This window comes from Nostoc sp., assembly GCF_036919675.1.
In the GTDB taxonomy this organism is placed as follows: Bacteria; Cyanobacteriota; Cyanobacteriia; order Cyanobacteriales; family Nostocaceae; genus Nostoc.
The window spans coordinates 1-57,671 of record NZ_JBALCP010000020.1; the positions used below are offsets into that span (position 1 = coordinate 1).

Annotated in this window: 45 protein-coding genes and 1 tRNA gene (1 of these 46 running past the window's edge); 21 read left to right on the plus strand and 25 right to left on the minus strand. The window is 41.7% G+C overall.

Annotation, left to right across the window (positions count from 1 at the left end; all coding sequences use genetic code 11):
* Positions 1-2,911: hybrid sensor histidine kinase/response regulator (locus V7K49_RS01550; protein WP_335204255.1), on the plus strand; the 2,911-nt coding region annotated here is incomplete at its 5' end.
* A gap of 337 nt (positions 2,912-3,248) precedes the next feature.
* On the opposite strand, the gene V7K49_RS01555 is transcribed toward V7K49_RS01550, so the two are convergent.
* A complete protein-coding gene (locus V7K49_RS01555; RefSeq protein WP_335204256.1) occupies positions 3,249-3,659 on the minus strand; it encodes a hypothetical protein in 411 nt (136 codons plus the stop codon).
* 23 nt (positions 3,660-3,682) lie between these two features.
* Between V7K49_RS01555 and V7K49_RS01560 the strand changes: the two genes are divergently transcribed.
* Positions 3,683-3,853 (plus strand): hypothetical protein, encoded by a 171-nt coding sequence (locus tag V7K49_RS01560; RefSeq protein ID WP_335204257.1) that lies wholly within the window; start codon positions 3,683-3,685, stop codon positions 3,851-3,853.
* Positions 3,854-4,631: 778 nt separating this feature from the next.
* A complete protein-coding gene (locus V7K49_RS01565) occupies positions 4,632-4,976 on the plus strand; it encodes a DUF1815 family protein (protein WP_273766912.1) in 345 nt (114 codons plus the stop codon).
* Between the two features lie 422 nt (positions 4,977-5,398).
* On the opposite strand, the gene V7K49_RS01570 is transcribed toward V7K49_RS01565, so the two are convergent.
* The gene (locus V7K49_RS01570) at positions 5,399-7,468 is read right to left on the minus strand and encodes a CHAT domain-containing protein (RefSeq protein ID WP_335204258.1); all 2,070 of its coding nucleotides are present in this window, start codon (positions 7,466-7,468) and stop codon (positions 5,399-5,401) included.
* 116 nt (positions 7,469-7,584) lie between these two features.
* On the opposite strand from V7K49_RS01570, the gene V7K49_RS01575 reads away from it, so the two are divergent.
* Positions 7,585-8,085, plus strand: a complete 501-nt coding sequence (locus V7K49_RS01575) for an acyl-CoA thioesterase (RefSeq protein ID WP_334872923.1) — start codon at positions 7,585-7,587, stop codon at positions 8,083-8,085.
* A gap of 116 nt (positions 8,086-8,201) precedes the next feature.
* Here the strand turns inward: V7K49_RS01575 and V7K49_RS01580 are convergent, their stop codons facing one another.
* The 4 genes from V7K49_RS01580 to V7K49_RS01595 form a co-directional block, all read right to left on the minus strand.
* Positions 8,202-8,399: a hypothetical protein gene (locus tag V7K49_RS01580; RefSeq protein WP_334794254.1), complete on the minus strand. Its 198-nt coding sequence runs from the start codon at positions 8,397-8,399 to the stop codon at positions 8,202-8,204.
* 536 nt (positions 8,400-8,935) lie between these two features.
* The gene (gene dxr, locus V7K49_RS01585; RefSeq protein WP_335204259.1) at positions 8,936-10,132 is read right to left on the minus strand and encodes a 1-deoxy-D-xylulose-5-phosphate reductoisomerase; all 1,197 of its coding nucleotides are present in this window, start codon (positions 10,130-10,132) and stop codon (positions 8,936-8,938) included.
* Positions 10,133-10,574: 442 nt separating this feature from the next.
* Positions 10,575-11,483 (minus strand): beta-1,6-N-acetylglucosaminyltransferase, encoded by a 909-nt coding sequence (locus V7K49_RS01590; RefSeq protein WP_335204261.1) that lies wholly within the window; start codon positions 11,481-11,483, stop codon positions 10,575-10,577.
* A gap of 79 nt (positions 11,484-11,562) precedes the next feature.
* Positions 11,563-11,688, minus strand: a complete 126-nt coding sequence (locus V7K49_RS01595; protein WP_334872916.1) for a hypothetical protein — start codon at positions 11,686-11,688, stop codon at positions 11,563-11,565.
* Positions 11,689-12,072: 384 nt separating this feature from the next.
* Between V7K49_RS01595 and V7K49_RS01600 the strand changes: the two genes are divergently transcribed.
* Together V7K49_RS01600 and V7K49_RS01605 are read left to right on the plus strand one after the other, a co-directional pair.
* The gene (locus V7K49_RS01600; RefSeq protein ID WP_334872914.1) at positions 12,073-12,339 is read left to right on the plus strand and encodes a hypothetical protein; all 267 of its coding nucleotides are present in this window, start codon (positions 12,073-12,075) and stop codon (positions 12,337-12,339) included.
* A 668-nt stretch (positions 12,340-13,007) separates the two neighbouring features.
* Entirely contained in the window at positions 13,008-14,273 is a 1,266-nt protein-coding gene (locus V7K49_RS01605; RefSeq protein WP_335204263.1) for a mannosyltransferase family protein, read from the plus strand.
* Between the two features lie 107 nt (positions 14,274-14,380).
* Here V7K49_RS01605 and V7K49_RS01610 read toward each other — a convergent pair whose 3' ends face one another.
* Positions 14,381-15,925, minus strand: coding sequence for an ArnT family glycosyltransferase (locus tag V7K49_RS01610; protein WP_335204295.1), 1,545 nt, complete (start codon positions 15,923-15,925; stop codon positions 14,381-14,383).
* 258 nt (positions 15,926-16,183) lie between these two features.
* Between V7K49_RS01610 and V7K49_RS01615 the strand changes: the two genes are divergently transcribed.
* Positions 16,184-17,425 (plus strand): DNA cytosine methyltransferase, encoded by a 1,242-nt coding sequence (locus tag V7K49_RS01615; RefSeq protein WP_335204264.1) that lies wholly within the window; start codon positions 16,184-16,186, stop codon positions 17,423-17,425.
* The gene (locus V7K49_RS01620; protein ID WP_335204265.1) at positions 17,398-18,375 is read left to right on the plus strand and encodes a Bpu10I family restriction endonuclease; all 978 of its coding nucleotides are present in this window, start codon (positions 17,398-17,400) and stop codon (positions 18,373-18,375) included. The genes V7K49_RS01615 and V7K49_RS01620 overlap by 28 nt, the downstream gene beginning before the upstream one ends.
* A 129-nt stretch (positions 18,376-18,504) precedes the next feature.
* On the opposite strand, the gene V7K49_RS01625 is transcribed toward V7K49_RS01620, so the two are convergent.
* From V7K49_RS01625 to rimI, 3 genes are all read right to left on the minus strand, one after another.
* A complete protein-coding gene (locus tag V7K49_RS01625) occupies positions 18,505-19,212 on the minus strand; it encodes a hypothetical protein (RefSeq protein WP_335204266.1) in 708 nt (235 codons plus the stop codon).
* Positions 19,213-19,338: 126 nt separating this feature from the next.
* Positions 19,339-21,807 carry an ATP-dependent Clp protease ATP-binding subunit gene (locus V7K49_RS01630; protein WP_334872906.1) on the minus strand — a complete coding sequence of 823 codons (2,469 nt, stop codon included), beginning with the start codon at positions 21,805-21,807 and terminating at the stop codon, positions 19,339-19,341.
* A 581-nt stretch (positions 21,808-22,388) separates the two neighbouring features.
* Positions 22,389-22,940, minus strand: coding sequence for a ribosomal protein S18-alanine N-acetyltransferase (rimI, locus tag V7K49_RS01635; RefSeq protein WP_335143470.1), 552 nt, complete (start codon positions 22,938-22,940; stop codon positions 22,389-22,391).
* Between the two features lie 92 nt (positions 22,941-23,032).
* Here rimI and lysA point away from each other — a divergent pair, with 92 nt between their 5' ends.
* The 3 genes from lysA to V7K49_RS01650 all read left to right on the plus strand — a co-directional run bounded on the left by lysA (position 23,033) and on the right by V7K49_RS01650 (position 26,337).
* Entirely contained in the window at positions 23,033-24,451 is a 1,419-nt protein-coding gene (gene lysA, locus V7K49_RS01640) for a diaminopimelate decarboxylase (RefSeq protein ID WP_334872903.1), read from the plus strand.
* A gap of 213 nt (positions 24,452-24,664) precedes the next feature.
* Positions 24,665-25,591 (plus strand): diadenylate cyclase CdaA, encoded by a 927-nt coding sequence (cdaA, locus tag V7K49_RS01645; RefSeq protein ID WP_298919984.1) that lies wholly within the window; start codon positions 24,665-24,667, stop codon positions 25,589-25,591.
* On the plus strand, positions 25,588-26,337 hold the full coding sequence (locus V7K49_RS01650; RefSeq protein ID WP_334723495.1) for an isoprenyl transferase: 750 nt from the start codon (positions 25,588-25,590) through the stop codon (positions 26,335-26,337). The genes cdaA and V7K49_RS01650 overlap by 4 nt, the downstream gene beginning before the upstream one ends.
* Positions 26,338-26,631: 294 nt before the next feature.
* Here the strand turns inward: V7K49_RS01650 and V7K49_RS01655 are convergent, their stop codons facing one another.
* Positions 26,632-26,904 (minus strand): DUF3143 domain-containing protein, encoded by a 273-nt coding sequence (locus V7K49_RS01655; protein ID WP_334872901.1) that lies wholly within the window; start codon positions 26,902-26,904, stop codon positions 26,632-26,634.
* Between the two features lie 45 nt (positions 26,905-26,949).
* Positions 26,950-27,474 carry a J domain-containing protein gene (locus V7K49_RS01660; protein WP_335204296.1) on the minus strand — a complete coding sequence of 175 codons (525 nt, stop codon included), beginning with the start codon at positions 27,472-27,474 and terminating at the stop codon, positions 26,950-26,952.
* 130 nt (positions 27,475-27,604) lie between these two features.
* Here V7K49_RS01660 and V7K49_RS01665 point away from each other — a divergent pair, with 130 nt between their 5' ends.
* A complete protein-coding gene (locus V7K49_RS01665) occupies positions 27,605-27,823 on the plus strand; it encodes a hypothetical protein (RefSeq protein ID WP_334872898.1) in 219 nt (72 codons plus the stop codon).
* A gap of 230 nt (positions 27,824-28,053) precedes the next feature.
* Positions 28,054-28,854 (plus strand): isopentenyl phosphate kinase, encoded by an 801-nt coding sequence (locus V7K49_RS01670; RefSeq protein ID WP_334872896.1) that lies wholly within the window; start codon positions 28,054-28,056, stop codon positions 28,852-28,854.
* Between the two features lie 289 nt (positions 28,855-29,143).
* Here V7K49_RS01670 and V7K49_RS01675 read toward each other — a convergent pair whose 3' ends face one another.
* Entirely contained in the window at positions 29,144-30,139 is a 996-nt protein-coding gene (locus V7K49_RS01675; RefSeq protein WP_335204267.1) for a J domain-containing protein, read from the minus strand.
* A 181-nt stretch (positions 30,140-30,320) separates the two neighbouring features.
* Positions 30,321-32,399, minus strand: a complete 2,079-nt coding sequence (gene dnaK / locus V7K49_RS01680) for a molecular chaperone DnaK (RefSeq protein WP_334872892.1) — start codon at positions 32,397-32,399, stop codon at positions 30,321-30,323.
* Positions 32,400-32,715: 316 nt separating this feature from the next.
* On the opposite strand from dnaK, the gene V7K49_RS01685 reads away from it, so the two are divergent.
* The 3 genes from V7K49_RS01685 to V7K49_RS01695 all read left to right on the plus strand — a co-directional run bounded on the left by V7K49_RS01685 (position 32,716) and on the right by V7K49_RS01695 (position 35,989).
* On the plus strand, positions 32,716-33,564 hold the full coding sequence (locus tag V7K49_RS01685; protein ID WP_334872890.1) for a M28 family peptidase: 849 nt from the start codon (positions 32,716-32,718) through the stop codon (positions 33,562-33,564).
* Between the two features lie 30 nt (positions 33,565-33,594).
* On the plus strand, positions 33,595-33,801 hold the full coding sequence (locus tag V7K49_RS01690; RefSeq protein WP_334873411.1) for a hypothetical protein: 207 nt from the start codon (positions 33,595-33,597) through the stop codon (positions 33,799-33,801).
* A gap of 655 nt (positions 33,802-34,456) precedes the next feature.
* Positions 34,457-35,989 carry a SagB/ThcOx family dehydrogenase gene (locus V7K49_RS01695; RefSeq protein WP_335204297.1) on the plus strand — a complete coding sequence of 511 codons (1,533 nt, stop codon included), beginning with the start codon at positions 34,457-34,459 and terminating at the stop codon, positions 35,987-35,989.
* 52 nt (positions 35,990-36,041) lie between these two features.
* On the opposite strand, the gene trhO is transcribed toward V7K49_RS01695, so the two are convergent.
* On the minus strand, positions 36,042-36,959 hold the full coding sequence (gene trhO / locus V7K49_RS01700; protein WP_335204269.1) for an oxygen-dependent tRNA uridine(34) hydroxylase TrhO: 918 nt from the start codon (positions 36,957-36,959) through the stop codon (positions 36,042-36,044).
* Positions 36,960-37,032: 73 nt separating this feature from the next.
* Here trhO and V7K49_RS01705 point away from each other — a divergent pair.
* A tRNA-Ala gene (locus tag V7K49_RS01705) sits at positions 37,033-37,105 on the plus strand.
* A 191-nt stretch (positions 37,106-37,296) separates the two neighbouring features.
* On the opposite strand, the gene V7K49_RS01710 is transcribed toward V7K49_RS01705, so the two are convergent.
* On the minus strand, positions 37,297-37,701 hold the full coding sequence (locus V7K49_RS01710) for a hypothetical protein (protein ID WP_334872886.1): 405 nt from the start codon (positions 37,699-37,701) through the stop codon (positions 37,297-37,299).
* A gap of 181 nt (positions 37,702-37,882) precedes the next feature.
* On the opposite strand from V7K49_RS01710, the gene V7K49_RS01715 reads away from it, so the two are divergent.
* Positions 37,883-38,449 (plus strand): DUF2127 domain-containing protein, encoded by a 567-nt coding sequence (locus V7K49_RS01715; RefSeq protein WP_334872883.1) that lies wholly within the window; start codon positions 37,883-37,885, stop codon positions 38,447-38,449.
* Positions 38,450-38,601: 152 nt separating this feature from the next.
* Positions 38,602-40,008 carry a lysophospholipid acyltransferase family protein gene (locus V7K49_RS01720; protein ID WP_335204270.1) on the plus strand — a complete coding sequence of 469 codons (1,407 nt, stop codon included), beginning with the start codon at positions 38,602-38,604 and terminating at the stop codon, positions 40,006-40,008.
* An 8-nt stretch (positions 40,009-40,016) separates the two neighbouring features.
* On the opposite strand, the gene V7K49_RS01725 is transcribed toward V7K49_RS01720, so the two are convergent.
* From V7K49_RS01725 to V7K49_RS01750, 6 genes are all read right to left on the minus strand, one after another.
* Positions 40,017-41,189, minus strand: coding sequence for a sulfate ABC transporter substrate-binding protein (locus V7K49_RS01725; RefSeq protein ID WP_442948626.1), 1,173 nt, complete (start codon positions 41,187-41,189; stop codon positions 40,017-40,019).
* Between the two features lie 285 nt (positions 41,190-41,474).
* The gene (locus V7K49_RS01730; RefSeq protein ID WP_334872877.1) at positions 41,475-41,690 is read right to left on the minus strand and encodes a hypothetical protein; all 216 of its coding nucleotides are present in this window, start codon (positions 41,688-41,690) and stop codon (positions 41,475-41,477) included.
* Positions 41,691-41,862: 172 nt separating this feature from the next.
* Positions 41,863-43,527 (minus strand): OmpA family protein, encoded by a 1,665-nt coding sequence (locus tag V7K49_RS01735; protein ID WP_334872875.1) that lies wholly within the window; start codon positions 43,525-43,527, stop codon positions 41,863-41,865.
* A gap of 4 nt (positions 43,528-43,531) precedes the next feature.
* On the minus strand, positions 43,532-44,155 hold the full coding sequence (locus V7K49_RS01740) for a hypothetical protein (RefSeq protein ID WP_335204273.1): 624 nt from the start codon (positions 44,153-44,155) through the stop codon (positions 43,532-43,534).
* Between the two features lie 72 nt (positions 44,156-44,227).
* On the minus strand, positions 44,228-46,900 hold the full coding sequence (locus V7K49_RS01745) for a tubulin-like doman-containing protein (protein ID WP_335204275.1): 2,673 nt from the start codon (positions 46,898-46,900) through the stop codon (positions 44,228-44,230).
* Between the two features lie 519 nt (positions 46,901-47,419).
* Positions 47,420-48,082 (minus strand): GIY-YIG nuclease family protein, encoded by a 663-nt coding sequence (locus tag V7K49_RS01750; protein ID WP_335204276.1) that lies wholly within the window; start codon positions 48,080-48,082, stop codon positions 47,420-47,422.
* Between the two features lie 147 nt (positions 48,083-48,229).
* Between V7K49_RS01750 and V7K49_RS01755 the strand changes: the two genes are divergently transcribed.
* Positions 48,230-49,159 (plus strand): carbohydrate ABC transporter permease, encoded by a 930-nt coding sequence (locus V7K49_RS01755; RefSeq protein WP_335204278.1) that lies wholly within the window; start codon positions 48,230-48,232, stop codon positions 49,157-49,159.
* 307 nt (positions 49,160-49,466) lie between these two features.
* On the opposite strand, the gene V7K49_RS01760 is transcribed toward V7K49_RS01755, so the two are convergent.
* Both V7K49_RS01760 and V7K49_RS01765 read right to left on the minus strand, forming a co-directional pair.
* Positions 49,467-50,885: a cytochrome P450 gene (locus V7K49_RS01760; protein WP_335204279.1), complete on the minus strand. Its 1,419-nt coding sequence runs from the start codon at positions 50,883-50,885 to the stop codon at positions 49,467-49,469.
* A 241-nt stretch (positions 50,886-51,126) separates the two neighbouring features.
* Positions 51,127-51,387, minus strand: coding sequence for a hypothetical protein (locus V7K49_RS01765; protein ID WP_335204298.1), 261 nt, complete (start codon positions 51,385-51,387; stop codon positions 51,127-51,129).
* 17 nt (positions 51,388-51,404) lie between these two features.
* Between V7K49_RS01765 and V7K49_RS01770 the strand changes: the two genes are divergently transcribed.
* A complete protein-coding gene (locus tag V7K49_RS01770) occupies positions 51,405-51,638 on the plus strand; it encodes a DUF2887 domain-containing protein (RefSeq protein WP_335204280.1) in 234 nt (77 codons plus the stop codon).
* Between the two features lie 213 nt (positions 51,639-51,851).
* On the opposite strand, the gene V7K49_RS01775 is transcribed toward V7K49_RS01770, so the two are convergent.
* Positions 51,852-57,671, minus strand: the 3' portion of a protein-coding gene (locus V7K49_RS01775; protein ID WP_335204281.1) for a translocation/assembly module TamB domain-containing protein. Its footprint extends 186 nt past the window's final position; 5,820 of the gene's 6,006 nt are visible here — the last part of the coding sequence; the start codon falls outside the window, past its right edge — the gene reads right to left on this strand; it ends in the stop codon at positions 51,852-51,854.

The following is a 57,671-nucleotide window of genomic DNA, read 5'->3' on the forward strand; positions in this document are numbered from 1 at the left end:
CACCTATATTCAGATGGAAACCACAGATAATACTGTGGATGAACTATCGCCTACAGAAACTTCTTTAGATATCAATTTTGGGGAAACTTCAGATTCAGCATTACCCCCAGCACAGCCAGGTGATTTGTTCGGCTCTTTCGATGAAAATCCGCAACTGCTGTTTGAAGATGGAGCTACAGATGACTCCACCTATATTCAGATGGAAACCACAGATAATACTGTGGATGAACTATCGCCTACAGAAACTTCTTTAGATATCAATTTTGGGGAAACTTCAGATTTAGTCCAGACAAGCCCAGAAGTTTTAGGTACTGAGCCGAACAATAATTTAAAAACTGCCTTTGAGTTCACAGAAAATACAGATTTTGAGGATACTGAGCTTAGTTTTGTAAATGATTTATTGTTGCCAGAAACTGCTCTATCAGAAGCAAAAAACCAGGAAAAATTAGAAGAAAAAGCGGCAACAATTGACTCACAAGCTGTTAATAATTTCACCCAAACGGTTATTCAGGAAGATGTAGAAACTGATTTATGGGATCAAGGAGAGATATCTGAAGCTGCGCCAGTGTTAGAGGAAGAAAATGCTATTGTTACCTCAACTGAAGAATTAGTAACAACAGAAACCATTGAAGTAGTTGCTCTAGAAGATGAATTTGCATACTTGGAAGCATTACTACAAGAGGAAGTAGCACTTAACCCCAAAGCTACCTCAATACCAGAAGTAGATTTTGCAGCCCTGGAAGAGTTGCTAGGTACAGATAACGATAGCAATGTCTACGACGGGCTACCCCAACGCCAGCCCTTCGATACTCAGCCAGTCTTGGCTAAAAATCCCATTCCATCACCAGCCATAAAAGATGAATTTGGTGATTTGGAGAAGTTGCTGGCAGAAGCAGATCAAACAATATCCCATTCACCATTACTAAAATCTAACACCAGCAAAACTCCCCGCCCCTCTACTCGTCGGGCTACGAGATTTGAAGAAACGATGAAGGTTCCAGTTAAGCAACTGGACGATATGAGTAATTTAGTTGGGGAGTTGGTGGTAAATCGCAATACCTTAGAGCAGGATCATGAACGGCTGCGGCAGTCATTAGATAACTTGCTGATTCAGGTACAACAACTCTCGGATGTGGGCGCAAGGATGCAAGAGTTGTACGAGCGATCGCTTTTGGAAGCTTCTCTGTTAGCTGGACGCAAAAAGAAAGATTCCGGCTTTCAAGCGCCTGATTCCAATGCTGATAGGGGTTTTAGCGAGTTAGAGATGGATCGTTTTACTCCCTTCCATACACTCTCACAGCAGATGATTGAGCGGATTGTGCGAGTGCGTGAGTCGGCAAGTGACATTGATTTTGTCACCGAAGAAACTGAGCGAGTAGCAAGGCAGTTCCGCCAAGTAACCACCCAGCTACAAGAGGGGCTAACAAGAGCGCGAATGGTGCATTTTGCCCAAACTATCGATCGCTGGCGGCGAGGAGTGCGCGACAACGCCATTAAGTGTGGCAAACAAGTTGAGTTGGTGATCGAAGGTGGCGATACCTTAATTGACAAGATGATTTTGGATCATCTGACCGATCCGTTAACTCATATGCTGAATAATGCGATCGCTCACGGTATTGAAACGCCAGAAGAACGACAAGCTGCTGGTAAACCACCCGTGGGAATCATTACTATCCGTGCCTTCCACCAAGGCAACCAAACGATCATTTCCGTAGGCGATGATGGCGCAGGTATCGATTCAGTAAGGGTTAAGGCTAAGGCGGTAAAGATTGGCATGATTACGGAAGCGCAGGCAAAAGCCATGTCTCGTCTGGAAGTCTACGATCTGCTGTTCCAGTCTGGTTTTACGATCAAAGACCAAGCAGATGAAATTTCTGGTCGTGGTGTGGGTATGGATGTAGTGCGTTCCGAGATTAGCGAAATTCGGGGGACAGTGAACACCGATTCTGTGCTCGGTAAGGGAACCATCTTCACCATTCGTCTGCCACTGACTCTGAGTATTTGTAAAGCTCTCTGCTGCGTCTCTGATCGAGCTAGAATCGCTTTCCCAATGGACGGTGTTGAAGATACGCTGGATATACCAGTCAAAAATATCCAGCACGATGGCAATGGGCAATCGTTTATTTATTGGCGCGATACAGTACTGCCATTCCGACCTCTAAAGGAACTTTTAACCTTCAATCGCCAGATCAGTCGCGGCAATGTCTATGGCGGCACCAGAGATGATGATATGGTTTCTGTGGTTGTGGTGCGATCGGCAAATACCCTAATTGCTCTACAGATTGACCTGGTGTTGAGCGAACAAGAAATTGTAATTAAGCAATTTGAAGGGCCAGCGCCTAAACCCATTGGTGTAGCTGGTGCTACAGTCCTTGGTGATGGCCGTATTATGCCTATTGCTGACGTGCTGGAAATAATTGACATTTTCCAAGGACGGATTTCTACACAAATTGGTGGCAATTCTTGGCAACAGAAAGCTACTCCCCCAGACACCTCTCCTGCGAAAATTGATCCAACAGTGCTGATAGTCGATGACTCAATTACAGTCCGAGAATTGCTATCCCTGACATTTAACAAAGCAGGTTATCGCGTAGAACAGGCGCGTGATGGCCAGGAAGCTTGGGATAAACTCCGCTCTGGTCTGCCTTGCGATATTGTATTTTGCGACATCGAAATGCCCCGCTGTGATGGTCTGGAGTTACTCTCTCGCATCCAGAAAGACTCTAACCTCAACCACCTACCGATCGCTATGCTCACCTCACGGGGTGCAGACAAGCACAGACAAATTGCAGCTCAACTCGGTGCTAGTGGCTACTTTACCAAGCCCTATCTCGAAGAAGCTCTCCTCGAAGCTGCGGCGCGGATGTTGAAAGGGGAAAAACTTGTTAGCACTACAAGTAATGTTTCGTGACACTAATATTAAACGGTGAGTGAACAGCATTGTTGGAAAAATACAAGAAAAATAGCTTGTCTGTTGACTACGAATTTTAGATAAAAGATTTTAGATAAAAGATTTTTTGGTTCATGCCCCGCCCCGCACAACTCTTGGAGACGCTAACGCGAACGTCCCGCAACGCTTTCGTGGGCGGAACAAATCCAAAATTCTCAATTTAAAATTCGGCTTGCCCCATACCCTTGTGGTCGGGGTCAATCCCTTCGGGTGACGCTCCTACGGACGCTCGTTCCTCTCTACGAGACGCTGCGCGAACGCTACCGCTTCGCTAACGCTACCGCTGCGCTAACAGCAGTCACTCATGGGGGAAACCCCCAGACGCTCGCGGACTCGCTCTAAGCGTTCGCGTAGCGTCTCTAAGAGTTGCCATGCCGCAGGCTTTACGCTGCGCTAACGCCAAGGGAGAAGACCGCGCTGCTTCACCAAAATCCAAAATCCAAAATCCAAAATTGATTGACTTGGTTTTTGCTTGTTTGAGTAATGCGATCGCTCTTTGTGTCCAGTAATCGGTAGTGAGAAAATTCTCAGGATAACGATCAACTAAAATATGTTTATTGTCTTCGTAGAGAATATGGGGTGTCTGGGGATGTTCCAATCCATTTAATACCAATTCTCTGTGAAACTGCACATTATTTTGACCCCTCCCAACCTCCCCTTGGCAAGGGGAGGTGCCGTAGGCGGTGGGGTTCTTTCTATGCGTCTTCATAAAAAATTGGTATAAGAAGCCAAATGAATGTTCAAACCCCCGTTGTAATACCATTTCACTTTAATAATGATACAAATACGTTGGTAGGGGCATTGCCATGCCCCGATGAGAAATCTATCTGTATCAGGGTTTTCGTGAATTGGTATAACGGCCAGGAATTAAATGAAGCGGTGGCGGTGCGATCGCAAGTCTGAGTCAAATGCCACTTACCTGTCAGCAGGGTAGAATAGCCATTGCTACCTAAAATCTCTGTGCTTTGGTTGGTACAACTTTTTGAGGATAATCCCAAAATAGCTGAAAATATTGCCTAAATGGCAACATTGCTCTGCTGAGTTTAGGTATTGTCAGTGTTAAGTTGATCCATTGTGGATTTTACACTTAGACTTGTCTATTAATTACATGAGGTAAACTCTGTATAAAAGACTATACTTAATCTAGTTTTAGTACTGGATCTAAAATTTGCACTGTCATCTGCTCAACTTTATATATACGGGAGGAACGAATTTGGTATACCTAATCATTTATCTATATAAAATCTCCGTTAGAAAAAGAACAGATCAAACATCTAAAAAAGAGACTATAACGATGTAAAACTACGTTTTAGCCTCTACTAAGAGTGAATTTGGCTGTCCGTCGCTTCTAAAAACGAAATATGTAGCATTTCCGTACTTGACTAGTACGAGATTTAAGTTACCCTAAAAGCGGATCTCTTCTTGTAAGAATCTACCCTGGCAGAAATGTATAAAGATATAGTTAAATTTAGCAATTCTGTCCGATATTTTGAATTTGCAAACTGAATAGTTTGATACGGCGCTCAAAATCCCGATCTACTACCCTAAACAAGGTAGTCAATTAACGACTCAATATCATTTGTCTGGTAATTGTAATGAATAGTCTACAATACCAGTGGATGAGAAAATCTAAAGAAAATATAAAAGAGACTCAACTTACTGTGGTGTCTGGAGGACAAAAGTGTTTCTGAGACTAGCACATCAACATCGACAATTCGTCCAAGACTTGGTAATGAACCTGCAAGCTTTGGCGACTGTACTAGAGCGGCGTGGGTATCTTGCATCCTGCTATACCTGTGGCGACCAAATGAATAGTGCATCGTTTATGGTTGGCTTGGGTGATAACCATCTAATTCGGTTTTTAGTGTCTGATTACGGGATTACTTGGACGGAAATGCGGGATGACCGCGAATTAATGAAGTTAGAAGGTGCGGAGGCAATTAGCCAATTAGATGAACTGGCTAATCTTGTCAAGCAATCTATGCAAACTGATACAGGCTCTAAAACTCTTGCCAAGAAGTATTAAGGTTTCAAAGGTCGATCGCAAATTAGAAATTGATTATCGGTAATTGGTAATGGTGGCTTAGTTGGCGATCGCTCTTACCTATTCTCCATTACCATTAAGTGATTGGCTCGTGGCTGGCCCATCGCATATTTTTTTGTATCTGCCAAAACCTCACGAGCCGGATTTTGAGCCTTTAGCTGGAAGGTGTTAAAACACACCAAAGTCAGAGGTTGGGTAGTTGGGCGCTCCTCTTTGCCCAAAATATCATCAAAACCTGATCGCAGTTTTTGTTAGGGCTATGTAAAAGATTCAGTAATGGAATATAGCAGCTATTGAAATCGCAGGTGTTGCGCGTTACTAAGATCATCTGGTGAATCTAGGCAGTAGCAACTATCATTATATTTGCTTGACTGTGTATTTTCCCGAATTATGAATTTTTATTTCTATTGTCCATTACCAATCAAAATAAAAGGTGCCCAATAGTACGGATGGCTAAAGTCATTAACTGCTGCTGCGGGTACATTATGACTTATTGCCTTCCAGTCTCCGGTAATTAATGATACTTGAGCTTTTCGTAAAGCTTCAGTTTTAGTCAATTTCTCAGTAGATAGTATACCATAAAAAGCACTCATGAGTGCTTGTGTACCACCATCATCCACTGACCATAGCGAGGCGATCGCGGCTCTGGCGCCGGTTTGTTGCATCTGATAGCCAAAGCCCAAAATTTCCTCACCGTTACCCAACTTGCCTCCCAAGCCGGTTTCACAGGCGCTCAACACTACCAAATCTACATGGGGTAGTGACCAAGTGGCGACATTTCTAAAGTTAACGCGATCGCCATTCCCGAATAAAATAAACGAATCTTCTGGTTTACCCACCACAAAGGCTGCATGAGTCGCTAAATGGACAATTGTATAATCATCCATTTGGGGTACAGCAGTTTTGGGGCTAAAGGCATTGTCTAAAAGCTCCGTAGTATCAGGAACCGTAGCGGCTAAGTTTTCCACTTCCCGCGTTGCAAAGGGCAAACCAGCAAAAGCAACCTGTCGATTCCCAACTTTAATTTGATAATTACCTTTAGTAAAAGCACCGACTAAAACCCGCAAAGTAGATTGTTGTGGGGTATTTAAGTTAGTCAGGCTGGCAGATGTAATGTGATTAACATTGAAACGCTGCACTAGCCATTGTTTGCCATCATATAAAGCAGTTAAAGGAATATAGCGTAACTGGTCATCTGGAGCGTAAATCAGAGTTTGTGTACCTGATAGCTTCAGGTCTTTTTCTATCGGTTTAATTAGCCAGTCATACAATTGGCGTGCAGGTGCTTTGATATTTCGACTGGGATCGATTAAAGCTTGGCGGAAAGCACCAATTGTCTGATGAAGGGTTTCGCGTTTTACAGCAACGGTGCGATGAATTGGTGGAGAATCAGGAGTTACTAGTACCAATTCCAAGCTATCTTTTAAAATCAGTGGGTAGAGGAGTGCAGATTTTTGAGGTAATCGCGCCAAATTATCCCGAAGTTCGTTGAGACTCTGCAAATCCAAATTTTGCTGCCTAGCTGTCCGGCTAATTTGCTCTACCTGTGCTTTCACTGAAGGACTATTGATAAATTCGTTAAATCCATCCAGGAGTTGCTGTTGATTTAAGACTAATTGCTCAATCCGTTGTTTCTGTTCGAGCGATCGCTCTTTGGGGGAAATTTTCCGCAGTGTTGTCAGTTCTTTACCTAGCACAACAGCATTATCCAAGGTTTGCTCTAACTTTTGTTTAATTGGTTTTTCTGTTGCCGCTATATTAATACCTTTGACAGTACGTTGATTACCTGGCACATTCTGGAGATATTCCTCTAGTTCTTCAACTTTGAGTAAATCTATTGTCCTTTGTGCTTCAGGAACACGTTCCTGTTTGAGTAATCGTTCACCCAAAATGCGATATGTCTGGCTAACAGTTATGCTATAAGCATCTGGTTGTAGCGCACTCAGTGCTGATGGATTCAAGCGAGCTTTTTCACGATTAATCAAGCAATGCTTATAGAAAAAAATTGCTAACTCTGGTTTATTTTGGATATCGAATAAGTAACCTATGTTACTGTATGTTTTGCCAAGTCGAACGAGATCCCCAAGTTCTTTGTTAATTAATAGGGCTTGCTGATAGGATTGAAGTGCTTCGGGATACTTTCTTTGACTTTGGTAGATTCTGCCGATGTTATTGAGTGTTACGGCTTCCCAAGAGCGTTCTCCAAGTTCTCTGCTGATGGCTAATGCTTTTTGTAATCTCTGCAACGCTTCTTTCGATTGCTCTTGCCGAGATTCTTTGATAGCCTCTTCGTTGAGCCTTTCAATTTCTGAGAGCTGATTATTCTTGGGTAAAGCTTGAGCTTTTTCTGCGAAATCATACCTCAACTTTGCATTTGTGCTTACCTGGTTATTTTCTGGGTAAGCCATCCCAAAACCTAGTAAACTAAGTAGAGTCAAAGTAACAAGACTAACATACCGGAGATTAGGCTGCATAACAAAACACTCCCTATACTCGGAAGTGTAAATATTAAATCAAGAAGTCCGGCAACGCAATTAATTTTTATGCTATTCAATGATTTGAAAATTTATAGGTGCTTAGGAAATTAAAAATGTCAGAAGAAAAACCCAGCCAACCAAAACTACCACCAACCAGCGCCCTTGACAATCCATCAAGTCATGAATTTGGGAATTGGTTTGAATATCCTGTCAGAGTGCAACCCCACCACACTGACTATGCCGGTCTTGTCTGGCACGGTTCCTATATAGCTTGGATGGAAGAAGCGCGGATTGAATGCTTGCGATCTATAGGGATTGAATTTGTTGATTTAGTCGCTATAGGGTGCGATTTACTAGTTGTAGAACTATCGGTGCGCTATCATCGTTCAATTCAATTGGGTATGGCAGTGGTGGTAAAAACGCGCATGGCTGAGGTAACTGGCGTCCGAATCAATTGGGATTATGCCATTGTCTCAACTGATGGACAACAATTGTACGTCACTGCCAAAGTGACTTTAGTAGCTTTAGATCGCGAAAGAGGCAAGATTATGCGTCAGTTGCCGCCGAGTTTTAAGGATGCGTTGGCTAAGATTTCAGCATTAAATAATAATTGACCAAGAAAGGTTGTAAACACCACAGAAACTTTGACGGCAGTTGCATCAAAGTTAAAAATTTTGTCATTTCATATTTTATACTTCACCTTTCATTAGCAAAAGTGAAGTACCTATTTTTACTTGCCACTTTGGATCTGCGACAGATTTTGAGCAAACTGCGTTACATAATGCCAAATATCTTGTGGAGTAATGCCAAAACCAATATTTAATAAAATAAGGATTGCCGCAATAGTCAATGCATTGCTCACGGTTGCTTTCAGCAGCTTCCACAATATTATGAAGACTATCCAAGCTACAATCAGCGTAGCAATCATATATTAATTCCTTAATAATTGCCCTTATCTGAGAGTGTGTTTTTTCAGAAAGGGTAAGTTTTTGTTTTGGTAACAATCATTGGTATAAAAGATGCTAAACCCAATTTTTAATGTCCACTATGATGGGGTTTTTTGTGATAATTAACCTGGGGATATCTTACCTAAAAATGAGATAATTATTGATGTAAAATGTCGCTTTTTTTGCAAAGTTTCTGTAAAGATTTATAATTTAGTTTGGAGATAAATTATAGACATACATAAAACTGATAGCTGATCCGGAAGCCACCGACTATCTTCAATTTATTAACTTTTTGTAGTTTGGTGACTATGTTTCTGCCATAAGATTAAATGATTTCCATATTAATTGGATTAGAGGCTAGGGATTAAAAATTGGGGGCTAGTACCGCAAGGCGGAAGTCAAAAGTCAAAAGAATTGTATTCCGGGCTTTTGCACCATTTGAAATGGTATGTTTATTTACGCCGTGCTGTACTAGGCATCAATTTCTGATCCCCAGTCCAATCTGAACTAAAGGTTTTTATCGCAGAGAAATTATCCGCGAGTCAGTTTCTAACTTTTCAGTTGCAGTTAAAACTTCTTGTCTTGCCCATTTATCTGCTGCCAAAATATCATCTAAAGAGGGATTAGCACGGTTATCATTTTGATGGCGATCGCACACCGATTCGATACACCGGGGAATATCTAAAAACCGAATTTTTTCTGATAAAAATAAAGCCACAGCTTGCTCATTTGCGGCATTTAACACAGCTGGCATCGAACCACCAGCCTTACCCACAGCATAAGCTAACTGCATACAAGGATACTTCTGGTGATCTGGTTCACTGAAGGTTAAATTTCCAGCTTTGACCAAATCTAGTGGTTCCCAGTTGGTATAGATGCGATTGGGCCAAGATAGAGCATACAGTAAGGGTAAGCGCATATCTGGCCAACCGAGTTGGGCTAAAACTGAAGTATCTTGCAGTTCAATCAGCGAGTGAATAATGCTCTGGGGATGAATGACAATTTCGATGTTGTCATAATCCAACCCAAACAGAAAGTGAGCCTCAATTACTTCCAGTCCTTTATTCATCAAAGTAGCAGAGTCTACTGTGATTTTTCGCCCCATCGACCAATTAGGATGTTTGATGGCGTCAGCAACGGTTACATCTGCTAACTTTTCTACATCCCATTCTCGGAAAGCCCCACCAGATGCAGTGAGCAAAATTTTCCGTAAGCCTGCCTTTGGCACACCTTGGAGGCATTGAAAGATTGCGGAATGTTCGGAATCGGCTGGGAGTAATTTTACACCGTGTTTTTCAACTAGGGGTAGAACCACAGGGGCCCCAGCAATCAGGGTTTCTTTGTTTGCTAAGGCAATATCTTTACCAGCTTCAATAGCTGCGATCGTGGGTAGCAAACCAGCACAACCAACGATACCAGTGACAACGGTTTGGGCATCGCCGTAGCGAGCGACTTCTATCACTCCGGCATCACCTGCCAGTAAAATCGGTTGGGGATCGAGGTCAATGAGAGCTTCTTTGAGTGCTGGTAATTTATCTTCTGAGCAAATTGCTGCTATTTTCGGTCGAAACTGCCGAATTTGAGCAGCCAACATCTCTACATTGTTCCCAGCTGCCAATCCCACAATCCGAAACTGATCTGGGTACTGAGTGACAATATCTAAAGTCTGAGTACCAATAGAACCAGTGGAACCAACGAGAGTAATCGCTTTCACAATTGCTTAAGGATTTACAAACAACTCTCACTATAAATTGCTTGGGACTCTTTAATAACAGCAATCACTATAATCGATACACTGATGCAAAGGAGAGACGCAAAGAGGGGGAGACGTAAAGACGCAAAGAAAGAAAATATCCCCCTGTCCTCTATCCTCCTCCAAAGTGGCGATTATTATTTCTATTATCAATGTTTTGAGTATTTAAACTGATTGACAAAAGGCACTTTATGTTAGTCTCTTACGGATACTGGTAGACTGTCCGCTCGCCAAACAATCGCGGCTGGCTCAACGTCAACCTTGAGCAATTATCTAAGTGTTCTTGAAATTACGTTTGGTTAGCGGATATTTTACCCAAACCACTCTTTTTTGTCCAAAGTTCAATAGTCGGGAACATTTATTATTTTTTCTCTACGACCAAAATTCAAAATTTATTTGCAAGTTAAGATTGACTCAATATCATTTCATCAATCATATCTAATATATCCGGGTCTATAGTCATATCAAACTTCCTGGCAAATAATTTTTCTGATTCTCTAATTTTATCAAAATCATTTTTTTCTAAAATTTTTGGGTGAAGGGCATTAATGTTAGACCAGTCTAGATATGTCAAGCGAGTGTTAATAATTTTATCCTTAAAAGGCGAATTTACAATTAGGATCTGATAAAACAATTCATCTGGACAATAAGTGTAATTAAAACGATTAACAAACTTAGGGTTTTGCTTAACAAAATCATTTATCCATTTTATGGATTCTCCTGTTAAGCACCAAAATGCTGAACCTCCATAAAGAGCAAAGCCTTCAGGAAATTTATATCTTTTCGGTAAAAGCAAAATCAACAATGAATATAAAAAAGAGTTAATGCGAGATTTAAACTCACGCTTTTCTGGGATAAAAAAATCCTTATCTTTCCAACGTATATACCAAGATTCTAATCTTGTTAAACCTCCACGATACCATTTATTACAAGGTAGTGGGAAATACTCTAAAAATTCTCTACCTTTATTTTCTTGGAGAAACTTCTTAATCTGTTCATTTGACTTGATCAAATAGTCTTGACCCGATAAGTATATAACATAATCGAAGTAAATACCTGTTCCAATTATTGATTTTATTCCTTCAAGACTAGCTCTGACAATATCAAAACTTCCCCATGCTAAATGATATCTCTTTATGAAAGAGACATTTGGAAAATCCTTGAGTTGAGTCAGCACGTGATGATAAATTTTAGAATCCGCTTTTTTATCTATATGTATAAAAAATGAAACATCATCTGTGTTTAGTTTATAAATAAGACGTACTAATTGTTCCGGATATTTATGCGCCAAAATTACATATGCTATTTTCATAAAAACTGCCTTATTAGATAAATCAAACTTCTTTGTCTACAAGCTGTTTTTGTGTCACCTCTAATTTAGCCAGCCAGGTTCAAAGCATTGCCTGTTCAATTACTCGCCGATTATTTAATTCCACAAACTCAAAGCCTTGGCTAAACTGTCGTCGGTAGATATTTTCCGAGATTTGACTGTAGCGACTTAGATTTGTAAAGTTCACTTTTCCCAACATAATCCTAACCATAGTAACTAAAGTTACTAAGTATTTATGATCAGGTTTGCTAAATTACCCATTTGGGCGAGTATCGTTTCTACCGTATTCATAGCTGATTTAGCAGTATGCTTTTTTGAACTATTTGCAGCCTACAACAATAAGTGGCTTTTTTATCCATTGGGGCGAAAACTGTCCGGAGTATTGTTAAATTAAGCGAAAAGGCTGATGGAGGCGTCACAATTGTTTTGCAGATTGGTAGTAAAATTGAATTTAGGAAAAAATTATGTTGATGGTGTATGCTCTAACCTTTGCTCTAAATACAGTATGAAAGGATAAAGAAATGCAGAATATGTAAAATTTCAGGAATGATTTAGGGAACTTTTAGAAGTCGTGAGTTTAAAAACAATTTTTAATTGGGGCAAAAAACAGCCTACTAACTGGGAAGAGTTAGTTTCGACTTCAGATGATACTTCTTCGTTTCTTGTAGCTAAGGTTGAAACTCCCTTTACAGTTGATAATGATGCATGGTTATTCAAAAGTATATTTCGTGTGTCTACCTGGGAAACATATAAATATTTATTACTTAAGAAATTAGGTTTAGGCACGCTAGCATCCCAATTTTCCAAGAAGATAAAAGAAAGGGAATATAATTCGTGATTGGAGCTTACAAATTCAAGTGGAAGGCCATAAAATTGCAAAAACTTTGGTAAAGATTTAAATATTCCTTACCATCTAAAAACGGTATACTACTAGAAAGTAACTTTTCACTCTCACCCCATTGAGTGGAATAAAATTCAGCCAGAACGTTTGTTGATGCAGGAGTTAATATACTTTAACCAAGCTAATAAATATAAATAACTCGCTAAAAACGCACTTAATCTTTATCAATGGGTTCTCAGTAACTTTGATAATATTCTTGTTATCATAGGTTTAACTTTAAGTATATCTGCAATATTTTTATTGTCATATATTGTTTATAAAAGTAGACGAAAAATTACTCAGAACAGATTAATATACTTAGCCACTATATCAGTTTTATTTATGCCATATATCCTGCTCAAAATGCACGACAGATATATCTATCCTGCTGATGTATTTTCTCTAATCTTTGCCTTTTACTTTTCCCGATATTTTTGGGTGGCTATCGTTGTGCAAATGTCCTCATTTTTTGGCTATTGTAGGTACTCCTATATATCCACTTATTTTCTATATCTTTAGGTTTTAGACTCTGGTTTGTTGTGTGAAATTGTGACATTATTTATCCAAAAATCAAAGCTGACTTTTGCTAAAATCTCAATTAAAAGTTAATTTATCTATCTGCAAAGATGAATACAATGAAAAAGTTTTTGGCTAATGACTTATTTTTTATCATAGCAATATGGTTGTCTAGTAGACTTCTAATAGTTATCGCTATGTTACTGATTGCCCCATTGTTTCCAACTTCATCAGATGGTGTTGCTGCCACGTTTAGTTGGGATGTTTTCTCTGCTTGGGATAGTGTTTGGTATGAGAAGATTGTGACTTCTGGTTACGATTTCTCCAGTAACGTGAAGGAAATGCACACAGTTGCGTTTTTCCCTTTATTTCCATTGTTAAGCCGGATAATTATGTTCATCGGCTTGCCTTTGAAAGTGGCAGGTATATTAGTTAACAATGCGGCTTTTTTAGCTGCCTTGATCATCCTTTATTTTTGGGTACAGGAGCTTTACAGCACAAGCACAGCACGATGGGCAACAGCTACTTTAGCATGGTGTCCCTATTCCCTTTATGGAACCGTAATTTACACTGAAGGTCTGTTTTTGTTGTGTACCACATCTGCCTTACGAGCTTTTGATAAAAAGCAATATATTTGGGCAGCATTCTGGGGTGCATTATCTACAGCGACGCGACTACCTGGAGTTGCTCTTATCCCCGCTTTTCTGTTTGTTTCTTGGAAAGAACGTAGAGGTATAAAAGCCTATATTGCTAGTTTAAGTGTTGGTTTGGGTATATCTTTGTACAGTCTTTATTGTCAAATTCAATTTGGTGACGCTTTGGCTTTTATCCATGCACAAAAAGCATGGCGTGGTGATGCAACAGGATTTGCTTGGCAGGGTTGGTGGCAGATGCTGATGCAAATTACGATAGGTTTCACTAATTGGAAATCTGGCTATATTAAAGACCCTTTGTATCTGTTATTTTCTCTAATAATTATTGTTAGTGGCTGTTTTTTATGGCGCTTTCGTGTACATCTGGGGATGATTAAATTCCGCTATGGATTATATTTTTTATGGCTATCGTTGTGGGTATTAACAAAAGATGAATTAGTTAAAATTGCACTAGTTTTTGGTGGGATATATTTACTATGGTTATTACGGGCTAAAATTCCCCTTGTTACTGTTGTCTATGGGTTTTCTTCCTTCGCTTTAATTTTAAACACTGGGATTACAGCCTCATCTGAACGCTACGCTTACGGGATTATATCGCTGTCAATGGCATTTGGGTTATTACTTTCCCATTATCCTCGTTGGGGATACCCAATTATGTACTTTTTTGGAATACTAATGTTCACATTTTCTATTCGATTTGCCCACGATCTTTGGGTAGCTTAGGTTGATTAATATCATTCATTGATCGTTTACCGATAAATAAGATACCTGACTTCGTAAAAGTTGTCGGGTATCTTAGGTAATCTGCTATCTAATATTCGTTAATATAATTAGTTTTTTGTAACCAGTGTAAATCCGTTAGCTGCTCCTATAATTTTACTACCAGTTAAATTGATTTGCTGTAAAACCGCATTGTCTAACAGTAAATAAGATTTATTAGATAACATTTGTTGTAAAAGTGGCACAGTTGTAGCAGTTACCTTGCAATCGCTGTAAAAGTCCAAACTAGGACGCCCATAAGCAAAAGAGGTGTAAATTTGTGTTCCTGGTGAAACATTTGCCCGAATTAAGTCTGCTACTGGTTTAACTGGAAAAGCTTCCTTTAATTCCCAAATCCATGATTGTGAACTCATCAATAGGGTTAAAACTAAATACATCCCTGTAAATAACACTGCAATAAAGTTGCGATCGCGCTGTTTAACTAGCCAGGCTGCGGTGGCCATACTTATTGCCAAAACAATACTCATGACTATTAAAATAGGCTCTTTATTTGCAATAATAAAGTAGACACAACCTCCTAAACCAGCAAAAGCAATAATAGCCAGAAATATTGTCCAACTTCGCACTCTAAAATGACCGGACTGCCAAATTTCGCTAAGTTTAGCACCAATTGCCAAAGCTAAAAATGGATATACAGGCATAATATACCACGGGAGTTTAGTTCTCATTAAAGAGATGGTTCCTAAATAAACAATTGTGCCAATAATAATTAGGCAACCCCAGGTAGTATGACGTTTTTTCCAAGCTAGATAAAAACCTCCCGGTAAAAATAATAACCAAGGAAAACTATACTTAATTAACTCAATTAAATAGTACCAGGGAGGGCCACTATGACCTTCAACAGATTGTGTAAGGCGATCAAAAGTTTGTGCTTGAAAATTCACTTGGAAGAAATTTCCGCCATAATGTTGCCATTGAGCAGCAAACCAAGCGATCGCTGGTGCATTTCCTAAAAATATTCCTACTAATAAATAGGGACTTGTTAACAAAGCAAACTGCCGATCTGCAATCAGGAATAAACAAGCGATCGCCCCTAGCAGCAAAACTATCATCCCTTTAGTTAGAGTAATTAACCCTAGACAAAATCCCACGCCTAAAGCATACCGACGATTCTGACGTGCTTTTAGCAAACAAAACAACAACAGCAAGAAAAAGGTAATAGTTGTACCATCTAGCATTGCTAGCCGTCCGTGACGCAGCACAGGCAACATCGTCAGGTAAACTAAAGCGGCAAACAGAGCTGGTAAACTTTGGTTAAAAAGCAAACATCCCACCAAGTAAAGCAAAGGCACTCCCAAGGCAGTTAACACTGCACCCGGCAGACGTGTTGTCCACTCATTCACGCCTCCAATCGAGTAAGTCCAAGCAATTAGCAAGTGCATCAGGGGTGGCTTATTATAATAAGGTTCACCTCCCAAGGTGGGGTAAAGCCAATGCATTGAACCAAGTGGGGCACGCCAAATTTCACGCGCAACCTGTGCCACAGTACCTTCATCCCAATCTCGTAAAGGGGAGTTTCCCAAAAATATCAGCCATAGAACTAGAGATATTACCAGTAAGCTAAATAACCATTCTTTTTCTCGGAATAGACGCATATTTAAAATCGGGATAATCATATCAACCACTGTAAGGCGGTATTGTACCCCAGATTCTGCAATGGGAGTTTGGTTAATTTTGTTTTAAAATCGGCGTTTATCCGGTGCGATCGCTCAGAATGCCAGCGTTAATCATGCGGTGATATTCGTCAATCGTCCACTTAGCAACTATTGCTACAAGGATTTGACGATTAATTACGCTTATGATTAAGGGTTAAGTTAGAAGGTAAATGCTATGAGTAACCACATTAAGAGTCTATGGTAACAGCACAACCTATCACTATTGATTTGTTTGCTGGGGCTGGCGGCTTTGGTCTAGGTTTCGAGATGGCAGGTTTCTCTGTTCCTCTATCCGTTGAGATTGATGCCTGGGCTTGCGATACGCTGCGCCATAACCGCCCTGATATGACAGTTATTCAACAGGATATCCGTGATTTAAACACTGGAAGTAGCGTTAAGGATATCTGTCACTTCAAGCCGGATATTGTTATTGGTGGGCCTCCATGTCAAGGTTTTAGTATTGCCGGCCCAGCACAAAAAGATCCTAAAGACCCTAGAAATAGTCTATTCATTAACTTTGCTGAGTGGATATGTTTTCTCGAACCTAAAGCTTTTGTAATGGAAAATGTTAAAGGTTTACTTTCGCGCCAAAATCTTGAAGGCAAAAAAGTAATAGATATAATTAAAGAAACTTTTGAGCATCTAGGATATTTTGTAGAAGTATGGTCATTAAATGCTGCTGAATATGGTGTACCACAAATTAGAGAGCGTATTTTTATTGTTGGAAATAAAACAGGAAAAAAATTAGGTATTCCTCCAAAAACACATTCGTTAGATTTTTTGCATATCAATACTCCTAAATTATCAATATTTGCCTGCATGGGTTTACTTCCTGCCATAAGTTTATGGGATGCTATATCAGATTTACCACCACTGAATGCACGTGAGGGTGAAGAGGAACAACCTTACATTTTAGAACCTCTCAATAACTATCAAAATTGGATCAGGAATGGCAGTCAAACACTTTCCAATCATGTTGCAATGGATCATTCCCAGAGGCTTGTAGAACGCTTCAAACATATTAAATGGGGTGAATCAAGTTCAGACGCACCAAAAGAACATGGGGCTAGACGGCGTAGTGGAAATGGTGAGTTATCTGAGATAAGTTATGACCAGAATAACCGACGTTTAAATCCATATAAACCATCACATACAATAGCCGCTTCGTTTTACGCCAATTTTCTTCATCCTTTCCAGCATCGCAATTTGACAGCCCGTGAAGGGGCACGTGTCCAATCTTTTCCTGATACTTATCGTTTTCTAGGGAAGAAGACTGTTGTATCTCACAAGTTATTACATCGGGAAGAGAGATTTGATGAGAAGTTTCTTTGCCAGTACAATCAGGTAGGTAATGCTGTACCACCTATTCTTGCTAAAGCGATCGCACTTCATCTTCAAGATAAATTAGAGCTATGCCAAAAAGCGATAGGAACCCTTTAGTTCACGGCTCTAATCTTGAACAAAAGGAGAATCACCGCACAAAATACAGAGATGTTGAGAGTAAAAAATATCTCAGTGAGATTAGAACTGAGTATGATAAGTGGCGTTTAGCTAATTTCCAATTAGTTGGCCCTACATCAACACCTACTGATCAAGATGATGCAATTATTGCTAGTAGGGTAGAGCTTCTATCAAAATATAAGGACTTTTTAGACCAGCAGCACTATGCTGAGAAGTTTGATTCTAGATCCAACCTTCACTCTAGTGTGCTGGAGGAATTTCTCTACTATCTGTTTAAAGATTTAGTCAGAGACTTTGGAGAAAATGCTCTCATCGGCAAATCACATACGTTCAAAGATATTTTCTTTGTGCCGCCAAAATACTCTGAGATGCTGAAGCGACCGTATGCACGTATTGAAAAGAAAGATCATGACTTTGTAATTGGAGCCACTATTCAAGCATCATTTGAAGCAGCAACCCCACCGGAGAAAGATGAAAACCCTGGTGAAATACTCTCGCTTCTTAAAGAGGAACCGGAAAACTACTCTGAAGTTACAGTTACAGGAAACACTGAAACGCACATTTTCGATATTCCAGTTGTTGCAATTGAATGTAAGACATATCTCGATAAAACTATGCTCGAAGGTTCATCACGAGCAGCAGAGGACTTAAAGGCAAGAAATCCAAATAGTTTATATGTTGTACTTATGGAGTGGATCAAGTTGACCAGTGATGTCAATCTTCGCAAGTACAAGGTTGACCAGATTTACGTACTACGTCAGCAAAAAAACACTGACCGAGAATTTAGGTATGAAGAAAAATATCTTAAAAATTCAATTAACCCAGTTGTAGTTCAACATCTATTCCATAAAGTGCGGAAGCATTTGAAAATGGACTGGACTGGCGGAATTGAACACGGCATAGAGTGTGGATGGTTAATTGACGAGTAGCTACTGACCTTAGTCGGCGCTTGTGACATTTGTGTAAGTCATGCTTGTTAATGCTTACCTCATCAATCTAAGATTTTGACTGGATGTAGGTTGGGTTGAGGAACGAAACCCAACCTACGACTCTCAAGTTCAACTTAATGTCAAATGACCCCCTTCTTTACGGATTTTTTCTAAGCCTTCAGGATCATTCACCTCAACTATTCCATCAACTAAATATTCCCACTTTGGGCTTTTAGGATCTAGTCCCACACCTTGCCAATATTGCTCAATGTACTCTTGCTTAGAGTAATGATGGTATAGATCAAACCATGAAGTATCAACTTTTGACACACAAGTTGCACTTGGAATTGTTACTTTTAGTATCAAAGTATTTGTGCCAAGCATTGATCGGATATGTGCTTGTCCAGTATATGTATTTTCCGCAACCCAAATACAAGCTAATCTACTTACAGCATTTGGTGCAATATTCCGACGTGTTTCCTCAAAAGCTAATTCTGTATCACCCATTGCAACTATTTTATCCATTTCTTCTTTTTGAAGCCATTTGGTGTCAATATTACCAATCCCAATGTGACCACCCGAACGAATAATAGCAGCAGCCGATACATACCAGGAGGTGCGAGGTGATAGCACACCCATTGGTGTACCACTTTGTTTCAAAGCTTCTATAGAAAGGTCTTTTACACAACGGTGAGATTCCGCAAGACCAGGGTCACAAAGTGCAGCAAAATCTGGAGAATATAAGCGACCACATAATGCAAGATTCCAACATGGATACCAATTATTAAGATTAATGCCGTGAATGAAATCACCAGGATAAGGTTTGATTTCTATCATGCTCAAAGATTCCTAAATTAAGTTTATGTATTGAAATCAATTTTCTGCCAAAAAAAACGGTAGAGCAATAAATACTCTACCGTTTTCTAATTTTTTATTTGAGACTTAAATCCCAAATCCTAAATCTTACTCAACACCTTGGGGTAACAATTCCCGACGCTGTTGAGAACTAACTTGCACAACGCCATTCTCATCCACATCAACAAGGGCTGTATCGCCATCCTTAATGCGACCAGACAGAATTTCTTCTGCTAGGCTATCTTCTAACAGGCGCATAATTGCCCGACGTAATGGCCTTGCGCCGTAGCTGGGACTGTAACCTTCAGTGATCAACCGATCCTTGAAGCGGTCTGTGACTTCTAAGGTGATACCCTTTTCAGTCAGACGACCAAATACTTCCTTGAGCATAATTTCGGCGATTTGGGTCACTTCCGGCTTGCTCAACTGACGGAAGACGATAATTTCATCGAGTCGGTTGAGGAACTCTGGACGGAAGTACTGCTTGAGTTCTTCATTCACCAAAGAGCGAATCCGGTTGTAAGTTGACTCGCTGGCATCTTCGGAGAATTCAAAGCCGATACCGCTACCGCCTTTTTCAATTACCTTAGAACCAATATTGGAAGTTAAAATCAGCAAGGTGTTCTTGAAGTCCACCGTGCGACCTTTGGCATCGGTTAACCGACCGTCTTCCAAAATTTGCAGCAGCATATTGAATACATCGGGGTGGGCTTTTTCGATTTCGTCGAACAGCACCACGGTGTAAGGACGCCGCCGCACGGCTTCGGTCAGCTGACCACCTTCGTTATAACCAACATAACCAGGAGGCGAACCAATCAGCTTGCTGACGGTGTGACGCTCCATGTATTCCGACATATCCAAGCGGATCATCGCTTCTTCTGAACCGAAGAAGTAAGCAGCCAAAGACTTCGCCAACTCGGTTTTACCTACACCAGTAGGCCCAGAGAAGACAAAGCTAGCTATGGGTCGATTAGGATTTTTCAAACCGACACGAGCGCGACGAATAGCTCGTGAAACTGCCCTCACAGCTTCATCCTGACCAATTAAACGCTGATGCAAGGTGTCTTCCATGTGCAACAGCTTTTCAGATTCAGATTCGGTGAGTTTGTTCACCGGTACCCCAGTCCAGGAAGCGACAATGTGGGCAATGTCTTCTTCTGTAACTACAGGTTCTTCACCTTCATTGCCAGTTGCATTGGTCTTGCTTTGAGCGATCGCCCGGATTTCGGCTTTGATTTCCATCTCCCGATCGCGCAATTCCCCAGCTTTGTCAAAGTCTTGAGAGCGCACCGCGTCATCTTTTTCTTTTAATATCTGACGCAGTTCTTTGTCTAGCTCCTTGGCTGCGGGTGGCAGTTGGGAGTTAATCAAGCGCACTCTAGAACCAGCTTCATCAACTAAGTCGATGGCTTTATCTGGGAGGAAGCGATCGCTAATGTAACGGTCTGATAACTTCGCCGCCGCTACCAATGCTTCGTCGGAGATTTTCAGTTTGTGGTGTTGCTCGTAGCGTTCGCGCAGACCATACAAAATTTCAATTGTTTCATCAACTGTGGGTTCGCCAACCATCACTGGTTGGAAACGCCGCTCTAGTGCTGCATCTCGCTCGATGTGCTTTCGGTATTCATCTAGGGTTGTAGCTCCGATGCACTGCAACTCACCTCTTGCCAAAGCTGGCTTGAGGATATTTGCTGCGTCAATAGCACCTTCTGCCGCACCTGCACCAATTAAGGTGTGTACCTCATCAATCACGAGAATGACATTACCCGCAGAGCGGATTTCATCCATGATTTTTTTCAAGCGTTCTTCAAATTCACCCCGATACTTGGTGCCTGCTACGAGCAAACCAATATCCAGCGTGACGACGCGTTTATCTTCTAGGATGTCAGGGATATCTTTAGTGGCAATGCGTGAAGCTAAACCTTCAGCGATCGCAGTTTTACCAACCCCTGGTTCTCCAATCAGCACTGGGTTATTTTTAGTCCGGCGACCCAATATTTGAATCACCCGCTCAATTTCCTTAGCGCGTCCCACCACCGGATCGAGCTTATTGTCTATTGCCATCTGGGTCAGGTTTGAGCCAAATTCATCCAGAGTCGGGGTTTTTGTGCGCCCGGATGAACCGCCTGGTGAAACTTCGGCTGTTTCTCCCAACATGCGGATGACTTGGGTTCTTACCTTAGATAGATCCACACCGAGGTTTTCTAGCACCCTGGCTGCGACACCTTCCCCTTCGCGGATTAGGCCCAACAGCAGATGCTCGGTGCCAATGTAGTTATGCCCCAGTTGGCGTGCTTCTTCCAAGGAGAGTTCTAGAACTCGCTTTGCCCGTGGCGTAAACGGAATTTCCACGGCAACAAAGCCTGATCCCCGTCCTATAATTTTTTCAACTTCAATTCGGGCATCTTTAAGATTGACGCCCATTGATTTCAGCACCTTGGCAGCCACTCCAGTGCCTTCGCCAATCAGACCCAAGAGGATCTGCTCAGTTCCGACAAAGTTGTGACCTAAACGGCGGGCCTCTTCTTGGGCCAGCATGATTACCTTAATGGCTTTTTCTGTGAAGCGCTCAAACATGGCTTTATCCCATCATCTGCGGTCGTGCCGGTATGCTGATTTTAGCACAGGCAAAGCTTTTGGATGCCTGTATAACAGATTATAGACATCCTGAAGCTATGACTTGGGTTGATGGGATGATTGTTAACTATTGACTACTTTTCTGTAGCTAGTGTACTGAGGAGCTTTAGTTCACCAGCGTTTTTGGGATTTATTACAAATAGCTGACTACTTACAGTAAGAGTTTCTTTACTCAATTCCAAATTTTTATTCATAACACATTTATCTTTAAATGTCAATGAATAAAAATCTTACATAGTTTTTAATTATGTATTTTCTTTTTAATATAAAATATTTAAATAAAAAAAGGTGGAGCAAAGTTGCATTTTTTTGCTGAAGCTGATCACAAGCCTCGATAATTTAAAATTAATAATCCCTAACTACGGAGAGCAGCGTAAATAATTAAAGATTTGTAGGTAAGGATTCAGCCCTCGAAGTAGGGGTTTAGCCTCTATTTACGATACCCTACGCGAACACTACGAGCTAATTTCCATATTTTTTACATTAATTAACATAGTTTGATTTATTCTCGCCTACCTCTATTACTTAAAAAGCAAGTGCCAAGAGGATTTGTCCAAGCGATCGCTAACTAGGGTATACCAATTGTCCAAAGTCTTTTGAAATTGGGGGTGTTGCAGGTCTGACATCCAAAGGATTAGCGCGTCCTCACCGTTATCTTGGTAGTAACGTCGCCGTCGCCCAGCTGTTTTGAAGCCAAATTTTTGATATAAAGATATTGCCGCCAAGTTGGAAGCTCGGACTTCGAGGGTAGCTCGCTCCAAACCGCGATCGCAAGCTGTCTTAATGAGTGAATATAGTAAAGCTGCACCCAAACCTTGACGGTGATATTGGGGATGAACTGCCAAAATTGTAATGTGGGCTTCCTCTAAAATTGACCAAAAGCAACCGATTCCTAGCAAACTTATGGTAGAGAACTGGGAAAACAAACCAAGTAAATCGCTGTTGGGACTATCTAATTCTCGTTTGTAGCCCTCCAGAGTCCAAAGTCCGCCAAAACAGGCTTGATCGAGTTCTAGTATTGCACTGAGATTTTCTAGTGTCAGTAATTTAATTTCTAAGTCTGATGAGATCACATTTATTGAATAAGATTACAAACCCTTTGTAAACTGGGAATCGGGAGACGAACTCAAAGCCCGTAATTTGAACAAGGACAACTTTTATATTTATGGTATCGACTCACCCTACTGGGGTTCAACATTCTGGAAGTCAATATTTACCTCAAAAATACGACACCAACGCAAATCCATCGCCTAATCAAGAACTTTTACCCTTGACTGCCAGAGTTCATAATCATGACTCCCTAGAAATTGGTGGATGTGATGTCACAACCCTAGTTGAGCAGTTTGGTTCACCTTTATATATTTTAGATGAAGAAACCCTGCGTTCGGCTTGTCAGCAATACCGAGATGCTTTCAAGCAATACTACAAGGGCGAATCTCAAGTATTGTATGCCTCAAAAGCTTGGAGTTGTTTAGCAGTTTGTGCGATCGCAGCTTCTGTTGGGCTAGGAATCGATGTAGTTTCTGGGGGCGAACTTTACACCGCCCTGCAAGCGGGTGTTAGTCCCGATAAAATCTACCTTCACGGAAATAATAAATCTCGTGAAGAACTAATTTTAGCGATCGAGTCTGGTGTCACCATTGTGGCGGATAACTGGCACGAGTTGCGTACCCTTGTGGAAATAGCCCAACCTGCTCAACCAATCCGGCTCATGCTCCGGCTAACTCCCGGTATCGAGTGTCACACTCATGAGTATATTCGCACGGGACACTTAGATAGCAAATTTGGCTTTGATCCCAACGATTTAGATGAGGTGTTTACTTTTGTTAGTCAACAACCTGCCCTTGAGTGCGTAGGGGTACACGCTCATATTGGTTCCCAAATTTTTGAGCGTCAACCGCATCAAGATTTGGCCGCTGTCATGGTGCAGTGGCTGCGAGATGCTGCAAAGTATGGTTTAAATATTACAGAGTTAAATGTTGGTGGCGGTTTAGGGATTAAGTATACAGAATCAGACGATCCCCCCAGCATTGAAGAGTGGGTGAAGGCAATTTGTGAAGTAATCCAAGAAGCTTGTGCAGCCGAAAATCTGCCTTTGCCGAAATTACTTAGTGAACCAGGGCGATCGCTAATTGCCACAGCTTGCGTCACTGCCTATACTATTGGTTCATCCAAAGTTATCCCAGAAATTCGTACCTACGTAGCGATCGATGGGGGAATGTCCGATAATCCCCGCCCAATTACTTACCAATCAGTTTATCGGGCAGTAGTTGCTAATAAAATGTCTTCTCCTTTAACCCAAACAGTCACAATTGCTGGGAAACATTGTGAATCAGGAGATATTCTGATTAAAAATGCACTACTCCCAAAAACTGAACCAGGAGATATTCTCGTAGTTATGGGAACTGGTGCGTACAATTACAGTATGGCATCTAACTACAATCGCTTGCCCCGACCGGCAGCAGTTGTAGTGACAAATGGCGAAGCAAATTTAATTTTGCAACGTGAAACTTATCAAGACTTAATTCGACAAGATCGCCTACCAGAAAGACTAAAAAGTCAAGGGTTAGGAGTTAAAAGTTAGGAGTTAGGAGTTATACCGATTATCTATAAGGGTGCTCCATAACTTGGGGATTTTGCCCCAAGTGTGACCAAGCTTGATTTTGTCCAGTTTCACAAAGAATTGGTATTAGGAGTTAGGAGTTGTCAATTAAAGGTTTTTTCATAACTCATAACTCATAACTCTTCACTCCCAACTCATAACCGTAATTAGAGGCAAAAGTTTAATCCAGATGTCATGAGAGATTGGTGGAAGCAATGGCTGACAAACCTAGGATGGTCACAGTCCTTGCTACTTGGGACTCTGGATATTGTGTTAGTGCTGGCGCTGACATACATGATACTAATTATTATTAGTGAGCGCCGGACACTGTGGATGGTGCGGGGATTCATTATCTTAATGCTAGCCTCAGCACTAAGTGGCAGATTAGGACTACCTCTGCTAAGTTTTGTACTGGAAAAGTTGGTGATTGGTTGTGCTGTAGCAATGGCAGTTGCTTTACAGTCAGAGTTTCGACGGTTTTTGGAACAATTGGGGCGTGGCGAATTCCGCCAGTTGTTTCAACCCGATCGGCTGGCAATCCCTAAATCTGATAGTGTAATTGATGAAATTGTTGAGGCTGTTAAAGAATTGTCAAAAAACCGCATTGGAGCTTTACTAATTTTGGAAACCACAGGGCAAATTGATGAGCGAGATTTTTCTGTGCCAGGAGTAAAGCTAAATGCGGAGGTTTCTAAAGAACTGATCCAAACAATTTTTCAGCCAAAAACTTTGTTACACGATGGAGCAACATTGATTCGTGGCTCACGGCTCGTGTCATCGGGTATAATTTTACCACTTTCGGGACGCACAGCCTCGCGCCAGTTGGGAACACGCCACCGAGCGGCAATGGGAATTACTGAGCGGGTCGAAAATTGCATTTGTGTCGTTGTATCTGAAGAAACGGGTTCCATTTCCTTAGCGGAACGAGGAACCCTAAATAGACCGCTGACGATTAAAAAACTGAAAGAGTCATTAGAAGAAGCTCTTTTGTCTCCAACTGTGGATAGGGAAGCTGTTGCTCCTGGTGTGTTGAGTTTTGTTCGTCAGATAGGTGGGAAGACACTAGCACTGGTTTCACGTTTACTCAGATTACCATCGACCGCTTCTCGAGATAAAAAATGACAGCACAACAAACTAAATTGCAAGATTTGCCTACTGACTTAAAACGAGAACTATTGCCGCAGCACGTTGCGGTGATTATGGATGGCAATGGTCGATGGGCTAAACGTCAGGGGTTACCCCGGATTATGGGTCATAAGAGAGGAGTAGATGCTCTCAAGGATTTACTTCGCTGTTGTCAGGATTGGGGAATTCAGGCGCTGACGGCTTATGCTTTTTCAACAGAGAACTGGAAAAGACCGCAGGAAGAAGTGGATTTTTTGATGACTTTGTTTCAAAGAGTTTTGCGCCAAGAACTGCGGGAAATGGTCGAAAAGAATGTTCAAATTAAGTTTGTGGGAAATTTGCAAGACCTGCCACGATCGCTCCAACAAGAAATATCCCGTTCAATGGCAGAAACTAAGGATAATCGTGGTATCCGGTTTTTGGTGGCAACTAATTATGGCGGACGGCAGGAGATTTTACAAGCTTGTCAGGCGATCGCAAAACAAGTCCAGCAAGGTCTGCTACAACCCGATGAAATTGATGAACAGGTATTTGAGAGCCACTTGTATACAGCAGGAATTACTGACCCAGATTTGTTAATTCGCACAAGTGGAGAAATGCGCCTCTCTAATTTCCTGCTCTGGCAAATGGCTTATGGAGAAATTTACATTACTGATACTCTCTGGCCAGATTTTGACCGGGCTGAGTTTCACCGCGCTTTGTGTGCCTACCAGCAACGGGAGCGGCGGTTTGGGAAAGTGTAAAATAGTGCTGAGTAGAGACGAGATTATACAGCCGCTCTCCGAGCGTCTATGAGTCTGTACAACAGTACTGTGTAATAAGTAATTCAGTAGGGTGGGTATTGCTTTCAATCATTTTGACGCGATCGCACATTAATTGCAAGCGATCGCTTTTGTCAGCTATACGTACTTTACAAGATTGGCGATCGCAGTAATCTGCTGGTGAAGTTCGGAGTCATTCATGCTCTACTTTTAGTATTAGAGGCGCGATCGCTATCGACTTTGCTAAATTTAGGGTGAATTGTAGTTAGCACTTTCTTATGGGCCTGAAAACACAGCTTGTTCTATATCATCCCGACTGAGAGAATATTTGAATGAACGTTGGATATCTTGTCCATTTTCCCCAGATTGGACATATCGCACTACAATTTGCTCAACGTCGAGCCATAGTTCAGCTTGCCAACTAGGCCGCTGCACACGCCAGCAATGCCTCTGTATATCGTCTTGTTGACAGCCTTGGTCTTTTAGCCACTGTTCAATTTGTGGCAGAGGATGATTATATAAAGGGGTATCAGAGGGAAGAAGAGGCATAGGAATTTGGGATTTTAGATTTGGGATTTGGGATTAGGAAATTTTTTAATTTTTAATTACCATAGGGGTAATTGGTGGCGATACATGGATAATCTGGTGTTGTACAGATGGAGTTGGCTGTAGCAAATGGGTTTGGAAAGCAGCCTCACCACGAGTTAAGCCAATGGCAACTGCTAGTAGCAGACAACCTACAAATGTTAACACCAGCATAAATAAAGCAAAGATTTCGCCAGACGAGAGGGGGCGATCGCTCGCATCGAGGTAAGCTGATTTTGACGATTCATCGGAATGTGTTGCCGGATGGTTCAAGTCTGGAGGTGCTTGAATCACCGCAAAGCGAGAATAGCCAATTTTTAAATCGTAGCTTAATCTACGTTCTGGATTACTCAGAGTGGCGTAAGCTTCGTTGATTTGCTGAAATTTGGGAGTGGCGATCGCAGTAGGCAAGTCTGTAGTATCTGGATGATAGCGTTTACTCAGTTCTCGATAAGCACGACGAATGTCGATTACCGATGCCGAGGGATGCAGTCCTAGCAGGGAGTAATAAGTTGGTTTACTGCTTTGTGGCATTGCCCCGTTGTGATTCACGGCTGTTTGAGTCACTTTGCTCAAAGATATTTTTTATATTTTAAATCCTTTGTGAATTGGGGAAGACGCAAGAAGACACAGCAGGTCTAGGAAGTCGCCGCTTGTACTAACTGTGAATGGGAAAGCGGAGGTTGTGGTGCATGAAGCGCAAGCATTTCAGCAGATGATAGATCAACTCCAGCGCCTTGAGGAAGAACTGCAAAAACTCAAGCTAGAAGCGTTACGCAGTCAGATTGATATTGGTATTAAGCAACTTGAGAGCGGTCAGTATACTGAATATAACGACGAGTCACTTTCGGCTTTTTTTGCAAATATTAAAGCACGAGGATAGGAAAATTTGGCTGACAGGGATTCTCTATGAGTCGATTTCGGATTTCTACTCAAGCAGTGCAAGATATTGAAAATATCTGGAAATATGTAGAGCAATGTTGGGATTGCTGAGTGTGCTGATTATGAAAGTAGCATTTGTTAAATTCCGTTGAATTTACTAGTAATTTTGATTTTTTTTATTTATGATTACTTTCCTGTAAGTTTTTGTCTTCCCTTATTTAACATTTTATTATGGAGTTAGTATTAATTAAGCTGGGAGGTTCCTTAATTACTGATAAGGATAAACCTTATACTGCTCGAAGAGAAGTTATGGCACAACTGGTCGAGCAAGTAAGCCTAATCAAACATGAAAATCCTAATCTTAAATTGATTATTGGTAACGGTGCTGGTTCTTTCGCCCACCAATCAGCGAAGAAATATAATACAATTAATGGTTTTTTATGTGATGAAGAAAAACTAGGCTTCTGCTTAGTCCACCAAGATGCTTTAGATTTAAATTTCCTACTAGCTAATTTTTTTTTACAAGCAGGTTTGCCAGTGGTAAGTTTGCCACCTCTTACTATGATAATCACTCACAATAAAAAACTATTGAAGAGTGACTTTAGTGTGATAGAAAATAGTCTACAAGCAGGTTTGATTCCTTTAGTTTTTGGTGATGTCGTTCTAGATCAAGCTATTGGCGGTACTATCCTCTCCACAGATACTCTGCTAGCAGAACTAGCGAAATACTTCTATCTTCAAGGTAAGTTTAAAGTTCGACTAATAAATGTTGGTAATTATGCAGGTGTATATGATCAAGATGGGCAAGTACTTTCCAATATTACTCAGGCTAACTATTCTCAAATTAAACCTTTCTTGGGCAAGAGCAAATCAGTAGATGTTACTGGCGGGATGGCTAAGAAAGTTGAAGAATTTTTGACTATTTCTAGCTTAGGGATTGATTGCTGGATAATTGATGGAAATATCCCAGGGAATTTAGCTTCTTCAGTTTTAGGTGGGCCAACTCTAGGCACTTTAATTCGGGCATTTTAACTAAGTTAGTAAGAATTCAGGTCTAAAATTTAGGAAGCAAGGATGGGCGAGACAGAATAATTATTAGAGTCAGCCAGTAATGATTGTACAAAAAAATAGGCTCTTTACCTGTTCGTAGGTTATAGATGCTACCCAACTCTAATCTACTTGTCCCACGCATTTAGGACTTTTGCAAGAGGTTTATTGATTGCATTTTTTCTCTATTAATAAATTAAGTTGCTCTACCCATTAATTACGAATTATGGGTTAATAATTATTTTGGTCAATAGCTTGATATGCTACCTCATGCCTAACGGATTAAATCAGCACGGGGTTTAAAGGTTTCAATTTCCCGTAACTTTTCGTAAATTTCCCGTTCTTCTTGACTAATATTTTTCGGGGTAACTATTTGAATTTCTACTAATTGATCACCACGTTTACCGTCATCGCTGGGGTAGCCTTTATTCCCTAGTCGAAATTTTTGACCAGACCTAACTCCTGGGGGAATTGTCATTTTCACTGGGCCGTCTAAAGTTGGTGCTTCTACCTGTCCTCCTAAAACTGCTTCACTGGGAGTAACTGGTACTTGGCAGAGGATATTTAAACCTTCTAGCTTGAATAATGGATGAAGTTCAACGGTAATTTTTAAATATAGGTCGCCACCACCAACGCCTTGGTTCCGCAAACGAATGGTTTGACCTGTTACCATACCTGGAGGCATGTTAACTTCTAGCGATCGCCCATCTTCCAAACGAATGCGTTCATTACCACCTTGATAAGCTTTTTCTAGTGGGAGCGTTAATCTAGCTTCTATATCCCGACGGGTAGTGCGAGGTGGTGTGTTAACGGTGTAGGCAACTTTTGTTCTGGGGGAACGAAACGGATCGCTAGTATTGCCATTACTGGAGTTACTTGTGCCATTCTTATTTTTGACACCGATAACTTGATTAATAAAGCTTTCAAAGTCAGAAAATTGGCTTGGATCTACGTCCTGATTACTGTTGCGATCGCCTTGGCTACTCTGCCAAGTTTTAGCCTTTGGCGTCTTAGGGTTGCCCGCAAAGCCTTTTTGCTTCCAGTAGCGGCTAAACTGGTCGTACTGCGATCGCTTGGCTAGGTCTGAAAGGACTTCATAAGCCTCGCCGATATCCTTAAATTTTTCCTCAGATGCTTTGTTACCCGGATTGAGATCAGGGTGATATTGCCTTGCTAACCGTCGATAAACCTTTTTAATTTCCTCACTAGAGGCGTCTTTAGATACTCCTAAAATCTCGTAGTAATCTCGAAAATTCGGCAAATTTTGCATAGTTCAGTTATTTAAATTTTAGATTTTAGACTTCGGCTACGCTCAGTCGAACGATTTTGGATTAATTAGGAGTTAGGAGTAGAAACACGATTAATCGCGTCTGTACAGGAGTTAGGAGTTGAAAGATTTAATTTTTAACTTCTCACTCCTAACTTCTCACTTCTAACTTTTATTAGGAGTATTACGACCAATCATTGTCTTCTTCATCATCCCAATTATCTTGGTAGCTGGGACGGGATTTGCGGGGAGGACGGCTTTCATAGGAGGAACGACTGTCTCGGCTATAGTCTTTACCGTAATCTTTACCGTAATCTCTGCCATAGTCCTTACCATAGGAGTCGCGTTCCCGATATGTATCTCTGGGAGATTCGCGTTCTTTATCCTTATCACCGCCAGTAAAAATATCACGGATAGTACCCAACAAGTCGTCGTCTTCCTCTTCATCATAAGACTGGCGGACTTCCCGGTTTAGATCATATAGAGCATCTTGCAAGTCGGCGTAGGCTTGGTCAATACCGCGATCGCTATTTTCTTTGAGACTTTCTTTTAGGTCTCGGCAAATATTATCAATTCTTTGGCGGCGGCTGCGGGCAAACTGCATACCAAATTCGAGCGCTACATCTCTGAGTTGTCGTTCTGCTTGGATAATCAACGCCTCAGAACGAGTTCGCTTTTCTACCCTTTCTTTCCGTTCGCGATCAACATCGGCGTATTTCTGAGCGTCCTGAATCATCCGATTCACTTCCGACTCGTTCAAGGTGGAAGCGCCTTGAATGGTGATACTCTGTTCTCGACCAGTGGTTCTATCTAGGGCTGTTACCTGTAAAATACCGTTAGCATCGATATCAAACGATACTTGTACTTGAGGAATACCCCGTGGCGCTGGTGGGATACCATACAGCTTGAAGCGTCCTAAAGACTTGTTGTTTGCTGCCATATCCCGTTCGCCTTGGACTACGTGAATTTCTACAGTATTTTGGTTATTTTCTGACGTGGAAAAAATATCAGAACGGCGGACTGGGATGGTGGTGTTGCGAGGAATGAGTTTTTTCATCACGCCGCCGATGGTTTCCAATCCCAAAGAGAGGGGTGTCACATCCAAAAGCAGCACATCTTTGAGTTCGCCTGCGAGAATGCCTGCTTGAATTGCTGCACCCACTCCCACTACTTCATCGGGGTTGACGTTTTCATTGGGTTCTGTACCAATCAAGTCCCGTACAAGCTGCTTCACCATTGGCATCCGTGTAGAACCGCCCACTAGCACAACTTCTTCAATGTCTCTGGGTGAGAGTCCGGCATCTTTAAGGGCGCGTTTCACTGGTGTCCGCAATCGCCCCACCAAATCACTACACAAATCTTCAAACTGAGAACGAGTCAGGCGAGTTTCTAGATGTTTGGGACCATCGTTAGTGGCGGTGATGAAGGGTAAGTTAATATCAGTGACGCTGACAGCAGAAAGTTCTCTTTTGGCTTTCTCTGCTGCTTCCATCAAACGTTGTAAGGCTTGGCGATCGCGTCTTAAGTCTACCTCTTCTGTTTCCAGAAATTGCTCTGCTAGCCAATCTACAATTTTTTTGTCAAAGTCGTTACCACCAAGTTGCGTGTCTCCACTGGTAGCTTTGACTTCAAATATGCCATCGCCAACTTCCAGAATCGATACGTCAAAAGTACCGCCACCCAAGTCAAATACTAAGATAGTTTCCGTCTCACCCCGATCAAATCCATAAGCTAAAGATGCAGCAGTTGGTTCATTGAGAATCCGCAGCACCTCTAAACCGGCAATTCTGCCAGCATCGCGGGTTGCCTGCCGCTGAGAATCGTTAAAATAAGCGGGTACTGTAATTACTGCCCCTGTCACTGGTTCACCCAAATAGCGACTAGCATCGTCTGCCAATTTCTTCAGCACCATAGCCGAAATTTCTTCTGGGGCGAAATCCTTATTGAGACGGGGACAGGCAACTTTAATATTACCTACTTCGTCTTTGCGGATGGTGTAGGGTACACGCTTGGAATCTGGACTAAGTTCGCCATATTTGCGCCCAATAAAGCGTTTAACGGCGAAAAAGGTATTTTGTGGATTGAGGATGGTTTGTCGCCGTGCCATTTCCCCAACCACCCTTTCACCTTCTTTGCTGAAGCCAACTACGGAGGGGGTTGTTCGCATTCCTTCTGCATTGGCAATCACCATCGGCTTGCCACCCTCCATAACGGCGACTACTGAGTTGGTTGTACCCAAGTCGATGCCGACTACCTTGCCCATGCGTTACTCTTCTCCTAAAGTGTCTTATATATTTATTATGATTGGGCGGAACTACCTCTAGCTTTGTGCTACAGGATGAAAACACCTCAATAGTATAATAGTCATCATTAAGGCAGTAAGCTAAGAAGTGCAGCTAAAGGAGATAGTTGCAAGACTAGGATAGCATTGACGATGATTGGTGTGTCCAAGCAGCCTCAATTATTGTTATCTGCCTACTTCTATGCACTGGATCTGCAAGTTGGTAAATGTACCTTAATAATCTTGCTCTGCTTGTTTGAATGCCTAAAAACCTTAATATTGCCACTATTTTAAAGATTTGAATTTAACAGAGCGATTACAAACTTCCCTGAGTGAGATAGCGCGAGAACGCGATCCTTACATGGCAACGGCTGGACATTTTTTTGTCCAAGAATACATCCGCCAGCAATTTTCCCAATGGGGGAGTGTGGAAATCCACACCTTTGAAGTCAGAGGTAAGGCTTGTAAGAACTTGATATTAAATTTACCCTCCCAAGCTAGACGACAAAAAAAGGATTTGCCACCTATTTTAATTGGTGCTCATTATGATGCTGTTCCGGGAACACCAGGAGCTGATGATAATGCCACTGGTGTAACGGTGTTGCTGGAATTAGCGAGAAAGTTTGCTGCTCAACCTGTAAGATATCCCTTAAGGCTGGTTGCTTTCGATATGGAAGAATACGGCTTACTGGGTAGTGCTGACTATGCAGCTCTGTTGCGTCAACAAAAGCAACAGCTACGCTTAATGATCTCCCTAGAAATGCTGGGATATAAGGATTCTACACCTGGTTCTCAAAGTTACCCTCCTCCTCTGGAACGCTTCTACCCAGACAGAGGTGATTTTATTGCTTTAATTGGCAATTTGCGGACATTGCCTGATTTAATTGGCATGAGCCGTAATATTCGCAAAGCTGGCGTACCTAGTCAATGGCTACCCGTGCCGAATCGAGGTTTAATAGTCCCTCAAACCAGACGTAGTGATCATGCACCTTTCTGGGATTTGGGTTATCCGGCAATTATGGTAACAGATACGGCATTCCTGCGAAATCCACATTATCACAAACCTAGTGATGCGATCGCTACTTTAGATTTAGATTTTCTTAGCGGTGGATGTGAAGGATTGGAAATTGCGATTCGGCAGTTGTGAAAAGTTAAGAGAAATTAATAAGTTTATCTTTTGCCTTCTAAAGCATCATTCAACCTGTCGTTTCCTGCAATAATCTGGTCTGCGCTTTCCATGAGCTATTGCAACGATCCAAATAAACTCTTCAAATTCTGCATAGAAGATGAGATAGAAGAATATGCAGAAGATTTACTGCAAACAGGTTATTTTCATGCGATGCCTACGGCGGGCTACGCCTACGCGCATTTGAGATCAAGCTGATTAAATCATCGATATTGCGTTTCATTGTGTTGTAAATCTTATCTAGTGATAAGTCATTAGTGTCATAATCAAAAAATTTTTCTATCTCTAAGCTTAAGCGATCAGAGTTAATTGTAAAGAAATGTACATATTTCCTAGTCGCTGTATAAATCCCGTGCCCCAGTCTGATAAATCTATAGAAAAAAAGGTACATATCCTATCGATTATGACCATACAGCACTAGTCACTATCATGTACCCCAGTAAATCAAAAAGTTCTAACCTCTACTAATCCGGCTTTGTAAATTAACTTCTTAGACATAACTTAAAAAAGTTATGTCTTTTTTTTAGTGGTTAGTCTCGATTGGAGGGACAGGTACAAAATATCCACCCAAAAAGCCACTTCATAAAAAAACTGGAATTCAAAGTGAGCATCTTAACTTTTTCATTCTCAACACCGCATAAAGCTTAACCGAAAAGTATTGGAAGATGGGAGGGCAGGGGAGCAGGGGGGAAATAACCGATGCCCAATGCCCCATGTCCAATGCCCAATGCCTAATTCAGTTGTTACCAACTACCACTTTATGACTCTGAGGATTGTACGAATTGACACGAAACAATGAGGCTAATGAATGCCAAGATCAAAAAAAGGATGCTTCAAGGATATTAAAAGTACTATGCCAGAATTACACCAATCAATTGCCCAGCATTACCACGAACGGACTAAATACGACCCTGAGACTCTCGCCTCCAAAAGTCAAGGGATAGACTGGGCTAAACAGCCAGTGCCTTTCAAAGAGTACAAAATTGGCTCTACTTTTGCTCTCAAACCCTATATCCAAGAAAAACCAGAGGGATTTGTTAATAATCCAGATGCTCAATGGTGGCAAAGACTTTCACGGCTGCTGTTTCACAGCTATGGATTGACGGCGAGAATGCCTTCTATGGGTAGTGGGGTGTATTTACGTGCTGCTCCCAGTGCAGGCGGACTATACCCTGCCGAAGTCTATGTGGTTTCCCGTGGCACGGCGTTATTGCCGCCTGGTCTGTATAACTACCAGTGTCGGACTCATTCTCTAATGCATTATTGGGAAAGTGATGTTTGGCAAACCCTCCAAGCTGCTTGTTTCTGGCATCCTTCCCTAGAAAATACCCAACTAGCAATTATTGTCACTGCGGTTTTCTATCGTTCTGCGTGGCGCTATGCAGATCGGGCTTATCGCCGGATTTTTCTCGATGCGGGACACCTGTTGGGCAATATCGAATTGGCTGCTGCCATTAATGACTATCGCCCCCATTTAATCGGCGGTTTTGTGGATGAATCGGTAAACGATCTGCTTTATATCGATCCGCAACAAGAAGGTGCGATCGCTGTCTTACCTCTGGCAGACTTGTTAGATGTCAATCAAAATTTGCCATTGGGATGTACTGCTTTACCTTCCGCCACTGAAACCAGTTATCCCCAAATCCCGGATGGCGAACTGCTGACATATTTCCATCGACACACCCAGATCCAATCAGGTATAACTGGCAATCTCAATCTACCAACTATCAAACAAGAAAAATCTTTGGAGGATAAATATAACTTTCCTTTCTGCTTAAAAATTCCCACCACCACCGCACCTATAGACTGGGGACAAAAGCTGTCAGAACTGGAAAATACTATGTACAAGCGACGCTCTACCCGCGCTTATAATGGTAATGATTTAACCTTCGATGAATTGAAAGGTTTACTCGATTTTACTTACCAACCGCAAAATTACATCGACCAAAGTTTAGATATTTCTCCAGACTACTTTGATCTGAATTTAATAGAAACATTCATTGCTGTCTGCGGAGTTAAAGGATTGGAGGCAGGTTGTTACTATTACGCGCCTAAAGCCCAAGAATTACGCCAAATTCGGTTTAAAAACTTTCGGCGAGAGTTATATTTTCTCTGTTTGGGGCAAGAATTAGGGCGAGATGCAGCAGCGGTGTTGTTTCATACAGCTGATCTGAAAGCTGCGATCGCTCAGTATGGCGATCGCGTTTACCGTTACTTACATATGGATGCTGGCCATTTGGGACAACGCCTGAATTTAGCCGCAGTCCACCTGAATTTAGGCGTCAGTGGTATCGGTGGATTCTTTGATGACCAAGTAAATGAAGTTTTGGGTATCCCTGCTGATGAAGCTGTGTTATATATCACTACATTGGGACGCCCAAGATAAAACAAACCGCAAATAACACAAAGTACCCAAAGATTCTTTGCGTACTTTGCGGTTAGCTTACATCCAGATTTTTGGAATCAGCAACTTGGGTTTGGTAGTACCGCCATTTTTCCTGTTGACGCGCTCTTTTCTCCTCAGTGAGGCTATCAAAACAATGGGGACAGGAGATACCTTGCTCATACTTACTAGACGCCTTATCTTGTTCAGAAATCGGACGCCCACAACTGAAGCACCGCTCACTACTTCCTGACTCCAATCCATGACTGACGGCTATCCGCTCGTCAAAGACAAAACATTCTCCTTCCCATAAACTTTCCGCTGCTGGAATTTCTGACAAATACTTGAGAATGCCGCCTTTGAGATGATACACTTCTGCAAAGCCTTGAACAAGCATGAAGGATGAGGCTTTTTCACAACGAATACCGCCCGTACAAAACAGAGCAACCTTTTTGTGTTTCGTTGGATCGAGGTGGTGGCGCACATAATCAGGGAATTCCCGGAATGAGCTAGTCTGGGGATTTTCTGCTCCTTGGAAAGTACCGATATTCACCTCATAATCATTGCGGGTGTCAATCACGGTTACTTCTGGATCACAAATCAAATTATTCCATTCCTGGGGACTGACATAAGTACCAATTTGTTCATTTGGGTCAATTTCGGGCAATCCCAAAGTGACAATTTCTGGCTTCAACTGCACCTTCATCCGCTCAAAGGGCGGGATTTCAGTATGGGACTCTTTGTATTCTAAGTCTGCTAGACGGGGATCAGAACGCAGAAACCAGAGAACAGAATCAATCGCCTGACGCGAACCTGCAATTGTACCATTAATGCCTTCTTGTGCCAGCAAAATAGTCCCCTTGACATTTTGCGTTTGGCAGTAAGACAGCAGAGGATCTCGTTTGTCGGCAAAATCTGGCAGCTTGACAAATTTATACAGTGCTGCAACAACTTGGATATTTTCTGGCTTCATCCCTTTAGTAACGGAACAATATTAAGTTACAATAGCAACGGTCAACCAAAGTTACCTACTATTTTAATTTTATGGGGGTTTAGCTCAGTTGGTAGAGCGCCTGCTTTGCAAGCAGGATGTCAGCGGTTCGAGTCCGCTAACCTCCATTGAATATGATTTATCTAAATGTGCGATCGCAAATTTAAAAAGCGATCGCTTAGAATATTCCAAAGAAAACACACCTAAATCAAAACCCCATTCTCTAGTACAGAATGGGGTTTTAGCACTTTCTAGGCAAGGGGTTAAGCCAGAGGTAAGTTGGTATTGCATCAAATTGCCCCGATCTTCAAAGCCGTACTTAGTTAGAGAAATCTCTAGATAATGAAGTCAACTCTGCCCTAACAGCACTCAGGTAATTTTGATTGATTAAAATTTGCGGCGGTAATTTGTTAGCATTGACAGCGGCCCTAACTAAATCTTCCCCAACAATCTTTCTGTTCTGGCGTTCAGAGATTAGAGTTCCCCCACTGGGAATACCCTGCTGCTTTAAACCACCTTGGTAAGCAAGAGAAACGAGATTAAAAGGTTTGAGGTAGCTGGCATTCTTGAAATTACTGTTTAATGTGTTAGAGTTGATAGCTATATTTGTTTGCCCAGCATCAGCGTAGTTGTTATCTGTGGGTGGTTCAGCGTTAGCAATTCCAGATGTAAGCGAAAAAGCACCAATAATAGCTACAAAATTAATCAAAGTTGCAAGTTTCATAGGGTTATCCTTAACCATGTAAGGTTTAATTACTTTATTTTTAGTAACAGTGTCTCTTTTGTTATAAACCTTAGCCTCGTACATTTAGCTCATCCAATTGGTTAAATTATTTTTCACCCATTTGAGTGAATCTCTAAAGCTGTCAGGAATAGTGTAATCCTCAACATTTCAGTTTACTTGTTTGGACAAAGGGGAAAATGGTAAAGATGGGGCGATTAAGTACTGCTACAATAAGCGTTTTAGTTGGCAGGCTCCAGAGCCAGTTAATCAAAGTTGGGCTTATATATACTTAGGGGGTTGTTTGAAAAAGCGTCCATTGGGGTTGGTGGCAATTGTGCTCTACAAATCATTTACTGCCTTGCTACTTATGGTTACTTCGATCGCTTTATTATTGACATTAAAAAATTATCAAACTCTAGAGATTTTTTCAAAGGATTATGTTTTAGAAGGAAAATCGATAATTATTGATTGGGTTTTAAAAAAAGTTATCAACTTAAATCCAAGAACCTTAGCCTTTAGCGGCATTGGCACAGGAATCTATGCTATTGTAACTACTATTGAAGCTGTTGGTTTGTGGTACGAGAAACGTTGGGCACATGTCTTAGTATTGGTGCTTGTCGGTATCAGTATTCCACCAGAGATTTATGAATTAATTCGGGGTATCTCTCCGATAAAAATAGTGATTTTCTTGTTGAACTTAGCCGTATTTTGGTATCTATTACGCAATTTTCCTAAACATCGAAAATAATTTTTTATTCGCTTATAGTGTCTATCGTTGGAGAGGTAAAACTGAGCCATGTCTAACAAAAGTGGCTTCCGTCCCTTAGACTTCTCTGTGCGTCGATGCAAAACCAAGACCCCACGTTGTACAATCGCTAGAAATGCAATCTGGAGAGCGACTTGCCCAAAACGATTCACTCTACTCAACCACCACTGAAATTTATTCCCCAACAGTTTAATCCGCTGATACTCCAGATTTTTCGGTGGTTACTGCCGATCGCACTCCGGTTTCGCACTCGACCTTGGCTACCAGCTGGTATTGTCAAGATTGAAGCCAAGAATGTTGAGGTATTAGCCGAACTTTATCAGCAATTCCAGGCTGGAAAAATTCGCTTTTTGTTGGCATTTCGTCACCCAGAAGTGGAAGATTCCCTCTGTATGCAGTATTTGCTTTCTCGCATTGTGCCAGAGGTTGCTCGTCAAAAAGGTATTCGATTACAATCCCTTGTTCACAGTTATTTTCTCTATGACCGGGGGATGACGGTTTGGGCTGGAGATTGGCTGGGTTGGTTGTTTTCACGCCTGGGAGGTGTGCCAGTTCATCGCGGGAGACGACTAGATCGCCAAGCTATTCAAACAGCACGGGAGTTGTTTGCTAATGCCAAACTACCGATCGCAGTGGCACCGGAAGGAGGTACTAATGGTCATAGTGGTATTGTTAGCCCACTGGAACCCGGTGTTGCTCAAATGGGGTTCTGGTGTGTAGAAGACTTACAAAAAGCTAACCGGACTGAGACTGTGATCATTGTGCCGATCGCCATCCAGTATCGTTACGTTGAGCCACCTTGGTCTAAACTGGATTGGCTGCTGAGTAAGTTGGAAACTGATAGTGGCTTGCCAGTTAAGGAAATTGCTCAGGGCGATGGCGAAGAGATTTACTATCAACGCCTCTGTAGGTTGGCTGAATATCTGATTACCGAGATGGAAGAGTTTTATCGTCGCTTCTATCATCAAGACATCCCAAAAACCATCTCAACTGATGAATCTGCTAGTCCTAATCAGGTGTTGATTGCCCGACTTCATCGCTTACTGGATAAGGCTTTACAAGTTACCGAGCAATATTTTGGAGTTCAAGCGCAGGGTAATTTTATTGACCGCTGTCGCCGTTTAGAAGAGGCTGGCTGGAATTACATTTATCGGGAAGATTTGCCAGATATCAATGCTTTACCACCCTTTAAACGCGGTTTGGCAGACTGGATTGCAGAGGAAGCAGACTTGCGAATGCGGCATATGCGGATAGTGGAAAGTTTTGTTGCAGTCACAGCTACTTATATTCAGGAACAACCGACGGCGGAACGATTTGCAGAAACAGCTTTGCTAATATTCGATATGCTTTCTAGAATTCAAGATACAACGCTTCCAGGGCGACCTCGGTTAGGTTTGCGACAGGCACAAATCACGGTGGGGGAGCCAATTTCAGTTACAGAACGCTCTCAAAATTGTCAGGGCGATCGCAATGCAGCTAGACAAGCTGTGAGCGATTTGACAAAAGATTTGCAAATCGCTTTAGAAATGATGATTAAATAACGAAACTTTTAAGACTTTTTAGCCCTAATTTTGTCAAATATTGCCCCTTCATCAAAGAATTTCTTCTGAATCTCGTTCCATCCTCCTAAATCTTCAGCTTTAAAGATAGTTTTAATTTTGGGAAAATTGCCTTCCGTTTCTTTGGCGATCGTCAAATCAACGGGACGAAATCCTAATTTAGTAAACTCTCGTTGCGAGTCTGGAGTGTAAAGAAATTTGATAAATGCTTCGGCAAGAGGGCGAGTGCCATGTTTATCGACATTCTTATCTACAACAGCAACAGGATTGTCGATGGAGATATTTACATCGGGCACAACATATGAGATTTTCTCGCCATTTTGCGTTGATAAAATCATCTCGTTTTCATAGTTGAGCAAAACATCACCCTGACCATCTTTGAAGAATACTTCGCTGGCATTCCGAGCAGTTTTGGGTAATAAAGGTGCATTATTATAGACTTTGGAGATAAAGTCTATTGCTTGATTTTCATTGCCGCCAGTTTTTGTCACAGAACCCCACTGACTAAGGAAGTTCCAACGAGCGCCACCGGAGGTTCTAGGGTCAGCTGTAACCACTCTTACACCATCTTGTGCTAAATCTGTCCAAGTTTTGATATTTTTGGGATTACCCTGACGGATAGCGATCGCATTTAGAGATTTGGTAACAATTGCATCATTAGGCGCTTCTTTTTCCCAACCCGGTTGAATAAAACCTGCTTCAACAAGTTTATTAATATCAAGGGCAAGTGACAGGTGTACGACATCAGCTTCCTTACCGTCAATCACAGCAAGAGTTTGGGAACCTGAGCCATCATAGCTTTGATTAAAAGTGACATTTTGGTTATGTTCTTTCTTCCACTGTTCGATAAATTTGGGAATGATCTGCTGGTATGCTGCATTAGTAACCGAGTAAGAAACAAAGGTTAGGGTTACATCACTCTGGGAAGCTGCGCCAGCATTACCAGTATTATTGACATTACGTGGAGAGCAGGCAGCCATCACGATACTCAAGCTAACTCCGACCAAGAATAGGGACGCAACACCCCACGCAGAATATTTGTACAACCATCGTATTAGTTGTACACGCCACTGTCTTGCAGCGTGTAAAGCTTTAACGATATAAGTCTGAACTAATTCAGTCAAATATCTCCTTGATTTTGGAGTCCGTTGCCCCTGGTTCATCAAATTTTCCCCTGAATCTGCGGTAACTTGAGCTAGATGCTGTAGTTAAGGGGCATTATAAAACAATGGTTAAGGATAAATAACTTTTTGTTAATCTAAATTTAAACAAGTTGTTGAATTAGAAATTATTTGTTGCTTGATCCAAAGTAGTTATCAAATCGATATCAAAAACCTAACCCCCCAGCCCCCAACTCTTGTAGGGTTGGGGGCTGGGGGGTTATTCCAGGATTACTGAACCGGCAATTTGAGCTTTTAGAGTATTCGAGATAGCATAATTTATCGTGATTATGCTACCGTAAACACATCTTCTCTACTTTCAAAACGCGTTAGCTTTAGCACAGTTTCTTTATATTCTTTAAAATTAGAATTTATTTGAATATAGTAGGTTCGCTCAATAGGTAAATCTATAGTTAGTTCAGTTTTGATGCTGCCAGTATGTAAGGTGAGGACATAAATTCGCTGTGATACAAAAACTGCTTCTTCAACATCATGAGTAATCATAAAAAATAGTTTTATCTGTATTTCTCCACAACTCCAGAAGAAATTATTACATCATCTCTTTTGTTTGGGTATCTAAAGCACCAAAGGGTTCATTTTTAGAATTTGCAACCTAAACTCAACAACTCAATTAAACTTTCTCTGCGACTCTGCATGAGGAGGTTATTGACTTCAGCTAATTGATCCGAACTAGGCGAATTTCCGTGCGTTGGTTGCGGGGGTCATTTGGAGAAATGCCGGGTAGCAGTTGGCTAAAGCCTTGACCCTCAACCACAATATTGTGCTTGATATTTTGCAAACGGAGATAATTACCTACTACCTGCGCTCGTTGTTGGCTAAGTTTTTGGTTAAAGTCAGCAGAGCCAATCTGAGACGTATGCCCAATTACTCTTACAGCTACAGTTTGCAGGTTGAATTCCGAAATTTCCTGAGCCAACTGATTGAGTGTTTGCTTACCCTCGGCCTCAAGTTGAGCAGAGCTAATACTAAATTTAACATCTCCTCGGACTTGCAAATTTCCAATATTAGGAGCAGCTTTAATTTGGTTAGCATTGAGTTTGTTATTGGAGGCAAGCACTTTCCCTTTTCCTATTAGTCTGTCTGCTAGTTCTGGGTTATCGGCACGCACCAAGTCAATCAGATTTTGGCTGTTGTTCGTAGCCTTAGTGATGAACTGAGAGGTAAATAAATCTTTGGGATTCTCAGGAACCTGATTCAGTTTACCTGCCAGTGTCAAAACCGCAGCCGTAGAACCAATTCGTTTCTCTAACGTGCCATTTGTTAACCAGTCTTTAGCTTCTATAGCGGGAAAAAAATCAATACCTTGTAAAACAAAATTGGCATCGCTGGGTGATAGTTTGCTATCCTCAACAATCTGATTTTGGAATTGCGAAGTATTACGAAGATTGCTATCAATGCGACGATAGTAAGCTGCCAGAAATTCGGAAATTTTCTCAGGTTGAGATTGAATAAGCTGGTTGGAGGCAACAATCACATCTACAATTGCCCCAGGTACATCTTTACTAGATAAGACAACTGTATATCCCTGCTGTCGAGCTTTGGTGATATAAGGCTCCCAGAGAACAGCAACTGCTACATTTTGATTGGGGTCTTGCAAAAGCTTCCAAGCAACAGATGCATCTGCTACCTTATTCACTTGAAAATCTGACAACTTGAACTGATCGAATTTAGTACTTAGCATTAGAGCTAGATATTCACTGGGGGTATCACCAGCGAAAGTAATGCTCAACTGCTTTCCCTGCGATCGCACCTGCTGTATTAATACATTAAGATCCAGAAGTGATTTTAGGTTGGAATACTTCTTTGTATTCAAAACAACAGCATCTGCACCCACTGTGCGGTCAATCAGCCCGACAATTTTCCCCTGAGGTTTTTGTTTGAGAAATTGATCCAATGTCGTTACTAATAAGTTAGCTTTCCCCTGGTTCAAAAGATCAGATCGTTTAGCCTGATCGAATTCATCTTCATAATGCAGATTAACTCCCGATTCTTTGCTAGATTGAAAATCTTTACTCCGAAAGGTACTGTAGCCACTAAATGTGTCACCTAGAAGAGTTAATTGATCGGTTTTATTAATGTTATTTTGTACATTCGGGATGAAGTTGAATGACTTTTTGCTTAGTAACCAAAAACCACCTATGCCCAAAGCAGCAGTAATAACAAGAGCTAAAGGTAATACTACTCGATTATTAGACTTACTTTTTGCAGATGAATTATTGTGAACTAGCTTATGTCCGCAAATTTCGCACTTTTTAAGAGTTGCCGGGTTACGGTCATGACCACATTTAGAGCAAGTAATATAGTTGTGTTCGTTTAGCATCTTTTTATCTCACTTCTGTTAATCCCAGTTCTTCCTGTATATTGGCTTCCATAGTGGCAACTTGTTTATTAGTCAGCCCTAATTCTTCTTGAAGTTCAAGCAACTGTGTTTGTTGTTCAAAGTCAATTTCAGTATTGCTTTCTAAGAAAGCTCGATACATCAAACCATATTCATAGAGAGCTTGTTGCTGAGAATGACCACAGGAAAATTTAGCAATTATTTGGTCAGCGTTTGCTTGAGAAATGCCATATTTTTGGCGAAAATGTTCTAGCATTTGTAGTTGAGTTTCAGAAGGGTTGCCGCGACGGTAACAGGTTTCTGCTAACTTGGTGAACTTTTCCAAATTACTATCCAGGTGTTCAGATGTTATAGAGTTTGCTGGTGAAGTTTTGGGAAGTTCAGCAGATTTTTGCACAGATACAGATATAATCTCAGCAGAGATAAACAAGCTGTAAGTCTTTACGTAATCCTCGATCGCTATTTCCTGCTTGCGGTAGTTAGGATTGTCCTTACCACCCGAAAGAGTCTTTTCTAGTTCTCTCAGATGTGCCATGAGTTTTTGGTAAAGCCCCTGTTTTTCGGCTTTTGTAACTGCTTTCTGTCCAACATTTTGCAGTGCATCTTCCAAAATCTCCCGGACTCTGCGATTGTGATCACTAACGAGGTATTCTTCGGCTTCTTGCCAGTCATTTCCCAGGACTTAAGTCTTTTTTAACCCTGTAATTTTGTCTTGATAGTGAAAACGTACTTCCGAGTATTTAGTAATTGAATTTTCTTCCTCAACCACTAATCCAAAAACTTTAGCCAAAATCAGGTTTTGTTTGGCCTGGACTTCAGCTTGAGTTGCCGGCATATGGTCTTGAAACTGGCGATAATCCTGATGGGTATGCAAAGGATTCTTATCTGACTGAGACACAGACCGATAAACTGTCCGCATTCGATCCATCCCCTCGATTAGCCTAAGAGGAAAGGCTCCTATTTCTTGAACAAAATAAATGTGGTGGGAGTCACCTAGAGGACGAATATCTTTATCAGTAAGTGTGCTGGTCTTGCGAATCATCGGGAGTATTACACTTACAGCCGGGTCTGTAGGTTTATTACCGCCTTGAATACCAACTATGGTTTGCCGCTTTTCTGCTCTATCTTCCCAACCTAAACGAGCCTGCTCTTGACTAAAGCGCAAGAAAGGCTCACTCTTTTCAAAAATAGTTTTAATCTGAGCTTCCTGTTGTTCTACAGTTGGGTACTCTTCCAGGAACTTACGAGCCGTGGAAATTTGCATCTGACCACTACCGACAAATTCATCTAAAGAGCGATTTAAAATCCGCCCAAACAAATCCTTGAGCCTCAAGCTGTCGAAGGTGTATAGATCAAATAGTTTTGTCCCTAGCTCTGCTAATATCTGTTGCGAAATTACCTGATAGATGCTCTCCTGCTTTTCTGCAATGGTCTTGTTATAAATTTGGTCTACATCTTTGCTGTCATAAAGTAGAATTCCATTAACTGTTAGTACTCCAGTTTCACGAACATAAGCTTGTTCTTGGTCGAAAAATCGAGCTTGCAATATCTCACAGTTGTGTTCTAGTGCAGTTAAATCTACCAGTAAACGCTCAATTTCTTCCTTCAAACTATCCAACAGAGATACCGCCAAGGTACGGGCTTTTACTTCTACTTTTGATATATACAGCGACTCCAAAGCCTGTGTAATTCCTTTGAAGTCTTCATCAATCAAACTTTTGCGATTCAGTGTATAAATGAGTTGTTTAGCATGATGATCTATCTGTTTGAGTAGAACTTGTAAAGTATTAGTTGCAGAATGCTCGTTGGGTAACCAGTTTTTTTGTCGGTCTTGATCAAACTGGCTACGATACTCTGTAAAGATGTCTAGAAGTACTTCTAGAAAATGGCGAGCAAATTTTGGCCCGCGAAAACGGTCTTCAATGATTTTGTAGACAACCTGACGGAGTTCTTGGCGCTTTTGGGGAATCAGTTGGTTCAGATTATCCCACATCTTCTGAAAGTAATCACTCCAGCGCCTTGGGTCTGTATCACTGTCATAAAAGTGAGACTTGTATTTATCCTGTTCTACTGATATGAAGCGCTGTAGATTCTCGAAGGGAATATTTAGGTCGCTGCGACGTTTGCGTAAACCTGCTACCCAATCAGCCACTTCCTTGCTGTAGGGCTTCATATTATCGCCAAGGCTAATGCTGTTGAGTAACTGATGCTCATTTTCAGATTCCGCTAATCGTAGATTAGGGAGGATTTCTGTTTTAATCACATCACGCATCGCCGCAGGGGCGGGAGTAGGGTTAGACCACCAGGTAATTAACTGACGCCCTAATCGTAAGGCGCAAGCATTCAGAACCCGCTCTATAGGAAATTGAATGCTGGAAAGCCCAAAACTAATAAAATTCTGAGGATAACCTTTTGAATCAGGACTAGCCCAATGTTTACGAATATTGTCACGGACAAGTTTTTTGTATTGACTGAACCCAGAACTAAAGTCTAAAAAAATGTTTTGGGAAACCATTTCCAACACAGAGTTGAGGCTGGGAAAAGTAACTTTATCGTTACTGTTCGCAACTAAATAACAGAAGTTAAAAGGTACATCTTGACTACTCTGGGAACTGATGCGATCACTCGGGTTCGGGCTATATTGAGTTTCAAAACGAGTATCGTTGCGTGAATAGTGGTTTAGCTCCATTAAGGCAGTATAGGCATTGGCTACTACCCGGTCACCAAGCCCCGCAAAGGCTCCTGGAAGCACTAAATAAGCTGAGGATTGGGGCAAATCAGAAGGAGGAACCCAATCTCGCAAGTTATAGGCAATGTCAAGCACCATACCAGAGCCAGTCCCTCCTGAAAGAGAACAGACTATGAAAATATTGACACCTTTATCTAGCTGGACTCCCCAGCGATCCAGCATAAACTTTTCATGACCAACAATCCTGGATCTAACGTTGTTGAAGCTAGTTTTAATATTTTGGTAGTTCAAAGTGAAGGCAAACTTTCCTAGCGATCGGATTTGTCCGGCTCCAGCTAGGATGGAATCAGTGCCCTTAAGCTGACTGGGAAACCATTCAGCTAAATGTTCGTAAGCAGAAAGCTTATTTAAAATGGCTTTAGCGTCTTCCACCTTTGCCCACACCTGCTCCGCTGGGCGAAGTGAAATGTCTTGCTTTAACACAACCTGTGGTTCAGAAACCTTTGCATTCTGTTCGGTGTCAATGTGTAAAAATGACAGAATAGGTAAAGCATCTAGGGAGCCGTAAGTCTCTACAATCATCCGGCGAACTTTAATCAGAACTTCCTTTCCTGTGCCTCCCAGTCCAATTACTACAGTGGGAGTCATTCCAATGTAATCGGCCATTTCTAACACTCACTTTGCTAAAATTTATTAAATATAGTTCTAGTAACATTTGCTTTGCTCACTTTAGCCATTTCACCCAACAGCGATGGCTATGCGAAAACGCTAAAAAATGTGTTGATTAATACTTTAAGTTTTTGCTATGTCACCTGAAGCAAGCAGAAAATTTTGACCAATCATCTGGTTTATACTCCTTGATTGGATAAAGTTGAGCTTATTCCTTCAAAATTGGTAAATGCATCTATGTTACTGTCATACTTGATACTTAAAAATTTTATCTACTCAAGCTTAGAACAAGCTAACCTGTCAACCATTGGTACATTTACGGTTCTTTTGAATAGTTCCAACAAATGACTGTAATAAGATTGAAGATATACAGCAATTTTAAATAGGGCATTGCTGAAAAAGTAATAGTTTATAGTGGTTCTCTTTTAAATGGAATACGCGATAGGGGCGCACAGATGTGCGCCCCCATCGCATGAGTATTACTTTGTCAATACAAACAACTAATTTAATTGACACCTAAGACTTGGTTTGCTGTGTTTGTGCGTCGATAATTACACTCCAATCATCGTTTGTCACAGCAGCTTCGAGTTGACGCTGACGTTCGGCTTGACTCGCATCTATTGTTTCTGACTCTTTAGAGAGGGTTGTGTCAGCCATTGCTTTCCGCAGTTTTAGCTTTTTCTCCTCGTAGGCTTGACGTTCCGCCTCTGACATTACCGCCTTCGTAGCTTCCCTTACCGTGCTAGCCCACATTTCGCGATCAGTTGCATTACCAGACGGTGTGCTTTCGAGTTCTGCTATCCACGCATCTCGTAAATCTTCCATTTCTTGACGCTTAGGGAACTTGAATGCTTGCACGCGCACAAAAGCACACTTTTGCTCACCATTTTGGCTGACATGACCGTTTAGGGAAAGCAACACATTGCGAGAATAGCCAATGTACTGCACGCGGCGTTCTGCGTCCAATACTGCGTAAACACCTGCAATTTTAGCGTTCTGAGCGGCTGCACTCCAAACCTCAAGGTCAATGATTTCAGTACCATTGTTTGCTAGTTCAGGAGTTATACTCACCTCAGTGGCGGTGTGTTCGTCGTCAGAACTGTACAAAAAGTCATGTAGTCCACGGTGGTTTATGGGGACATTTTGATGTTCAATTGGCGGGTTATGCTGAGTTTCCATCGTAGTTGATCTCTGAGTTATTAATTAGCGATGCCAACGGCAAGCGCGAAGCGCTACGCAAATATATGCCATTAGAATATTGAAGCTTAAATCTACTCACATCCCCAAATTATTGCTGACAAAGCGAAAACAACTATTAGACCTTATATGAATCAATTGACGCCTAAAAATTGGATATTCATCAAACAGTGGCTGACTCCTTATTTATTTTTACTACCCGCCTTACTTCTTTTGGGGTTAACAGTCTTTTTACCTGCACTGCAAGCGTTTTACCTCAGCTTTACTAGCTATGAAGATATTGCCCAACCGCCACAATGGATAGGTTTCGCCAACTTCCTCAAGCTTTGGAAGGATGCAGTTTTTTGGAAAACCTTGGAAAACACTTTTTTATATCTTGTGGGTGTAGTCCCAATTTTAGTAATTGCTCCCTTAGTGCTGGCAATTTTGGTAAATCAGAAACTGCGGGGGATGAATTGGTTTAGAGCAGCCTACTACACCCCAGTAGTAATTTCAATGGTAGTTGCGGGAATAGCTTGGAAATGGCTGTATGCAGAAAACGGATTACTGAATCAGTTACTGAAAGCTTTGGGCCTTTTCCCAGAAGGTATTCCTTGGCTAACTAGCCCAGCAAAAATTTTTGGCATTGTACCAATTTCTCTTGCCAGCGTCATGGCTGTCACTGTGTGGAAGGGACTAGGTTACTACATGGTGATTTATTTAGCGGGGTTGCAATCGATTCCTGGTGATGTGTACGAAGCCGCTGCGATCGATGGCTCTGATGGTATTAGCAAACATTGGGATATTACCATACCTTTGATGAAGCCGTATCTAGCACTAGTGGCGGTGATTTCGGCTATTTCTGCGACCAAAGTGTTTGAAGAAGTATATATTATGACCCAAGGGGGCCCACTCAGTAGCTCGAAAACGATTGTTTATTATCTATATGAGCAAGCCTTTAACAATTTGGAAATTAGCTACGCTTGCACAATTGGGCTAGTGTTATTTTTGATAATTTTGGGGTTATCAATCTTACGATTAGTTCTTAATCAGCAGGGAGACGATAATATCACAATTTGAGGACTATTTATAAAGTAAATCAAAAGTTAGGGTGTGTTACGGCTTTAGCCTAACGCACCGCTATATAACACGGTGCGTGATAGCCGAGAGTCATATGCAAATGGTTTTCGAGAAGGAGAACAAAGCGCTTGGAACAGATATGATTCATCCCCCTTTTCTCTGCTACATCATCTACTCCCAAGATGAAATCTGCGAGAGCTTATTTTTGCCGTTGGTGGGAGTTAGGCGATTGGCTAATAGCTAGGTTAATTGGTACGTTGAGACTTGCCAAAATATTCATTGAGAGAATGCTTACCTAGTAGGGTTTTCAGCCAAGCGCGTCACTCTTTTGTGTGACTTCGGGTCGCACGTTCGATTGCTCATTTACCCCGTGTATGGAACGGAAAACTACCTTTAAAGCATCACGAGGTCGGGGTGTGGGTATCATTACTAAATCCAAATTTTGCCCTGGTACAAGTTCCCATTCATAACCACGCAATAGCAAAGCAGCAAATATTTTCATCTCTAATTTAGCAAATTCTTTACCTAAACATTCTCTTATTCCACCCCCAAAAGGAACGTAACTAAAAGGTTTAGATTTATCCTCAGCCCTATCTATATCAAACCTTTGCGGCTCAAAATTCTCAGGATTTTTATATATACTTTGATCTTGATGGGTTTTACCTATCTGATACGATACAGACCAACCTTGAGGAATACGATACCCATTAAACTCACAAGTTTGGATAATCGAGCGAAAACCGCCACCAACTGGAGGAATAATTCGCAAAACTTCCTTGAGTATTTGATCTAGGTAAGTCATTTGTTTAAGATGTTCAGATGTTAGCGCACCTGCACAACTTATTTGTTGTTGTTCTCTCCTAGCGGCTGCTAAAATTTCTGGATTTTGCGCTAACAGCAAACATAGAGAAGATAGTGCAGAAGTTAAGGTTTCATGCCCAGCGAATAATAAAGTCAGAATTTGGTCTTTTAGTTCTTCTATAGTTAAACTCTTACCATCTTCATCTCTGGAATCTAGCAATAAACCTAAAGCATCTTGATGAGAACTTCCTTGTTGTTGACGCTGTAAGATTATCTCTTCAATTTTTGTTAATAACTTTTCTCGGCATTTTAATGCTTTACCAAATTTCGTCCAAGGTAATCGAATAGGGAGAGTAAATAATCCGGCACAGCATTCTTCAAATAATTCAGTAAAATGGGTATCATTAGTAGCGTCTGTTCCTACTAATAATTTACAAGCTATATCAAAAGTATATTGCCTTAGCTGAGGATACCAAGTCAATTGATTGAATCTTTCCCATTTTTTGAAGTAGCGATAGCTAATTTCTTCCATCGCTGGTAAATAACTTGCCAAAGCTCTCGGTTGAAATGCTTGTGATAATAATTTACGTCTTGTTTGATGGATACTCCCTGTTTGCGTTGATAAAGAAGCAGAGCCGAGTAATATTGCAACACTCTCTGGCCATTTAATTACAAAATTCTGGTTTTCTTGGCTAAATAAATAACGATTAGCTTCTGCTCCCAACATCATAATAGTTGGCGAACCAAATAGATTAGTTTTAAAAATGTTGCCGTACTTCTGTTGTCGTTTGGTAGCAAAATCTGGGTCACGCAAAAAGCTAATTGTCTCCCCAATCAACGGGAAGCCCAAGCTTCCGGGAGGTAAAGGTAGTTGATTTCTAGTCAAAATATCTTGGTTTTGTGATTGTTTTTTTGGGATTTTCATATATTTAACCATCCAGCCTCGCCATCTACAAGATTTGTCTGTATTCTTGCTAGATAGTAGCTTAACAAGATTATGCCGACATTTGACCAGATATAATCGCCTGACTTTTGCCGTTAAGTCTCAAAAAGCTTGCTCATAAAGGATTACTCTACCCCCAGTAGCAAAAATTTTTGTTCAGAGTGAGTTTATACTCTGGTTTTCCCTCCAGCGACTGGCCCTGTAATCCCACGGCATGATTGGATTAGATAGTAATCAGGATTATTGCCGAATTTGGCTTCTGATAAAGAGTTGTTCTGCACTTGCCAGGATGAGCAGTAGCCCTACAGATGCTTTCGCGATCGCCTCCGTCGCCCAGTTGTGATTTACTAGGTCTTTCTTTTTTTCTTAAAGGAGTTAAAGTTACAAAGACTAAAGGGTTACGAGGTTTTAATTTAGCCTGTAGATGGAAACGTAAAATCTTGGGAGTAGCACCATCAGTACGAGTTAAATAATGTACCATCATCTTCGATTGGGCTAGGCGTGATTAAGTTAATAGTTGCAACAGAAGATCAAGCCATACAGCAAGCGAAAAACTTGATAAATCAAGTACAACAAGCGGATGAAGCTAACCGTAGCAATCTCTTAGAATTAATAGAGAGAATACTTATCTATAAATTTGTAAACAAAAGTCAGCAGGAATTGGAAGCGATGTTTGGATTAACCGATTGGAGACAAACTAAATTTTACCAGGAAGTAAAGGAAGAAACAAAGTAGGAAGTAAAAGAGGAGGTTCGAGAAGAAACAAAGCTGGAGACTATACCCCGTCTGCTTAAGTTGGGTTTAAGTATAGAGCAAATCGCCGAAGCATTAGAATTGGATGTTTAACAGGTACGACAAGCTATTGAGAAGCAAGGAGAAGAGGGAACAGGAAGTAATTAACAATTCAAAATTCAAAATCCAAAATCCAAAATAGTTTTATACGGGGATTTAAAACCGTGTTTGATACTCCACTACTGCACGACTATCATCAGTTAAATTAGTGGAAGCACGCACACGAAATTCATTGTTGATCCGGTAATTAATACCCCATTGGAAGGGGTCACTTGTTGTTAAAATTTTGATACTGGAAACGGATATTTTGGAAGAAATATCAACTCCAGCCTCTGCTGCCAATTCCAACGTTGAACTGCTCCTTCCCGCTTCCGGATTATCAGAAATAATCGTAGGAAATATCCGCAGTTCACTTAAGCCAAAAGTACTCCCAATCTGGTTAAAAGCTGACTGAAAATTGTTGAACACAGCCGAGCCTGCAATGTTAATCAAACCCAAAGTACTGTCACCACGTCCTTGGGTGTCTACAAATCCACCTCCTAAAAGAGCCACAATTTCAGTTTGACTACGTGACGGACTGCTTGTTAGTTCTAGATTTTCATTTAATTTGCTGGCGAGACCGTTGATAGTGGCTTCGACTCGAACACTCTCTAAGGCTGATAAACCTGTGCTATTTATCCGACTGAAATCATTACTTTGAATTACATCTAGTACCTTAGCAAATAGCCGAATATCTAAGTTGGGGTCGCGGGGTTGAGAGGGACTAAAAGTTGCGGTGTGTGTATAGCCACGTGCAAGGTTAAATTGGGTAGTAAATAAATTCACCCCTCCTTGTTCCAACCGGATAGTGCCATCGGGTACAGGCTGATTGATTGAGCCGTTAACTATGAGATTACCAGTTGCGCGGAAGCTGAGAATAGGGGGACGGGTAATTTGGACGTTTTTGCCTAGTTCCAAATCTAGATTATTAAATCTGGCGGTGCCTGACGGCAAGGCTTGAGCCAACGCATTCCCAATTTCAGGTATACTCTGCTTATTGGCTTTTGGAGGTGATACACCGAGACTACTATTTGCAGATGAAGTGGCGTCGGTAGATTCTGCCAGCAATACCTGACCATCAAATAAATTTACTTTACCGCCAATTACTGGGTTAAGGGCAGAACCAGTAATCTGCAAATTGCCGCTAGCACCTCCCTGATAAAGTCCCTTGAGCTTCAACTCTAGCCGATCAAGATTAACAGTCAGGGGATTGTTGATAGTCACGTTCTGATTGTTGAAAATCGGAATTTCTCCAGCAGCTTCTACCTTCCCACGGCTAAATGTACCTTGAAGATTGTCTACTAAGATACTGTCAAAATTAAACAGCACTCTACCTGTTACATGTCTGAGAAGCCTACGTGGCAAAGCCTGGGCTGAAAAAGTAGCATTATTGATAGTAGCAATTCCGTCTACCTCAGGTTTTTGCAATGTTCCGCGTACCTTGAGGTCTACTTCTCCTTCACCTTTCTCAAATGCCACTTGATTAGTCAACGAGTTTAACAGCGCCAATCCCTCATTTTCCAACTTCATATCTAAACTGATTTGCTCACTGTCTGGTGCCACCGAAGCAAAAGGCAATTTATAAGGTATGCTGCCAGTAATATCAACAGGTTTTGGACCAGCAACTGCTACAGTACTACTAAAGTTTAAGCGTCCGTTGGTATAGCTGAAACTTGCTTTTGCTGACTCTATTTTGTTCTGATTTAGTTTTCCTTCTGTAATTTGCAATTCCCCTCTACTTTGAGGATTAGCAATGCTGCCTGCTAAAGCTGCTGTACCGTTAAGATTACCTGTGATTCCAACTGGCAGTTTGACAAAATTATTCAGTACTTGTACCGGAAAATTATTCACCCGCAACTGGCCAGATTGTTCATCACCACCAATGTTACCCGTGAAGGCAATCAACCTGTTTTTAGATTCGAGTCGTAAAGGTCGCAAACTCAAAACACCGTTTTCAAAGTTGCCTTCGGCAATCACTTGGTCGGCAGTATAAAAACGATTCCGTTCTTCCTTTTTACCCCAGGCAAAGTTTTGTCCATTCAAATTAAAATCCACTGATAATCCATTGGCTGTAGCTGTATTTACAGCCACTTCCCCATTGAAAGTCCCCTTTAAGTCTGCCAAATCTGGTATTGGAGTGGAATCAAGTCGCTGTTGCTCCTGTTCTGCTACCAAAGCTTCAATTTCAGAAAACCGTTGGATTTGGGTTAATAAGGGCTGATTTTGCGCTCCTTGGGGATTGGTAGTCAGATCCGCTGCTGTGCCGTAGATTGGTGCTGAACCACCTTGCAAATTTTGTAAATCATATACCTGTGCTATGGCAAGAACATCTTGGATCTCTCCCTGGTTGACATTCAGTTTACCTTGTAGTTGAGGGCCTTTAGGGGTTTGAGCAAAAGTACCGACAAGGGCGTACCTACTTTTGCCTTTAACAAATTCACTACTGGCGAGTGTGGCTTTACCGTTACCGTAGCGGAATTGAGCAGCTATTCGATCGCCTTTAACTCGGCCAATTTGCGGGTTGGCGATCGCTAAATTCCCTGTTGCTGCCAATGTCTGCTGATTAAACAGCAAATCCCCAGTTAACAACCCAGCTATCTTACCAGCACCCAGGCGAGTAATTGGTGGCGGAGTCAAATTCAATATTTGTAAGGGGAAATTTCCGACTTTGAGTGCCCAATCATTCCCTTGAACATTACCTGTTGCTGATGCTTGTTGCCATTTTACTAAGAAGGATTTAGGGCGATTATTAGCATCTAAATTGAAGGCCAGGCGATCGCTATTTCCTGCCAAGTTCAAATTTAAACCGCGTCCTTGTGCTGAATCGATGTTTCCGGTTAATAACGGCTCAAAAGCAATATCTTGAACAACCAAGTCTCGTAAATTAATTTGCCCTACCACATTTGGCAAGGGCAGCTTACCAGTTATTTGACCATTAAAATCTACTCTTCCCGCCACAGCAACCTGATTAGGAAGATTGATGGGTAACTGTTTTAAGTTGTAATTCTGAGCTTGGACGTTGAGATTTAGGGCAGTAATTTCCGGTATACCTGCTCCCTGAGCATTAGCTAATATGTTACCAGTAACATTTAAGCCGGGGGCAGTTGCTCGTTCAATGGTAAGCCTTTCACCACTCCAAGCGATCGCAGCCGTCAGGGGTCGCTCAAGACCAGGGATACCTTGGGATAATTGCACCTGTCCAGCAGCACGCACATCAGCTAATTTGGATGATCCTAGCGTGCCAGCTAATTGCAATTGACCGCCAAACTGACCTCGCAATTGCTGATTTAACCGATTTAATTCTACACCGTTAGCATTAACTACAGCTTGATAGCGACCATTAGCCACTTGGATATTAGAGGCTGCGATCGTTCCACCTGCAACATCCAGCCGTCCCTGACCACTGGCTTGGATAGTTTGCGGTTGGAAGGACTCAACAGAACCCGCGACGTTTGCTTGACCAGTTAATGCCCCTTGGAACTGCTTTGGTACTGCTACCAACTGCTGCAACGGTACATTATTTGCTTGGACTTGCGCCTGATATACACCATTAGCCACTTGGATATTAGAGGCTGTAATAGTCCCACCCGCAACATTTACCCGCGCCTGACCGCTAGCTTGAATAGTTTGCAGTTTAAAAGAATCAACAGAACCCGCGACGTTGAACTGACCATTTAAGGCTCCTTGGAACTGCTTTGGCACTGCTGCCAACTGCTGCACAGGAACATTCTTAGCCTGAACTTGCGCCTGATATACACCATTAGCCACTTGGATATTTTTGGCTGTAATAGTCCCACCCGCAACATTTACCCGCGCCTGACCACTGGCTTGAATAGTTTGCGGTTTAAAAGGATCAACAGAACCCGCGACGTTGAACTGACCATTTAACGCTCCTTGGAACTGCTTTGGAACTGTTGCCAACTGCTGCACAGGTACATTATTTGCCTGAACTTGCGCCTGATATACACCATTAGCCACTTGAATATTTTTAGCTGTAACCGTTCCACCGCCAATAGCAAGGCTACCTTCACCACTGCCACGGAGGGTTTTCAGGCTGAAATTATCTCTGTTGCCTGCTATTTGGAACGTACCCGCCAATGGATTATTTAAAGCTGGGGGAGACTGTTTCAATATTTGTCCCAACCGCACACCATTAGCTACAAGTTGAGCAGAAAAGCTTTGGTCTTGCAGTTGGACATTAGAAACTGCAACTGTGCCGCCACCAATTTTAACTCCTGCATCGTCAGTGCGAATCGTAGCAATTTCAAATGGTGCTGTGCTTCCTGAGAGAATGAGACGACCATTGAACTGTGCCCCCGCCAAAGAGACATTTTGCAGTTGACTTTTGTCTACAAAGGGTTCCAATTTTACCCCAGAGGCAACAGCCACAGCTTGCCAACGCTGATTGGCGTAACTACCAGTTGCCCGTACCGTACCACCACTTACATTAAGAGCCACATTGCGGAAAGAGACGATGCGATTTGGGGCGATTGCAACTTCGCCAGTTCCGGGGTAAGTTCCGTTAGGAGCTTGATATTGGACTAGAGTTTGGACATTGGTAGAAGCGCCGATTAATTGGGCTGTAGCTGAGACATTGCCAATTTGAAAAGTGGGTGTTATTTGATAAACTTTTGCGATCGCATCCCCTGGAACATTCTTGGCGGCGAAATTTAAATCCAGTCGCGGGGTTTTGCCAAGTTGAATTGTGCCAGCGCCTGTAATTTCACCACCAACTTTGGCTTTACCTTGAATATCTTTTAGGGTAATTAAAGAGGAACTAGTAACAAGCTCAAACTTACTACTGATGCTATCAAAATCAACTTTATCAATTTGGGCAGTTTGGATTGTGGCAACTGAACCTGAGAGAATTGGCTCTTTAGTTGATCCAGTAATCTGCAAAGAAGCTTGTACTTGTCCAGCGATCGGCACAGGTAGTTTTACCTTCAGAGTCTCCTGGGCATTAGCCAAACTCACCGCATTTACACGCGCCGCCAACTTAAAGCCTGCTTGAGTGTCGATGATTCCCGTAGCCACTAGGGGAATTTTGCCGTAGTTGGTATTAACATTGTTTAACTGCAACTCCGTTCCCTGGAAGCGGAGGTTTCCTTGGGTATTGCTCAACAGTTGTGGGACTTTGGGTATTTGAAGTGTTACCCCTTGCACAGTAGCGCTGCCAAACAATAAAGTCCGCTGTCCTGGTGTCAACCGAACTAACAAGTCGCCATTGGCTCGACCCGCCTGTAAGCTCAGTGGTAACTTAATCAACCGAGTAATATCCTCAGCCAGGAAGTCTTGTGCTCGCAACTGGAAGTTGCCTGCTAGCACCTTGGAACGTGTCTCTCCCTGAATGGAAATACTGCCACCACTGTCTGCTTGACCCCCGACATCAAATCTGATCAACTGATTGTTTGCTAAAAGTTGGGCAGAACCGTTGATTTGAGAAAATCCCACGGGTAATTGCTGAGTTTTGTTAGCGGTAGCCGGGCGTTTAGCCCGTGCTGAGTTAGAAGTTGGGTATTCTCCTTTGCCCCCCTGGTTACTGAGCTTGTCCTGAGCGTAGCCGAAGGGCGCAGTCGAAGTATGCTCCCCTGCTCCCCTGTTCTGCGGCATCAACGCCAGCTTGGCATTGCGAAACCGTAGTTTGTCCAAATCGGTTTTAATGAGGCCGCCTTCACCTGACGACACGATGTTAGTGGAAAGCCAGCGCCCTTGGTCATCCTGTTGAATGTAAATATCTGGATTGACTAAGGTGACATCTAGCTTTAAGTGGTGGTTAAAGATTAGTTGTAACAGGTCAAAACCTACCTCTACAACTTCGACTGTGGCCCGATCTGGATCTGTGGGTGTCGCTGGGATAGCTGAAGCCCCAAACTCCACTCCCGTCAACGAAAATTGTGTGACTCTTCCCAGTTTTACCGGACGGTTGAGTGTAGTCGT

Excerpts from the sequence above, each read along its gene's own strand:
- V7K49_RS01555 (WP_335204256.1), bottom strand. The coding sequence starts at position 3,659 with ATGAAGACGCATAGAAAGAACCCCACCGCCTACGGCACCTCCCCTTGC.
- V7K49_RS01560 (WP_335204257.1), top strand. The coding sequence starts at position 3,683 with ATGAATGTTCAAACCCCCGTTGTAATACCATTTCACTTTAATAATGAT.
- V7K49_RS01570 (WP_335204258.1), bottom strand. The coding sequence starts at position 7,468 with ATGCAGCCTAATCTCCGGTATGTTAGTCTTGTTACTTTGACTCTACTT.
- V7K49_RS01575 (WP_334872923.1), top strand. The coding sequence starts at position 7,585 with ATGTCAGAAGAAAAACCCAGCCAACCAAAACTACCACCAACCAGCGCC.
- V7K49_RS01580 (WP_334794254.1), bottom strand. The coding sequence starts at position 8,399 with ATGATTGCTACGCTGATTGTAGCTTGGATAGTCTTCATAATATTGTGG.
- V7K49_RS01590 (WP_335204261.1), bottom strand. The coding sequence starts at position 11,483 with ATGAAAATAGCATATGTAATTTTGGCGCATAAATATCCGGAACAATTA.
- V7K49_RS01605 (WP_335204263.1), top strand. The coding sequence starts at position 13,008 with ATGAATACAATGAAAAAGTTTTTGGCTAATGACTTATTTTTTATCATA.
- V7K49_RS01610 (WP_335204295.1), bottom strand. The coding sequence starts at position 15,925 with ATGCGTCTATTCCGAGAAAAAGAATGGTTATTTAGCTTACTGGTAATA.
- V7K49_RS01615 (WP_335204264.1), top strand. The coding sequence starts at position 16,184 with ATGGTAACAGCACAACCTATCACTATTGATTTGTTTGCTGGGGCTGGC.
- V7K49_RS01620 (WP_335204265.1), top strand. The coding sequence starts at position 17,398 with ATGCCAAAAAGCGATAGGAACCCTTTAGTTCACGGCTCTAATCTTGAA.
- V7K49_RS01625 (WP_335204266.1), bottom strand. The coding sequence starts at position 19,212 with ATGATAGAAATCAAACCTTATCCTGGTGATTTCATTCACGGCATTAAT.
- V7K49_RS01630 (WP_334872906.1), bottom strand. The coding sequence starts at position 21,807 with ATGTTTGAGCGCTTCACAGAAAAAGCCATTAAGGTAATCATGCTGGCC.
- lysA (WP_334872903.1), top strand. The coding sequence starts at position 23,033 with ATGGTATCGACTCACCCTACTGGGGTTCAACATTCTGGAAGTCAATAT.
- cdaA (WP_298919984.1), top strand. The coding sequence starts at position 24,665 with ATGAGAGATTGGTGGAAGCAATGGCTGACAAACCTAGGATGGTCACAG.
- V7K49_RS01650 (WP_334723495.1), top strand. The coding sequence starts at position 25,588 with ATGACAGCACAACAAACTAAATTGCAAGATTTGCCTACTGACTTAAAA.
- V7K49_RS01655 (WP_334872901.1), bottom strand. The coding sequence starts at position 26,904 with ATGCCTCTTCTTCCCTCTGATACCCCTTTATATAATCATCCTCTGCCA.
- V7K49_RS01660 (WP_335204296.1), bottom strand. The coding sequence starts at position 27,474 with ATGCCACAAAGCAGTAAACCAACTTATTACTCCCTGCTAGGACTGCAT.
- V7K49_RS01670 (WP_334872896.1), top strand. The coding sequence starts at position 28,054 with ATGGAGTTAGTATTAATTAAGCTGGGAGGTTCCTTAATTACTGATAAG.
- V7K49_RS01675 (WP_335204267.1), bottom strand. The coding sequence starts at position 30,139 with ATGCAAAATTTGCCGAATTTTCGAGATTACTACGAGATTTTAGGAGTA.
- dnaK (WP_334872892.1), bottom strand. The coding sequence starts at position 32,399 with ATGGGCAAGGTAGTCGGCATCGACTTGGGTACAACCAACTCAGTAGTC.
- V7K49_RS01695 (WP_335204297.1), top strand. The coding sequence starts at position 34,457 with ATGCCAGAATTACACCAATCAATTGCCCAGCATTACCACGAACGGACT.
- trhO (WP_335204269.1), bottom strand. The coding sequence starts at position 36,959 with ATGAAGCCAGAAAATATCCAAGTTGTTGCAGCACTGTATAAATTTGTC.
- V7K49_RS01710 (WP_334872886.1), bottom strand. The coding sequence starts at position 37,701 with ATGAAACTTGCAACTTTGATTAATTTTGTAGCTATTATTGGTGCTTTT.
- V7K49_RS01725 (WP_442948626.1), bottom strand. The coding sequence starts at position 41,189 with ATGAACCAGGGGCAACGGACTCCAAAATCAAGGAGATATTTGACTGAA.
- V7K49_RS01730 (WP_334872877.1), bottom strand. The coding sequence starts at position 41,690 with ATGATTACTCATGATGTTGAAGAAGCAGTTTTTGTATCACAGCGAATT.
- V7K49_RS01735 (WP_334872875.1), bottom strand. The coding sequence starts at position 43,527 with ATGCTAAACGAACACAACTATATTACTTGCTCTAAATGTGGTCATGAC.
- V7K49_RS01745 (WP_335204275.1), bottom strand. The coding sequence starts at position 46,900 with ATGGCCGATTACATTGGAATGACTCCCACTGTAGTAATTGGACTGGGA.
- V7K49_RS01750 (WP_335204276.1), bottom strand. The coding sequence starts at position 48,082 with ATGGAAACTCAGCATAACCCGCCAATTGAACATCAAAATGTCCCCATA.
- V7K49_RS01755 (WP_335204278.1), top strand. The coding sequence starts at position 48,230 with ATGAATCAATTGACGCCTAAAAATTGGATATTCATCAAACAGTGGCTG.
- V7K49_RS01760 (WP_335204279.1), bottom strand. The coding sequence starts at position 50,885 with ATGAAAATCCCAAAAAAACAATCACAAAACCAAGATATTTTGACTAGA.
- V7K49_RS01765 (WP_335204298.1), bottom strand. The coding sequence starts at position 51,387 with ATGATGGTACATTATTTAACTCGTACTGATGGTGCTACTCCCAAGATT.